At 57.9% G+C, this 57,671-nt stretch carries 50 protein-coding genes and 1 pseudogene (1 of these 51 running past the window's edge); 17 read left to right on the top strand and 34 right to left on the bottom strand.

Going from position 1 to position 57,671, the window contains the following annotated elements:
* From Q0915_RS29425 to Q0915_RS29400, 6 genes are all read left to right on the top strand, one after another.
* Window positions 1-1,734, top strand: the 3' portion of a protein-coding gene (locus tag Q0915_RS29425; protein ID WP_299483902.1) for a formate dehydrogenase subunit alpha. 1,158 nt of this gene lie to the left of the window's left edge; the window shows 1,734 of its 2,892 coding nt (coding positions 1,159-2,892); its start codon lies off the left edge, out of view; its stop codon occupies window positions 1,732-1,734.
* 12 nt (window positions 1,735-1,746) lie between these two features.
* Window positions 1,747-2,343 carry a formate dehydrogenase FDH3 subunit beta gene (gene fdh3B, locus Q0915_RS29420; protein ID WP_299483901.1) on the top strand — a complete coding sequence of 199 codons (597 nt, stop codon included), beginning with the start codon at window positions 1,747-1,749 and terminating at the stop codon, window positions 2,341-2,343.
* A gap of 144 nt (window positions 2,344-2,487) precedes the next feature.
* Window positions 2,488-3,708 (top strand): formate dehydrogenase subunit gamma, encoded by a 1,221-nt coding sequence (locus tag Q0915_RS29415; protein ID WP_299483900.1) that lies wholly within the window; start codon window positions 2,488-2,490, stop codon window positions 3,706-3,708.
* 11 nt (window positions 3,709-3,719) lie between these two features.
* Window positions 3,720-5,105, top strand: a complete 1,386-nt coding sequence (locus Q0915_RS29410; RefSeq protein WP_299483899.1) for a c-type cytochrome — start codon at window positions 3,720-3,722, stop codon at window positions 5,103-5,105.
* Window positions 5,102-5,230 (top strand): hypothetical protein, encoded by a 129-nt coding sequence (locus tag Q0915_RS29405; protein ID WP_299483898.1) that lies wholly within the window; start codon window positions 5,102-5,104, stop codon window positions 5,228-5,230. The genes Q0915_RS29410 and Q0915_RS29405 overlap by 4 nt, the downstream gene beginning before the upstream one ends.
* A gap of 112 nt (window positions 5,231-5,342) precedes the next feature.
* On the top strand, window positions 5,343-6,380 hold the full coding sequence (locus Q0915_RS29400) for a phosphotransferase (protein ID WP_299483897.1): 1,038 nt from the start codon (window positions 5,343-5,345) through the stop codon (window positions 6,378-6,380).
* A 75-nt stretch (window positions 6,381-6,455) separates the two neighbouring features.
* On the opposite strand, the gene Q0915_RS29395 is transcribed toward Q0915_RS29400, so the two are convergent.
* From Q0915_RS29395 to Q0915_RS29350, 10 genes are all read right to left on the bottom strand, one after another.
* Window positions 6,456-7,016, bottom strand: coding sequence for a hypothetical protein (locus Q0915_RS29395; RefSeq protein WP_299483896.1), 561 nt, complete (start codon window positions 7,014-7,016; stop codon window positions 6,456-6,458).
* 129 nt (window positions 7,017-7,145) lie between these two features.
* Window positions 7,146-7,943, bottom strand: a complete 798-nt coding sequence (locus Q0915_RS29390; protein ID WP_299484010.1) for a substrate-binding domain-containing protein — start codon at window positions 7,941-7,943, stop codon at window positions 7,146-7,148.
* A gap of 35 nt (window positions 7,944-7,978) precedes the next feature.
* Window positions 7,979-8,797 carry an ATP-binding cassette domain-containing protein gene (locus tag Q0915_RS29385; protein ID WP_299483895.1) on the bottom strand — a complete coding sequence of 273 codons (819 nt, stop codon included), beginning with the start codon at window positions 8,795-8,797 and terminating at the stop codon, window positions 7,979-7,981.
* On the bottom strand, window positions 8,790-9,497 hold the full coding sequence (locus Q0915_RS29380) for an ABC transporter permease (protein WP_299483894.1): 708 nt from the start codon (window positions 9,495-9,497) through the stop codon (window positions 8,790-8,792). The genes Q0915_RS29385 and Q0915_RS29380 overlap by 8 nt, the downstream gene beginning before the upstream one ends.
* Window positions 9,498-9,623: 126 nt before the next feature.
* Window positions 9,624-10,004 carry a carboxymuconolactone decarboxylase family protein gene (locus Q0915_RS29375; protein WP_299483893.1) on the bottom strand — a complete coding sequence of 127 codons (381 nt, stop codon included), beginning with the start codon at window positions 10,002-10,004 and terminating at the stop codon, window positions 9,624-9,626.
* Window positions 10,005-10,007: 3 nt separating this feature from the next.
* Complete coding sequence (locus Q0915_RS29370; protein ID WP_299483892.1) at window positions 10,008-11,459, bottom strand: aldehyde dehydrogenase family protein; 1,452 nt, start codon at window positions 11,457-11,459, stop codon at window positions 10,008-10,010.
* The gene (locus Q0915_RS29365) at window positions 11,456-12,199 is read right to left on the bottom strand and encodes a hypothetical protein (protein WP_299483891.1); all 744 of its coding nucleotides are present in this window, start codon (window positions 12,197-12,199) and stop codon (window positions 11,456-11,458) included. Before Q0915_RS29365 ends, Q0915_RS29370 begins: the two co-directional genes overlap by 4 nt.
* Entirely contained in the window at window positions 12,192-13,040 is an 849-nt protein-coding gene (locus tag Q0915_RS29360; RefSeq protein ID WP_299483890.1) for a hypothetical protein, read from the bottom strand. Before Q0915_RS29360 ends, Q0915_RS29365 begins: the two co-directional genes overlap by 8 nt.
* Window positions 13,040-14,122 (bottom strand): aromatic ring-hydroxylating dioxygenase subunit alpha, encoded by a 1,083-nt coding sequence (locus Q0915_RS29355; RefSeq protein ID WP_299483889.1) that lies wholly within the window; start codon window positions 14,120-14,122, stop codon window positions 13,040-13,042. Before Q0915_RS29355 ends, Q0915_RS29360 begins: the two co-directional genes overlap by 1 nt.
* The gene (locus Q0915_RS29350; protein ID WP_299483888.1) at window positions 14,119-15,027 is read right to left on the bottom strand and encodes a MurR/RpiR family transcriptional regulator; all 909 of its coding nucleotides are present in this window, start codon (window positions 15,025-15,027) and stop codon (window positions 14,119-14,121) included. Before Q0915_RS29350 ends, Q0915_RS29355 begins: the two co-directional genes overlap by 4 nt.
* A gap of 76 nt (window positions 15,028-15,103) precedes the next feature.
* Here Q0915_RS29350 and Q0915_RS29345 point away from each other — a divergent pair, with 76 nt between their 5' ends.
* From Q0915_RS29345 to Q0915_RS29315, 7 genes are all read left to right on the top strand, one after another.
* Window positions 15,104-17,584 carry an FAD-dependent oxidoreductase gene (locus Q0915_RS29345; RefSeq protein WP_299483887.1) on the top strand — a complete coding sequence of 827 codons (2,481 nt, stop codon included), beginning with the start codon at window positions 15,104-15,106 and terminating at the stop codon, window positions 17,582-17,584.
* Window positions 17,581-18,675 carry an alcohol dehydrogenase family protein gene (locus Q0915_RS29340; protein ID WP_299483886.1) on the top strand — a complete coding sequence of 365 codons (1,095 nt, stop codon included), beginning with the start codon at window positions 17,581-17,583 and terminating at the stop codon, window positions 18,673-18,675. Before Q0915_RS29345 ends, Q0915_RS29340 begins: the two co-directional genes overlap by 4 nt.
* Window positions 18,672-19,784, top strand: coding sequence for a mandelate racemase/muconate lactonizing enzyme family protein (locus tag Q0915_RS29335; RefSeq protein ID WP_299483885.1), 1,113 nt, complete (start codon window positions 18,672-18,674; stop codon window positions 19,782-19,784). Before Q0915_RS29340 ends, Q0915_RS29335 begins: the two co-directional genes overlap by 4 nt.
* Window positions 19,781-20,896, top strand: coding sequence for a mandelate racemase/muconate lactonizing enzyme family protein (locus Q0915_RS29330; RefSeq protein ID WP_299483884.1), 1,116 nt, complete (start codon window positions 19,781-19,783; stop codon window positions 20,894-20,896). Before Q0915_RS29335 ends, Q0915_RS29330 begins: the two co-directional genes overlap by 4 nt.
* Window positions 20,893-22,017, top strand: coding sequence for an enolase C-terminal domain-like protein (locus Q0915_RS29325; protein ID WP_299483883.1), 1,125 nt, complete (start codon window positions 20,893-20,895; stop codon window positions 22,015-22,017). The genes Q0915_RS29330 and Q0915_RS29325 overlap by 4 nt, the downstream gene beginning before the upstream one ends.
* A 13-nt stretch (window positions 22,018-22,030) precedes the next feature.
* Window positions 22,031-23,308: an aminotransferase class III-fold pyridoxal phosphate-dependent enzyme gene (locus tag Q0915_RS29320; RefSeq protein WP_299483882.1), complete on the top strand. Its 1,278-nt coding sequence runs from the start codon at window positions 22,031-22,033 to the stop codon at window positions 23,306-23,308.
* A 131-nt stretch (window positions 23,309-23,439) separates the two neighbouring features.
* Entirely contained in the window at window positions 23,440-24,690 is a 1,251-nt protein-coding gene (locus Q0915_RS29315; RefSeq protein ID WP_299483881.1) for a glycoside hydrolase family 3 N-terminal domain-containing protein, read from the top strand.
* Here the strand turns inward: Q0915_RS29315 and Q0915_RS29310 are convergent.
* The 7 genes from Q0915_RS29310 to hutI form a co-directional block, all read right to left on the bottom strand.
* Window positions 24,684-26,234: a TRAP transporter large permease subunit gene (locus tag Q0915_RS29310; protein ID WP_299483880.1), complete on the bottom strand. Its 1,551-nt coding sequence runs from the start codon at window positions 26,232-26,234 to the stop codon at window positions 24,684-24,686. The two genes, Q0915_RS29315 and Q0915_RS29310, sit on opposite strands and share 7 nt — an antisense overlap.
* Entirely contained in the window at window positions 26,231-26,734 is a 504-nt protein-coding gene (locus tag Q0915_RS29305) for a TRAP transporter small permease subunit (protein WP_299483879.1), read from the bottom strand. Before Q0915_RS29305 ends, Q0915_RS29310 begins: the two co-directional genes overlap by 4 nt.
* A 252-nt stretch (window positions 26,735-26,986) precedes the next feature.
* Window positions 26,987-28,084: a TRAP transporter substrate-binding protein gene (locus Q0915_RS29300; RefSeq protein WP_299483878.1), complete on the bottom strand. Its 1,098-nt coding sequence runs from the start codon at window positions 28,082-28,084 to the stop codon at window positions 26,987-26,989.
* Window positions 28,085-28,134: 50 nt separating this feature from the next.
* Window positions 28,135-29,808 (bottom strand): urocanate hydratase, encoded by a 1,674-nt coding sequence (gene hutU, locus Q0915_RS29295; RefSeq protein WP_299483877.1) that lies wholly within the window; start codon window positions 29,806-29,808, stop codon window positions 28,135-28,137.
* The gene (hutG, locus tag Q0915_RS29290; protein WP_299483876.1) at window positions 29,805-30,632 is read right to left on the bottom strand and encodes an N-formylglutamate deformylase; all 828 of its coding nucleotides are present in this window, start codon (window positions 30,630-30,632) and stop codon (window positions 29,805-29,807) included. Before hutG ends, hutU begins: the two co-directional genes overlap by 4 nt.
* The gene (hutH, locus tag Q0915_RS29285; RefSeq protein ID WP_299483875.1) at window positions 30,619-32,175 is read right to left on the bottom strand and encodes a histidine ammonia-lyase; all 1,557 of its coding nucleotides are present in this window, start codon (window positions 32,173-32,175) and stop codon (window positions 30,619-30,621) included. The genes hutG and hutH overlap by 14 nt, the downstream gene beginning before the upstream one ends.
* Window positions 32,172-33,338 carry an imidazolonepropionase gene (gene hutI, locus Q0915_RS29280; protein ID WP_299484009.1) on the bottom strand — a complete coding sequence of 389 codons (1,167 nt, stop codon included), beginning with the start codon at window positions 33,336-33,338 and terminating at the stop codon, window positions 32,172-32,174. The genes hutH and hutI overlap by 4 nt, the downstream gene beginning before the upstream one ends.
* 118 nt (window positions 33,339-33,456) lie before the next feature.
* Between hutI and Q0915_RS29275 the strand changes: the two genes are divergently transcribed.
* A complete protein-coding gene (locus Q0915_RS29275; protein ID WP_299483874.1) occupies window positions 33,457-34,836 on the top strand; it encodes a formimidoylglutamate deiminase in 1,380 nt (459 codons plus the stop codon).
* Between the two features lie 9 nt (window positions 34,837-34,845).
* Entirely contained in the window at window positions 34,846-35,547 is a 702-nt protein-coding gene (locus tag Q0915_RS29270; RefSeq protein ID WP_299483873.1) for a UTRA domain-containing protein, read from the top strand.
* A gap of 39 nt (window positions 35,548-35,586) precedes the next feature.
* On the opposite strand, the gene Q0915_RS29265 is transcribed toward Q0915_RS29270, so the two are convergent.
* The 13 genes from Q0915_RS29265 to Q0915_RS29205 form a co-directional block, all read right to left on the bottom strand.
* A complete protein-coding gene (locus Q0915_RS29265) occupies window positions 35,587-36,159 on the bottom strand; it encodes a TlpA disulfide reductase family protein (RefSeq protein ID WP_299483872.1) in 573 nt (190 codons plus the stop codon).
* Window positions 36,160-36,325: 166 nt separating this feature from the next.
* Window positions 36,326-37,801 (bottom strand): mannitol dehydrogenase family protein, encoded by a 1,476-nt coding sequence (locus Q0915_RS29260; RefSeq protein ID WP_299483871.1) that lies wholly within the window; start codon window positions 37,799-37,801, stop codon window positions 36,326-36,328.
* 3 nt (window positions 37,802-37,804) lie between these two features.
* Window positions 37,805-38,578: an L-iditol 2-dehydrogenase gene (locus Q0915_RS29255; RefSeq protein WP_299483870.1), complete on the bottom strand. Its 774-nt coding sequence runs from the start codon at window positions 38,576-38,578 to the stop codon at window positions 37,805-37,807.
* Window positions 38,575-39,579, bottom strand: coding sequence for an ABC transporter ATP-binding protein (locus tag Q0915_RS29250; protein WP_299483869.1), 1,005 nt, complete (start codon window positions 39,577-39,579; stop codon window positions 38,575-38,577). The genes Q0915_RS29255 and Q0915_RS29250 overlap by 4 nt, the downstream gene beginning before the upstream one ends.
* A gap of 11 nt (window positions 39,580-39,590) precedes the next feature.
* Window positions 39,591-40,421: a carbohydrate ABC transporter permease gene (locus Q0915_RS29245; RefSeq protein ID WP_299483868.1), complete on the bottom strand. Its 831-nt coding sequence runs from the start codon at window positions 40,419-40,421 to the stop codon at window positions 39,591-39,593.
* Between the two features lie 12 nt (window positions 40,422-40,433).
* The gene (locus Q0915_RS29240) at window positions 40,434-41,300 is read right to left on the bottom strand and encodes a sugar ABC transporter permease (RefSeq protein ID WP_299483867.1); all 867 of its coding nucleotides are present in this window, start codon (window positions 41,298-41,300) and stop codon (window positions 40,434-40,436) included.
* 121 nt (window positions 41,301-41,421) lie between these two features.
* A complete protein-coding gene (locus tag Q0915_RS29235) occupies window positions 41,422-42,726 on the bottom strand; it encodes a sugar ABC transporter substrate-binding protein (protein ID WP_299483866.1) in 1,305 nt (434 codons plus the stop codon).
* A gap of 85 nt (window positions 42,727-42,811) precedes the next feature.
* Window positions 42,812-43,843: a LacI family DNA-binding transcriptional regulator gene (locus Q0915_RS29230; protein ID WP_299483865.1), complete on the bottom strand. Its 1,032-nt coding sequence runs from the start codon at window positions 43,841-43,843 to the stop codon at window positions 42,812-42,814.
* A gap of 501 nt (window positions 43,844-44,344) precedes the next feature.
* Window positions 44,345-45,013: a DUF1523 family protein gene (locus tag Q0915_RS29225; protein ID WP_299483864.1), complete on the bottom strand. Its 669-nt coding sequence runs from the start codon at window positions 45,011-45,013 to the stop codon at window positions 44,345-44,347.
* Window positions 45,013-46,401 carry a DUF6638 family protein gene (locus Q0915_RS29220; protein ID WP_299483863.1) on the bottom strand — a complete coding sequence of 463 codons (1,389 nt, stop codon included), beginning with the start codon at window positions 46,399-46,401 and terminating at the stop codon, window positions 45,013-45,015. Before Q0915_RS29220 ends, Q0915_RS29225 begins: the two co-directional genes overlap by 1 nt.
* Window positions 46,398-48,347, bottom strand: a complete 1,950-nt coding sequence (locus Q0915_RS29215; RefSeq protein WP_299483862.1) for an ATP-binding protein — start codon at window positions 48,345-48,347, stop codon at window positions 46,398-46,400. Before Q0915_RS29215 ends, Q0915_RS29220 begins: the two co-directional genes overlap by 4 nt.
* Before the next feature lie 9 nt (window positions 48,348-48,356).
* The gene (locus Q0915_RS29210) at window positions 48,357-49,490 is read right to left on the bottom strand and encodes a hypothetical protein (RefSeq protein WP_299483861.1); all 1,134 of its coding nucleotides are present in this window, start codon (window positions 49,488-49,490) and stop codon (window positions 48,357-48,359) included.
* A 10-nt stretch (window positions 49,491-49,500) separates the two neighbouring features.
* The gene (locus Q0915_RS29205) at window positions 49,501-50,577 is read right to left on the bottom strand and encodes a hypothetical protein (RefSeq protein WP_299483860.1); all 1,077 of its coding nucleotides are present in this window, start codon (window positions 50,575-50,577) and stop codon (window positions 49,501-49,503) included.
* Window positions 50,578-51,136: 559 nt separating this feature from the next.
* Here Q0915_RS29205 and Q0915_RS29200 point away from each other — a divergent pair.
* Window positions 51,137-52,972: a VWA domain-containing protein gene (locus Q0915_RS29200; protein WP_299483859.1), complete on the top strand. Its 1,836-nt coding sequence runs from the start codon at window positions 51,137-51,139 to the stop codon at window positions 52,970-52,972.
* 55 nt (window positions 52,973-53,027) lie between these two features.
* On the opposite strand, the gene Q0915_RS29195 is transcribed toward Q0915_RS29200, so the two are convergent.
* The 3 genes from Q0915_RS29195 to Q0915_RS29185 all read right to left on the bottom strand — a co-directional run bounded on the left by Q0915_RS29195 (window position 53,028) and on the right by Q0915_RS29185 (window position 55,373).
* Window positions 53,028-53,831: a hypothetical protein gene (locus Q0915_RS29195; RefSeq protein WP_299483858.1), complete on the bottom strand. Its 804-nt coding sequence runs from the start codon at window positions 53,829-53,831 to the stop codon at window positions 53,028-53,030.
* Between the two features lie 130 nt (window positions 53,832-53,961).
* Window positions 53,962-54,627: an SH3 domain-containing protein gene (locus Q0915_RS29190; RefSeq protein WP_299483857.1), complete on the bottom strand. Its 666-nt coding sequence runs from the start codon at window positions 54,625-54,627 to the stop codon at window positions 53,962-53,964.
* Between the two features lie 92 nt (window positions 54,628-54,719).
* Window positions 54,720-55,373: a response regulator transcription factor gene (locus tag Q0915_RS29185; RefSeq protein WP_299483856.1), complete on the bottom strand. Its 654-nt coding sequence runs from the start codon at window positions 55,371-55,373 to the stop codon at window positions 54,720-54,722.
* A 51-nt stretch (window positions 55,374-55,424) separates the two neighbouring features.
* Here Q0915_RS29185 and Q0915_RS29180 point away from each other — a divergent pair, with 51 nt between their 5' ends.
* Window positions 55,425-57,455, top strand: coding sequence for a sensor histidine kinase (locus tag Q0915_RS29180; RefSeq protein WP_299483855.1), 2,031 nt, complete (start codon window positions 55,425-55,427; stop codon window positions 57,453-57,455).
* Window positions 57,456-57,515: 60 nt separating this feature from the next.
* Here Q0915_RS29180 and Q0915_RS29175 read toward each other — a convergent pair.
* Window positions 57,516-57,671: pseudogene (locus Q0915_RS29175) on the bottom strand (sugar ABC transporter ATP-binding protein); the annotation flags it as partial.

The following is a 57,671-nucleotide window of genomic DNA, read 5'->3' as shown; positions in this document are numbered from 1 at the left end:
ACCAACATCTTCCGCGGCCATGACAACGTTCAGGGTGCAACGGACCTTGGTGTTCTCAGCCACACTTTGCCAGGTTACTACGGCTTGAGCGCAGGCGCTTGGGGGCATTGGTCCCGTGTGTGGGGTGAAGACCTCGACTGGCTCAAGGGCCAGTTCGCGACGGAGAAAGGTTCGGACGGCAAAGACAAGAACCTGATGAACCTGACCGGTATCCCGGTCAGCCGCTGGATCGATGGTGTTCTTGAAGATCCTGCGAATACAGACCAGCCAAACTCTGTTCGTGCAATGGTTCTGTGGGGCCACGCGCCCAACTCGCAGACCCGCATGACGGAAATGAAAACAGCGATGGAAAAACTGGATACGCTGGTCGTGATCGACCCCTATCCGACCGTTTCCGCCGTACTTCATGACCGCACAGACGGGGTCTATCTCCTGCCGGCATGTACACAGTTCGAGACCCGTGGTTCCGTGACCGCATCGAACCGTTCGCTGCAGTGGCGCGACAAGGTTGTCGAACCGCTGTTCGAAAGCCTTCCGGACGAAGTGATCATGGCGAAATTCGCCAACAAGTTCGGCTGGGGAGACAGGCTGTTCCGCAACATCGAGATGGACGATCCGGAAACGCCGAATGTCGAAAGCATCACCCGCGAGTTCAACAGCGGGCTGTGGACGATCGGTTACACCGGACAGTCTCCGGAGCGGATAAAGTCGCACATGGCGAACCAGCACACGTTCGACCGTACGACGCTGCAGGCGATCGGCGGACCGAACGACGGGGAATACTATGGTATGCCCTGGCCGTGCTGGGGTACTGCGGATATGAAACATCCGGGTACACCGAACCTCTACGATATGTCCAAGCCGGTCGCCGAAGGCGGTCTGTGCTTCCGGGCACGTTTCGGTGTCGAACGCGACGGGGACAACCTGCTCGCCGACGGTGTGTCGAATCCTGGATCGGAGATCCCGGACGGTTATCCGGAATTCACCATGCAGATGCTGATGGATCTTGGATGGGACGGTGACCTGACGGACGAAGAACGTGCGTCGATCGAAGCGGTTGCAGGACCGAAGACGAACTGGAAGACTGACCTTTCCGGCGGCATCCAGCGCGTTGCGATCAAGCATGGTTGCGCGCCGTTCGGCAACGCCAAGGCACGTGCAGTCGTGTGGACGTTCCCCGATCCGGTTCCGCTTCACCGTGAGCCGCTCTACACCAACCGCCGGGATCTGGTGGCAGACTATCCGACCTACGAAGACCGGAAGTTCTATCGCCTGCCTACCCTTTATGCGTCCATCCAGAAGCAGGACTTTTCGAAGGATTATCCAATTATCCTGACATCGGGCCGACTGGTGGAATATGAAGGTGGTGGTGATGAGAGCCGTTCCAACCCCTGGCTTGCCGAACTTCAGCAAGACATGTTCGTCGAGATCAACCCAAGGGATGCCAACAATCTGGGTGTGCGCGACGGTGCGCAGGTCTGGGTAGAGGGTCCTGAAGGGGGCAAGGTCAAGGTCATGGCAATGGTGACCGAACGTGTCGGCGAAGGCGTTGCCTTCATGCCGTTCCACTTCGGCGGTCATTATCAGGGCGAGGACCAGCGGTCGAAATACCCTAAGGGTGCTGATCCATATGTCTTGGGTGAAAGCTCAAACACCGCTCAGACCTATGGCTATGACTCAGTGACCCAGATGCAGGAGACCAAAGCGACTCTCTGCAAAATCTCGGCCGCGTAAGGAGGAGACGCAATGGCTGCAAGAGCAAAATTCCTTTGTGACGCTGAGCGATGCATTGAGTGCAATGCCTGCGTGACGGCTTGCAAAAACGAAAACGAAGTGCCGTGGGGGATCAATCGCCGCCGTGTCGTGACCATCAATGATGGCCGGCCGGGCGAACGATCGATCTCAGTGGCCTGCATGCACTGTTCGGACGCGCCCTGCATGGCGGTGTGCCCGGTCGATTGCTTTTACCAGAACGAAGAAGGTGTGGTTCTTCACTCAAAGGACCTGTGCATTGGCTGCGGCTACTGCTTCTACGCCTGTCCGTTCGGCGCACCTCAGTTCCCGCAAGCCGGGAACTTCGGGTCACGCGGAAAAATGGACAAGTGCACCTTCTGCGCGGGCGGTCCGGAAGAGAACAACTCGACGGCCGAACGCGCAAAGTATGGAGCAAACCGTATTGCAGAAGGCAAACTGCCGCTGTGCGCGGAAATGTGCTCCACCAAGGCCCTCCTGGCCGGCGACGGCGATGTCGTGTCAGCAATCTACCGCGAGCGTGTGGTGGCACGAGGCTTTGGTTCTGGTGCCTGGGGCTGGGGTTCAGCCTACGGCCAGAGAGGCGGCTAAACCGGAATGGGTCTGGCGGCGATGGAGGGGCTCTGTCGCCGGACCTGTCGGTTACGCCCCCAAGAGCTTTGAACGGGGCGGCAAACATGCCGCCCTGTTTGTCTCCATTTATCGAGACCGTGTAGAAGAAATGAGGATCCGGCAATGAAACGCTTGGCTTTGGCTGTTGTTGTCCTTCTGGCCTTTTTGTCGCAAGGATTGGCGCAGGACCAGACACCGGGGCCGCAGCAGACTGACCGCGCGGCCACAGGCGGTGCGCAGACGCTGGAAGACATCATGAAGCGTCAGCGTGGCGAGAAGGTCGACAACGACTTTCGGAGCAACGCGACCGGCGATCCGAATACGGCAGCAGGAATGTCGTCTCAGCTCGGGACGCTGGGTGGCGTCTCGGATCCCGAGCTCTGGCGTGCGCTTCGGTTCGGCTCTGCGGACATAACCGTTTCCTCCGGCGGCAAGGAAGCGACCGTTCTCATGCAGGACGGTGGGATGCGCTGGCTGGAGCTCCGCAACGGTCCGTTGAAGATTTACGGCGCTTATCTTCTTGCCGGAACGCTCGCCTTCCTGGTCCTGTTCTATCTGCTTCGCGGACGGATCCGGATCGATGGTGAAAAAACAGGACGCACCATCACCCGCTTCAAGATGATCGAAAGGTTCGGGCACTGGCTGCTCGCCGGCAGCTTCATATTGCTTGCCGTGACAGGTCTGATCGTCCTGTTCGGGCGCGTCGCCATCATCCCGCTGCTCGGAAAGGATGCCTACGCGCCAATCGCGCTGGCGTCCAAATGGGTCCACAACAACGTGTCCTGGGCGTTCATGCTCGGTCTTGTCATGGTTTTCGTCATGTGGGTGGTTCACAACATTCCGAACAAGACGGATCTGAAATGGATTGCGGTCGGGGGCGGGCTGCTGAAGAAAGGCGTGCACCCTCCGGCGAAGAAATTCAATTTCGGCCAGAAGATGATCTTCTGGGGTGTGATTGTTCTTGGAGCATCGATTTCCGCCTCGGGCATTTCGCTGCTGTTCCCGTTCGATTTCCCGATGTTTGCCAAGACTTTCGAACTCCTGAACAATCTCGGTCTGCCTCAATTGGTCGGGCTCGGCACCTTGCCGACAGAACTCGCACCGCATGAGGAAATGCAGTACGCCCAGCTGTGGCATACGATCGTTGCGTTCCTGATGATCGCCATGATCCTGGCGCATATCTACATCGGCTCGGTCGGTATGGAAGGGGCCTACGATGCCATGGGCTCCGGCGAGGTCGAGCTTCAATGGGCGCGCGAACACCATGGTTTGTGGGTGAAGGAAGTCGAGGAAGCTGAGCGCAAGTCTGAAGCGCCCGACAAAAACACGGTTCCCGCCGAATAGGCCCGCTTCCCATGACAGCGGTGCGTGTCCGACATACAGCATCCGAGCGGCTGCCTAGCATCGCAGCCGCCGCCGCATGTGTCGTTTCATTCTGCGCCCTGATTTTCGCAAATACGCATTCCTTTGCAGCGGACTTTGAGACATTGAAGGGCCATGGCGGGCCGGTCATGGACATCACCGTTTCTCCGGAAAACGGTCAGGTCGCAACGGCGAGTTTCGACAATGCCGTCGGTATCTGGTCGGCGCGAGAACCAAGCTGGCTGGATGGTCACGAGGCAGCCGTCAAGGTGGTCCGGTTCATCGATGAAAATCGTGTCGTTTCCGCTGGTGATGACAATGATCTTATCGTCTGGAACCTGGCCGAGGGCTCCAACACGAAGCTCCAAGGCCACACCGCGAAGGTCATGGGTCTGGCCGTCTCACCGGACGGGAAAACGATCGCAAGTGCGAGTTGGGACGCGCGGATCGGGCTCTGGCCGGTTGATGGTGGTGAACCGGTGTTCCTGAGCGGCCACAACGCCGGTGTGAATCAGGTTGCTTTTTCCGCCGACGGTGCGTGGCTTTACTCCGCGTCGGTCGACGGTTCCATCAAGCTTTGGGATGTGGCGCAAGAGGCGGAAAAACGTGTCATCGAGCGCAACGGTTTCGGGATCAACGTCATGGTGCTCGGCGGTGCCAACAGCAACGAAACCTGGGTCGCCTATGGGTCGCAGGACGGGGTTACACGCATCGTCGATATCGAAACAGGTGAGCGGCTACATGACTTTACGCTGGAGCGGCGTCCGATCCTGGCCATGGCCTTGAGCTCCGACGGCAAGCGTTTGGCGACCGGCGATGGTCATGGATACATAACTGTTTTCGACACGCAGTCGTGGTCGATTGAATCCGATTTCAAGGCTGCACTGAAAGGGCCCATCTGGGCGCTGGCTTTTTCTCAAGACGGCGAGATCCTGCATGCCGGCGGGATCGAGAACATCGTTTATTCCTGGCCCGTGGCCGAGCTTGGCGCGTTTGATCCTATGGCAAAGGAAACACCTGAATTCCTGCGGCGGCCGGAAGACATGTCGAATGGCGAGCGGCAGTTTGCGCGCAAATGTTCCATATGCCATGCCTTGACGGAGGGAAGCGCGCGCAAGGCAGGACCGACGCTGCATGCGGTGTTCGGTCGGCGCGCAGGAACATTGCCGGATTATCCCTATTCGGAAACCCTGACCGGATCTGATATCATCTGGAGCGAAGAGACGATCGATCAGCTCTTTCTTGATGGCCCGGACCACTTTATTCCAGGGTCCAAGATGCCGATGCAGGTGATCGCAAAACCTGAAGACCGGAGTGATCTGGTCGATTATCTCAAGTCGGCAACCGCCGGAAACAACAAGGATGGAGAGACGCAATGAAAGCGATGTTGGCGGCCTTTGCAGCCATTGTGGTTATCGCTATTGGAGCCAGCGAGATGCTTCAGCGTGCCGGCTTTTCGAGCGCGGAACAAGCCAGCAGTTCGTCGGTGAGGCTCGGTGAATAGAGTGCCGGGTTCCGTGGAACTTTGACAGCCGGCGCGATTGTCGGGAAACTTGTCAAATCATTGCATGATCCCGGTTGCCTGATGGTTTATAACGTCTTTCCAGATTGTTTCCGTGTCCGTTTCCATTCCACGCGCTCCTATCGACATTGACGCCGATTGGCTGTCTGAGGTGCTTTCAGACCATGGTCGACATGGTCCGGTGCAAGTCAAAGAGCTTACGGTCACCCCCTCTACAAGATGGAATGTCGCTGATACCGCTTTCTTGGAAGCCGAATTCGTCGACCCGCCAGCTGATTTGCCTGCCAGGTTCTTCCTGAAGATCAGGCAAGATCCTGATCCGCTTGCGGACATTTTTCCCGGCGAACAGGTGTTTTATGCCACTGCCAACAAAACGGGGTTACCGTTGGCGGACTGTTTTGTTTCGCTAGTCGATCCTTCCAGTGGCGCTACCTGCATCCTTTTGGAAGATCTTTCGACGACACATGTCGCAACACCGTGGCCCATGCCGCCAACACTACCGCATTGCCATATGGCAGTGCGCTCGCTCGCCGCGCTTCATGCGCATTGGGCTCAGTCTGCCACCGACGATCTCAACAAACGCGAACGCGTCCTGGGCCTACACGTTTCTGAAATGCTGCCAGCGTTTTTGGCGAAGCTGGGCGATCGCCTGCCGGAAGATCGCGCCGTGCTTTTGGAACGGGTTTGTGAGCGCATACCGGCGCTGAAGGCAGATCGCTATAAAGGAGGTGGGACGGTCACCCGAATTCATGGCGACGCGCACTTCTGGAATGTTTTGTACCCAAGGGACGAGAATCGGGACGATGCCATCTTGATCGACTGGGAAGACTGGCGGGTCGATTTTGCCGGTATGGATCTCGCCCTGATGATTGCCATGCACTGGTATCCGCACCGGCGCGCCTTTCATGAAGTCAACCTGCTGAAGAGCTACCTGCAAACCTATAACGCCAGTGCCTCTACGCGCATTTCATGGGAAGACTTCTGGCATGATTACCGGCTCGGCCATGTGTGCAATGCTGTCGTTCCGGTGTTTCAGCACAGTGCTGACAACACGCACGCCAGCTGGTGGTCGCATCTGGAACGGTGGTTTCTCGCTTTTGAGGACCTGAACTGCCGCGAATTGCTCGAGTAATCGGTGCAGGTGCTTGTGGATTGGACTCCGAAGCGCAATCGCGGGTGTGGGCGACAACGGGAAATTATAGAGCTGTCACATCATCGCACCGAGAGATTTCTCAGTGAACACTCGGATGTAGTCCCCCGGTGACGACCCTGCCCAGAAGACCCACAGCCGATTTGGGCTCTGGCTGTCGACCCAGACCCTGTCGCCCGGTTCAAGCCCACGCAATTCAGTGCTGATGTAGTTTACGTCATTATTGGCAAGAAAATCGGTGGCCGCCATCGTGTCCTGGAAAGCGGCGATCCCCAGGATAGGGGCGTCGAAGTCTACGTAGCCGTAATGGACCCCGGCGAAACTGTCGAAAAAAACGTAGTGGCTCGCGATTGTCTCGCCCTGCCGTATGATGCCGTTGTCTCCACCGAAATCGACACGGATCGGCTCGCTCAGCAGAATGTTCTGATCTTCATCGAATGCATAAAGGTTGTCGGTATTGAAGTTATCGGCTCCGACACTGAACGATGTGCTTGTGTCCAGAAGAACGAATTTTCCATTGCCGCGCTGATCGATGATTTCACCACCGAGGACGACGGCCCAGGATGGTGACGTCAATCCTGTTGCCAGACCCAAAAAGAGTACCAACCGCTTCAGCATTTCGTGTCCCCCGTCATTCGGGAAACACGATGGCGCATTTCATCGTCAGCTCAAAATCACACGCTCATAACAGTCGCGTGTTTGAAGCTCTTGCATATACAGACCGAATTGAGCGGCAATAGGAAAGTGTCAGCTGGATCCGTCATTGGCGTTCGGAAAAAACAGCTGCTGACCGTCGACCGTGAAGTCTGCGATCGACCGCTGTCCCTCTTTCGACAAAAGCCAATCGATAAAGGTCTGACCCATCTCGGCTTTGACGTGCGGATGGACTTGAGGGTTCACAAGGATCACCCCGTACTGATTGAACAGTCGCGGGTCACCTTCGACAACAATCTCGTGGTTGCCCTTGTTGCCGAAGGCGATCCAGGTCGCACGGTCGGTCAATACGTAAGCATCCATGCCGGTGCCGGTGTTCAGGGTCGCACCCATCCCGGATCCGGTTTCCCGGTACCAAGCACCCGAAGCCGATGTCGTGTCGACACCGGCAGCCATCCACAATCTGAGCTCAGCCTTATGGGTGCCGCTGTCATCACCCCGGGACGCGAACGGGGTTTCAGCCTCAGCAATTTTCCGCAACGCGTCGATTGCGTTGTTCGATCCGGAAACCCCGGCTGGGTCTGCCGCCGGCCCGACAACAACGAAGTCGTTGTACATGAGATCCGCGCGCGTGACGCCCAGTCCGTCGGCGACGAATTTTTCCTCCGACGGTCTGGAATGCACGAGGAGAACATCGCCGTCGCCATTGGTTGCGTTGCGGATCGCCTGTCCGGTGCCGACGGCGACGACGCGGACTTCTATTCCGGTCTTTTCCTGAAATGCCGGCAGGAGATGATCGAACAGACCCGAGTTCTGCGTCGATGTTGTCGACTGGACGATGATAAACCTGTCTTCCGCAATTGCCGCAACTGACGACAACAGTCCGATCATCGCAGTGGCAAGCACTGCAAGACGTATGTTCTTGATCACGTGTTACTCCGGTCGTTACCTGAAAGAGTTCGAATCTGCGGTCCAAGATAAAGGCGGCCGTCGCGCCAGGCGCGCGCCGGTTCACTTTGTGGTGTATTGAGCACCTGACTGACGGTCCCTGCTTCCGCAACGCGGCCGTCCTGAAGAAAGATGACGTCTTCTCCAAGACGTTTTGCCTGTCCGGCATCGTGCGTCACGAGCACGATCGTGATGCCCTTTTCGTTTGCTTCCATCACGAGCTTTTCGATCGCCGCAGTCGAGGCCGGGTCGAGGTTTGCAGTCGGTTCGTCCAGAAAGAGAAGGTCCGGCTCACAGGCGAGTGCACGAACAACCGCGAGGCGCTGTTGTTCGCCGCCAGAGAGCACGCGTGCCGGGCGCCGGGCAAGATGGCCCAGCCCCGCAGAGGCCAGCGCTGTTTCAATTTTTTGCGCGCGCTTGTGTCCGCGAAGGCCACGAACCGAGAGCGCGAACTTGAGATTGGCCAGAACGGAGCGGCGCAACAGGACAGGACGCTGAAAGACCATCGCCTGGGATTTCATCGCCTGCTTCGTCAAAGGCTGCCCTTCCCAAAGGACTTCTCCTCTGTCGGGCCGGATCAATCCGTGCATCAGGCGCAGCAGCAGGCTCTTGCCAGCCCCATTGGGTCCCATGATGAGGGTGCGCGCGCCGCGCCGAATGGTGATGTCGATCTCATCAAGCAGTTGTTGGCCGCCTGCCTTGAAGGTGATCCCCATTGCTTCAAGGATCGGCTTTCCATCCTGCGGCTGGAAGCGGGCCGACGGTGCTGACGGCATATCAAAGGCTGCATCACGCATAGGCGGCCCTCACGGCGGAGGCCCTGATGGCCATGACGCATGCATTGACCGTAAAGGCGATCACCAAAAGGATGACGCCGAGAGCGAGCGCAAGCTGAAGATTTCCCTTGGAAGTCTCAAGCGCGATGGTCGTCGTCATGACCCGCGTGACATGATTTATGTTCCCGCCCACGATCAGGACAGCGCCGACTTCCGCGACAGCTCGGCCGAAACCGGCGAGCGCAACGGTCAGCAGGCTGTAGCGGGCATCCCAAAGAAGCGAAAACAGGCGGTCGAAGGCACCAACTCCAAGCGAGGCAAACTGTTCGGCATATTCGCGGTCGAGGTCTTCAACAACCTGACGCGTCAGGGCCGCGACGATGGGCGTGACGATGATCATTTGGGCGATGATCATGGCTGTGGGAGTGTATAGCAGGCGGAGCGGACCCAGCGGGCCGGAGGCGGACAGCATCAGATAAGCGACAAGACCGACCACAACCGGTGGCAGACCCATGAGCGCGTTCAAAATGACGGCCAGTAGCGAGCGACCGGGAAAGCGGAATGTGCCCACGGCTGCGCCGAGCGGCAATCCAATCAGGCAGGCCAAGAACACCGCCGTCAGGGTCACCTTCATGGACAGCCCGATGATTTCCATGAGATCCGGATCCAGTGCAAAGACGAGCGCGAACGCTCCACCCAGCACACTCCAGAAACCGTCCATTTATGCTTTTCCTCCCAAGCTTTGGGAAAAAATAGCGTAAAATGCACAAAAAACCAACCCATACTTGAGGCGAAGGCAAAGTGCTGCAAGAAGCGCAGAAACCTCCGTAGCCGCAAACCGATGAGGTCAGGCGGGTTCCTGCTCTTCAAGCACCTTTCTGGCTACCCGGAAGCATTCCAGCGATTGCGGAACGCCGCAATAAATCCCCACCACGTGAATGATCGCGCGGATTTCGTCCTTGGTGACCCCGTTGTTAATCGCACCTCTGCAATGGATCTCCCACTCGGTCATCTTTCCGAGCGCACCGATCATCGCGAGGTTCATCATGGAGCGGGTCTTGGCGTCGATGACGTCGTCGCCCCATCCGAATCCCCAGCACCAGGCTGTCATCGCCTCCTGAAACGGACGGGTAAAATCGTCTGCTTTCGCCAGGTTGTTCTCGACATATTCTGCGCCGAGCGTTGCCTTGCGTTGTTCCAGTCCCTTTTCGAACAGATCCTGATCCATTTCTTACCTCAGTTTGATCGCGACATTTTTCGTTTGAACATAGTTGAGCAGCGCTTCGCGGCCCTTTTCGCGACCGTAGCCGGATTTGCCGAAACCGCCAAAGGGGGTCTCGACACCGCCTGCGTACCATTCGTTGACGAACACCTGTCCGGCGCGAAGACCTCTGGTTGCCCGCATGGCGCGGTCGATATCGGATGTGAAAACTCCGGCAACCAATCCGTAAGGCGTTCCATTGGCGATCCGGATGGCTTCTTCCTCGGTGCTGAATTTCAAGACTGACAGAACCGGGCCAAAGACCTCGTCATTGGCGATTGTCATGTCGGGTGTGACGCCAGTCAGCACCGTTGGTTCGAGAAAGTATCCCGGGCGGTTCATCCGCCGTCCACCCGTGGCCGCCCTTGCGCCATCGCGCTCGGCCTTTGAAACCATTCCGGCTGCGCGCTGGCATTGGCTTTCGGAAATCATCGGGCCCATGTTGGTGCCGAAGTCCGGAAACCCGAGGCCGTCGCCGACATCGAGGTCTTCCGCCATGGCGACAATGCCGTCGACCAGCTTGTCGTGGACCTTTTCGTGGGCGACGACGCGGGACATGGCGGAGCAGACCTGGCCGGCGTTGAAATAAATGCCCCAGCGGACATCAGAGAGAAATGCATCCAGATCCGCATCGTCATGGACGATTGCGGCCGATTTGCCGCCGAGTTCGAGGACGCAGGGCACTACGTTCCGCGCCGCGGCCGTTGCAATTGCTGTTCCGGTCTGAACCGAGCCGGTGAAGACAATCTGGTTGACGCCGGGATGTGCGGTCAGTGCTGCGCCTGTGTCCTTACCAAGCCCGCTGATGATGTTGAGCGCGCCATTGGGCAGTCCGCAGGCAAGCGCGGCATCTGCAAAAAACCGGTTGGTGAGCGGGTCGAGTTCGGGTGTCTTGACGACAACGGAACAGCCGACCGCAAGCGCGGCCGACAGCGAGCGGGCCGTCATTTCCATGGGGTAGTTCCACGGAATGATCTGGGCCGACACGCCGAACGGTTCATGGGTGGTGAAATCGAAGTAGCCGCCGCCGAGTGGAATGGAGCGGCCTTCCATGGTTTCGGCCTGGTTGCCGTAATATTCGAAATAGCGTGCTGCGCCTTCAAGCTCGAGCCTGGCTTCCCAGAGCGGCTTGCCGGCTTCGCGCGTCAGGATCGGAGCAATTTCGTCGATCCGGTCGAGAATGTACTCTCCCATCTTTCGAACGATGCGGCCGCGCTCAACGGGGCGAAGATCCGACCAGGCGCCGTTGGCACTTAAGGCCTCAGCCGCCGACACTGCGCGATCAACATCGCTTTCGTCCGCGATCGCCTGGTCCGCGACCCGCTCTCCGGTCGATGGATCGAGAACCTCGATGTGTCCGGCGCCACCTTCGCAGTAGTCACCGTCGATAAAATTATGCCAATAGGCCGGAATGTCCGTCACTGCACCCTGATCCTGTGAAAACGAAGTCTGTCGTAATGGGGTTTCATGCGCCGGTGGACGTGCTGCACGCGAGCGGGCGCATCGGCCAATTCGACATAGCGCCGTTTTTGCGGATGAAGCCCGGTCGAGTTTTTCAGATTGGCGTGGAAGGAGCCGCCGTCCCACCAACTGTATTGTGCCGTGTCGGCCCCCGGTTCCCAGGTGAGAGCCTCGGCAATGAAGGGAATGCCGACGGCATCACAAAACGCTTTCACCGTGCCTTCCGGGTTTTCCAGAAGGTCGTCGCTGTCGATCACCGGCGGGGCCTTGCCGTCCAGGGCATGGATCAGATCAAACAGTGCCCGCTGCTCGGGAAAGCCGACTTCAGCGCTGTCGAAATCGGGCCACTTGTCATGCATGGAGGTGATCGTGAGCGCAGGATCCCGGATCAAAAACGCATGGGTGAAATGGGAGAGGAACTCCGCGTCCCACATATGGTTGATGTAGTGCGGGAAGTCCTTGATGAAGACCGGGCCGGCTTCTGCCCGCGCCCGGATATCGTCCCAGACGCTTTCAAGGGTGAGGTCCGGAGTTGTCTTGTCGCCCGGCTGCCATCGCGGCCAGAAGGGTTCTGCTCCCTGGTACCATGCCTCGCCAAAGGGCTCATGAAGGCAATCCAGATCACCGCGCTGGCGCATCATCCATTCAAAGGCGGTGGACGTCGACCGGGGCACGGCCCAGAGCGCAACGATCTTATGCATCGAGTGTCTCCAGAAGTTGCCCATGCCTGCCGTCCGGCGCCAGATTGAGCGAGCGGAAAATGCGCCAGTAGAGGGCGGTGTCGTGTGCGACAACCGGTTTGCCGAGTTGCTCTTCCAGCTGCGGGGTGAGGTGTAGCATGCGTTGCGGTTGGCCATTGGGCCCGGTCCGGAAATTGACCATGCCGTTGGCAAGGTAGGCATCGGCGTTTGGGGCCTTATCGGCAACATATTCGAAGCTGCGCCGTGCAAGATCGCCCTCGAAAATCCATCTCTTCCGGTTCACGTCTTCCTGGGTCTTGAACCAGCCCTGATCGACAAAGTTGCCCGCCCAAAGCACATCGAAGCCAGCTTCCTTCAGGAAACCAACCGTCCCCTGCCACCATTCCGGCCAGTGATAGACGGCATTGAGGGCGACCTTTTCAACGTTCATGGCCCTCAGAGCCTCGACCATCGCGTATCCGGCCATGTGAAAGGCAAGGCCATGTGTATCGGAGAGCCGATGGCAGAAATCGGCTATTCCTTGAACGCCCAGGCCTGAGGCGTGTACCCAGTTGGATCCGACCTGCGCGCAAACATCGGCACCATTGTTGGCCATCACGGCAGCGAAATCCTCGAGCATGTCGAAGTTCTGCGAACGCTGGTCGAGACGATGCCGGTAGTCAGGAACGTGAAGCATCCAGCCATGAACGCCGACACTTTCGGGCGCAATGCGCAAGAAATCGCTTGGAGCGGCATCCCAGTCATGCGGCGGGCAGGTGAAGCCGACCTGATGCGGAAACAGCTTCTGGTCTTCGGTCCATTCCAGCGGCATGCCCTGCGCTTCGGACCCGGGCGCGGTCATCAGACTTCCCGCATCCAGTTCTGCAGCGCCTCAACGGAGTGTTCCGAATTCACACCGCAGGCCGGGTCGAGCACCAGGGGACCTGGTTTGTATCCGCGGCTTCTGAGACCCTTTTGAACCGCTTCGACAAGGTAGATGTCCTCTTCAACCGTTGTCGACCTATCCTGGACCGCCAGGCGCCGGATGATTTCCGAATCGACACCGTCAACCGTGTACCAGCCGCGCCAGACGACAACTTTGTTCACATCAACTGCGCGCCAGTGATAGGTGTTGAGAATGTTCCCGGGATAAACCTGAAACGAAAATAGCGGCCAGAGGAACCAGGACGAATAGTCCCCGGCATGCTCGTTCGATGCCGGATCGATTTCATAGGTCATTCTGTCGAGGTTCTGGCACTCGGTCGTGTGCCTGAGACAGTATCCCTGTGGTTGGATGTCATAGGTCTCGGGCTTGACCACACCGGTTGAAAATGTGGTGTGGTTGATGGGGCAATGATAACATTCTGAATAGTTCTCGATAGAGACTTTCCAATTGCAGTTTTCCGGAATTTCCACCCACTCGAGCGGTTTCAGTCTGTCGATGTGCGGAACAAAGGCGCGCAGCTCCTTGCGGACATTCGGAAACCAGACGTCCATGGGCTTTGCATCCGGATCAAGGTTGACGAACAGGAACCCGCAAAAGTCCTCGATGCGCACCGAGGTCAGGCAGATCTTGCTGCGGTCGAAACCAGGCACGGCACGGACATTCGGGCCTGAGCGTAATCCGCCGGTCAGCTCGTAGGTCCAGCTGTGATAGGGGCAAACCAAAAGCTTGGTGTTGCCTTCGCCCTGAACCAGCTGGTGTGCGCGGTGCTGGCAGACATTGTAGTAAGCCCTGAGCTCGCCTTCCCGGTCACGCAGGCAGATGATGCTCTCGTCGGCGATATCGATGGTGAAATAGTCGCCTGGCTTTTCAAGCAGCGAAGCATGCCCAGCAAATTGCCACGTTCGCGCCAGCAGTCCGGCTTTCTCGCGTTCGAAATGCTCCGGATCGGTGTAGTATCGGGCTTCTAGCGAATGGACGAGCTGGCTGTGAACATTCATGAGCGGTCCTTCCACTCTTCCTGGTAGAGCCCCATCTTGTGGCGGCGTGTGTGAAAACGTTCGATGCTGGAAATCACGTCTTCCGGTGCATCGGCGATGACAAAGGCGAGCAGTGTTTCAAGCAGGGCGATTGTCGATACGGACGAGGGGAAAAACTGAGGCGTTTCCGCGTCGACGACGAACGCATGATCGCTGCCGACGACGATGGGCGAGGCGGGGCTGTCCGAAATGGCGACGATGGTCAGCCCCTGTTCCCGCGCCGTTTCCACGGCGGCGATGACATCCGTTCGGTAGGGTTTGCAGGTCATGGCGACGAGCACATCGCGCTCATCCGCCCGTGCAAGATCATCCGTTGCAACAGACCCCATCCTCGGAATGGTCCAGATCGTGTCGACAGCCATGTCCGCGAGGTAGGAGAAGTTGCGCGCATTTGAGTTGTTCACGCCGACGCCGAGAACGTAGGTGTGCCGCGCATTCACGATCGCATCGGCGGCCGCCTTCATCGCGTTGGCATCGGTTGCGGCAAACGTATTCTCGATATTGGAGATCGCGCAGGCCGCCATTTCCGCGAAGAGTGCGCCCAGCTGGCCACCCTTCGCCAGCGACTGCAGCCAACGTGCCCGGTCCGGAAAATCCGTACCACGGCTGCGGATCGCTTCGCGGAAGGGGTGGCGAAAGTCTTCGTATCCATCGAACCCGACGGACCTGGCCATCCGCACGAACGTGTTCGGTTTCACGCCTGCAGCATCCGCAATTTCGCGGATTGAGCTAACGCCGACATCGTTTGGATTTTCAAGCACATAGCTGGCCGCCTTGCGCAGCTCCGGCGTCAGGTCCTCAAGCTCCGACGCAAGCTCGGTGAGAACCTCCTGAGGGGCTTTCAGATCTGTTTTTGGTACAATCATATCATTCATTATTGACGAGAGTACATTTGTACAATTACGATGTCCATCGAAAAATCACCGGCCTGGGAGATGAGACGTGTCGGAAACCGGAACCTCCAAACTGCCGTCTTCGGCCCGCGTCGTCATCATTGGTGGCGGCATCATGGGCTGCGGCCTTGCCTACCATCTTGCCCATGAAGGCTGCGCAGATGTCGTTCTTCTGGAAAAGGCGGAGCTGACTTCCGGCTCGACCTGGCATGCGGCCGGGCAGATCACGCATTCGACTTCAAGTTTCGGCCTTGGAAAATGCGTCGGCTACAATATCGATCTTTATTCGGGGAAGCTTGAAGAGGAAACAGGTCAGTCGGTGACGTGGCACGGGTGCGGCTCGTTCCGACTGGCCTATACAGAAGACGAAATGGATTGGCTCCGGCACACGATGAGTGTCGGGCGGGCATTGAAATTTCCTATGGAAATGGTTGCACCGGACCGCATTCGCGAGCTTCATCCGTTCTATAATCTCGATGGTGTTCTCGGTGCGCTTCATACGCCCGACGACGGGCACGCAGACCCTTCCGGCGTCACGCAGGCATTGGCCATCGGTGCGCGCAAGCTCGGTGTGAAGATCATTCGCCGCTGCCGTGCCACCGATATCAAGCAGCAGTCGAACGGCGAATGGAAAGTCTCCACCGAGCTCGGCGACATCACCTGCGAACACGTGGTCAATGCGGGTGGTACCTACGCCCGGCAAATGGGGGAGTGGAGCGGGTTGCAGCTGCCGATGACCTCCATGACCCACCACTACATCGTCACCGACACCGTTCCTGAGTTCAAGGAGCTGGACAAAGAGTTGCCGGTTATCCGCGATGACAAGCTTGTCTCCGGCTATATCCGCATGGAGCAGAAGTCCGGTCTGATCGGGATCTACGAGAAGGAAAATCCGAACACCGTTTGGGAAGACTTCTGTCCGTGGGAAGCGGAGAACGAGCTTTTCGAAGCCGACTACGACCGGATCATGCCATGGTTGGAAAATGCCATGGACCGCATGCCCATCTTCGCTGAACTCGGCATCAAGCGCGAAGTTCACGGAGCAATCTCGCATCCGCCCGACGGCAACCCGCTGATCGGTCCGGCTCCGGGCGTCAAGAATTACTGGTGCTGCTGCGGTACCCAGATCGGTATCGGCTGGGGGCCGGGTCTGACACGAGAGCTTGCACGCTGGATCGTCCATGGTTCGGCCGACATCTCCATGCGAGAGTTCGATCCACGCCGGTTCGGCGGCTATGCCGACAAGGACTGGCAGGTCGTCAAGGCAAAGGAAGATTATTGCCTGCGCCACGAAATCCCGTTCCCGCACTTCAACCGGCTGGAAGGCCGCCCGATCAAACCCAGCCCGCTTTACGAGCGCTTGAAGCAAAAGGGTGCGGTCTACGAAGAGGTCTACGGGCACGAACGCCCGCGCTGGTTTGCAAAGGACGGTCTTGAACAGCGGGATTACTATTCCTTCAGGCGGGCGGCATGGCACGATGCCGTCGCAAAGGAAACGAAAGCCGTCAGAACGACCGCCGGGATCATGGACATTTCGGCCTTCACCAAGGTCGAGTTGTCAGGTCCGGATGCGGAGCGCTACCTGGACCGGCTGGTGGCCAACCGGCTGCCCAAGAAAGTCGGAGGCATCGCCCTCACGCATATGCTCAACCGGCGCGGCCGGATCGAAATGGAACTGACGGTCGTTCGGCTTTCAGAAGACCGGTTCTACCTGGTGTGTGCCGCATTCTTCGAACAGAGGCTGCTGGATCATCTAGCCCAGAACCTTCAGGGTGAAGACGCGACTATCACGAACCGCTCCAACGAATGGGGGGCAATGACGCTCAATGGACCGCTTGCCCGCAATATCCTTGCGCCGAATACACCGGCAGCTCTCGACAATGCATCGTTCCGCTGGCTGACCGCCCAGGAAATCGAGGTCGCCGGACACAAGGTCTGGGCATTCCGCATGTCCTATGCAGGTGAACTCGGCTGGGAATTTCATATCCCCCGTGAGCACATGCTGGAAGTCTATGATGCACTCTTGTCGACGGGCGAACCGCTTGGACTGAAGGATTACGGCTCCTTTGCCATGAATGCGCTCCGCCTTGAAAAGGGCTTCAAGGGCGCTGGAGAACTGACGAATGAAGTGACGCTGCCTGAAGCCGATGTGATGCGGTTCGTGAAACTCGACAAAGGCGATTTTCTGGGCAAGGCGGCAACGGAAGAAAGCGCGGCGGCGAGCAATCTGCCGTGGGTTTGCGTTTATCTCGAAATCGAGCCCGATGGTTTTGAAGACGGACACGGCGGTGAGGCGGTTCTGATGGATGGCCGGCCGGTCGGAGCGACCAGTTCCGTCGCCTTCGCACATTCCATCGGCAAAATTCTCGCCTTTGCCTATGTCGAGCCCGAAGCCGCCAAGCCGGGACAGTCGCTTGAAGTGGTCATCATGAACGATCGCCGCAAGGCCCGCGTTCTGGATGCCCCTGCCTATGATCCGGAGAGCATTTTCCCCAGAACTGACGCACCTGTCGGAGTGGCAGCCGAATGACACTACCTGCAACAATGAAAGCCATGGTCCTGAAAGGCCATGGAGGGCTTGACCAGATTGTCTGGCACGAAGACTGGCCGACGCCGAAACCCGGCCCGGGTCAGGTTCTGATCAAGGTTGGTGCGTGCGGACTGAACAATACCGACGTCAACACGAGGTCCGGATGGTATTCGAAAACCGTCTCCGATGCGACCACTGGCGGGGCCTACGAGGAGGTCGGGCAGGAAGATCCGACCTGGGGCGGGGCACCGATCACATTCCCGCGTATTCAAGGTGCCGACGCAGTGGGAGAAGTCGTCGGCCTCGGCGAGGGTGCTCCTCAAGATCTGCTGGGAAAGCGGGTGATGGTAGACGGATGGCTCCGTGACTGGTCGGATCCCTTCAACCGGGACAAGGCCGGATATTTCGGCTCGGAATGTGATGGGGGATATGCCGAATACACGGTCGCCAACGCAAAGAATGTCGGTGCTGTGCAATCCAGTTTGAGCGATGCGGAACTGGCGACATTCTCGTGTTCCTACACAACGGCTGAAGGAATGCTCAGCCGGGCAAACGTCACGGAAGCGGACACGGTCCTTGTCACCGGAGCTTCCGGAGGCGTCGGGTCGGCAGTCGTCCAGCTTGCCAAACGCCGAGACGCGACTGTTGCCGCGATGGCCTCCACGTCAAAGCACGCGGACGTCAAGGCGCTGGGAGCGGATGTGCTCCTGGACCGCGCGCCGGAGAATCTCGGCGTAGCGCTCAAGGCAGCCCTTGGGCGGGAGACCGTTTCCGTGGTGTCCGATATCGTTGGAGGGCCCTATTGGGGCAAGCTGATCGATGTTCTGGAGCGCGGTGGACGGTACACGTGCTCTGGCGCGATTGCCGGGCCGATCGTCGAGCTGGATCTCAGGACCTTCTATCTCAAGGATCTTTCGCTCATCGGGTCCACCGTCGTGGAACCTCATATCTTCAAGGATCTTGTCGGCTATATCGAACGCGGCGAAGTGAAACCTGCCCTGGCCGCGACCTATCCGCTGAAGGACTTTCACGCGGCTCAAACCGCCTTCATTGAGAAGAAGCACACGGGTAACATTGTGGTGATCCCATGAAGATCACGCGCATACGCATTTTCAAGACTGATCTCCCCTATGTCGACGGCAGCTACGGCTGGGGTGCCGGTAACGCTATTTCGACGGCACGGGCCTCTGTTGTGGTCATGGATACGGATGCGGGTCTTTCCGGCTGCGGTGAGTTCACCCCTTGCGGTGAGAACTACATGGTTGCGCATTCGGAAGGTGTCGAAGCGCTTGCCCGCATCGTTGCACCTACGTTGCTTGGCGAAGATCCGCGTCAGGTCGCCCGGATCGAACAGCTGCTGGATCATCTTGTGCAAGGACATGGCTACGCGAAGGCCCCGTTCGATGCCGCATGTTGGGATATTGCCGGAAAGGCGTTGAATGCTCCGGTCTGGATGCTACTCGGCGGCAAGCTGACTGACGGAGCGCCGATGTACCGGGTCGCCCCGCACCGCTCGACGGAAGAAACGGTCGCCGAACTGGAGCGTCACCGCGCAAGCGGATACCGGCAGTTTCAAATCAAGGTCGGCGCGAACTGGGTCGAGGATATCGAGCGGATCCGCGCCGTCGTTCCATTGCTCAGACCGGGCGAAAAGGCGATGGCGGATGCCAATCAGGGTTGGCGTGTCGACAACGCGCTCAGGGTCGCCCGGGCGACGCGGGATCTCGATTTCATTTTCGAACAACCCTGCCGCACTTACGAGGAATGCCTGCAGGTGCGAAGCCGGATCGATTTGCCGATGAAGCTGGATGAATGCGTCACCGGCATGCAGGCAGCGCAGCGGATCGTGGCCGACAGGGCGGCGGATCTGGTGTGTCTGAAGATTTCCAATCTGGGCGGGCTCTCGAAAGCGCGGCGCGTTCGTGATTTCTTTATCGATAACCGGATTCCGGTCGTCTCGGAAGACACCTGGGGCGGCGAGATTGCCACGGCCACGCTCGCGCATTTTGCAGCCTCGACAGCGGCGGAGTTTCTCCAGAACACGACCGATCTTCACAACTATAACACCCGCTCGACCGGATATCCGGGACCAAGAACGACAAGCGGAAAGCTCTATGCCTCCGATGGGCCGGGCCTTGGCGTCGAACCTGATTTCGACAGTCTTGGTGCACCGGTCGCCGAATACGGAGCGGGGGCATGAGGATTTCCCGGATCAGTGTCTGGCAGATCGACCTTCCGCTCTCCAAGCCTTATTGGCTGTCGGGCGGGCGGCTGAAGTTCGAGACGATCGACAGCACCTTTGTGCGGATCGATACGGATGAAGGCCTTTCCGGCTGGGGCGAAGGCTGCCCCTGGGGGCACACCTATCTTCCCGCGCACGGACCTGGACTGAGGTCGGCGATCGAATTGCTGGCGCCGGCGCTTTTAGGGCGGGATCCGCGCGCGCTCGATGACATCAACCGGGCCATGGATGTCCAGCTTCCAGGGCACCCTTACGCGAAATCACCGATCGACATTGCGTGCTGGGATCTTCTCGGCAAGGCAACGGGCGAACCTCTCTGGCGCATTCTGGGTGCGGAAACACCTGCGCGCGTTGCGGTCAACTCGTCGATCTCGACAGGATCGCCCGAAGAGATGATTGCGCTGATCCACGAGGCCAGTGCCAAAGGCTACCGGACGCATTCGGCGAAGGTCGGCGGCAGTGATTTTGCCGCCGATATCGAACGCATTGAAGCGATTTCCGCGGCCTTGCCGAAGGGCGAACAGGTTACATTCGACGTGAACAGGGCCTGGACCCCGGGCGTTGCGCTGCAGGTCTTGAATGCCGTTTCGGCGCGCGATTGGATCGAACAGCCCTGCGAGACGCTGGATCAATGCGCGGCTGTTGCTAAAAAAGTGCCTCAGCCGATCATGCTGGATGAATGCCTGCACACGTTTCAGGATCATCTTCAGGCCTGGAAATCGGGTGCGTGTCAGGGCGTCAAAGTCAAACCCAACCGGGTCGGCGGACTGACCAAGGCGCGGCGTATCCGAGATTTCGGCGTTTCGGTTGGATGGCAGATGCATATCGAAGATACGGGCGGCAGCGCCTTTGCCGATACGGCCACGCTGCACCTGGCAGCATCGACGCCGGACCCAAACAGGCTGGCCAGCTGGTTGTGTCACGCACACCTGGCTACTGATCCGGTTGCGGGGCAGGGCGCGCGCAATCAAGACGGCTATGTCACGTTCAGCGATGTACCCGGTGTTGGCGTCACGCCCGATCCGCTGGCGCTCGGGCAGCCTGTTGCGGTTTATGGAGGGCGCGCGTGAGCAACTATCCCGACACTCAAATCACCGGGCTGACACTCTGGAAGGTGCCCCTTACCAGCCATGAAACCTACTACATGGCCGACGGCAAAACCTGCGCGACAGTCGACAGCATGGTTTTGCGGATCGACACGGATCAGGGTGTCAGCGGGTGGGGCGAAGTCTGCCCCATTCCGCATTATCTGCCCGCCTATGCAAACGGTGTAGCGCCTGCGCTTGCCGAACTTGCGCCGGTTTTGATCGGGGCAAATCCGATCGGTGTCGAAGCTCTGATGTCGGCCTGCCGGAAACACCTGCTTGGTCACGTCTATGCGCAGTCCGCAATCGACATTGCCCTTTGGGACCTGACCGGCAAGGCCTGCGGCGTCCCGGTTTTCACGCTGCTTGGCGGAAGACAGGTAGCCGACCTGCCGCTCTATCACTCCATCACCTGCATCGCGCCGGAGGAAATGGCGCGCATCGCCAAGGACGCGCTGGCCACTGGGATGCGGCAAATCCAGGTGAAACTCGGCGCCGACGACAACTGGGAAGCAGATGTGGCCAGGCTCAGGATGGTGCGCGAGGCCATCGGCCCGGGACCGCTCGTCTACGGCGACTGGAACTGCGGCGCAAGCCGTCTGGATGCAACCAGGGTCGGGCGCGCCGTCCGCGATCTAGATGTCATGCTGGAGCAGCCCTGCGCAACGCTTGAAGAATGTGCCGCGGTCCGCTCGGCGACGGGTCTGCCGATGAAGCTCGATGAAACCGCACATGACACGGTCAGCCTCTTCAAGGCCTATGAACTTGGCTGTATGGATGCGGTTGCGCTCAAGCTGTCCAAATTCGGAGGAATTTCTGAGCTTCGGCGCGCGCGTGATCTTTGCCTGCATTTCGGTGCAAAAATGTGTGTTGAAGATACGTGGGGATCGGATATCGCCACTGCCGCCGCTTTGCATGTTGCGGTGTCGTCGCCGCCCGCGAATGTCCTGAACGTTTGCGACCTCTCGAACTATGTTTATCCGCGTCTGGACCCGGATGCACCGGTCCGTTCCATGGGGCGGATCTCTGCGCCTGCCGGTCCCGGTCTTGGGGTAACGCCAAATCCGGACGTTCTGGGCGAACCCGTCCTATCGCTTGCTGCCTGAAGGAGGCTGTCAGATGAAAACCACGATTTCCCAGGACGACTGGAAAGCGCGCGCTGCTGAAGTTCTGCCAGCGGCCGGATTCGGCAATTTCGACCCGGGCGTCATTTTGCGCGAGGGCAGAGGATCACGCGTGTGGGACGAAGACGGGAAGGAATTTATCGACTATCTGATCGGGTCCGGACCGATGATCCTGGGGCACGGCAATCCTGAAGTTCACGACGCCGTGCAGGAACAGCTCGGCAAGGGCATGACCTTCTTCACCAACAATGCGCGCGGGATCGAGCTTGCCGAAGTCTTGGTCGAGGCGGTGCCCTGTGCGGAGCAGGTACGCTATGTGTCGACGGGCGGCGAAGCGGATATGTACGCCATGCGGCTCGCGCGCGCTTTCACAGGCCGGGACAAGATCCTGAAATTCGAAGGCGGCTACCACGGGATGTCCGGTGAAGCACTGATGAGCCTGTCGCCACGCAAACTCGTCAACTTTCCGCAGGCCGTGCCGGACTCCGCGGGTATTCCCGAAAGCGTTCGCGACAACATGCTGATCGCCCCGTTCAACGATGCGGAGTTTGTCGAATCGCTCATTGAAGAGCATGCCGGTGAGATTGCCTGCGTGATCGTTGAGCCGCTGCAACGGCTCATTCCACCGGCGCCCGGTTTCCTGAAAGCGCTTAGAGAACTGACGAGCAAGCATGGCATCGTTCTGATTTTCGATGAAGTCGTGACCGGCTTCCGGTTCGCCTATGGCGGCGCGCAGGAATATTACGGCATCACACCGGATCTGTGCACGCTCGGCAAGATCATCGGCGGTGGTTTCCCGCTTGCCGCGATTGCCGGCAAAAAGGAGATCATGGCCCATTTCGACAAGGGCATTGTCGGCGACGAGGGGTTCACGTTTCAGATCGGAACGTTGAGCGGCAATCCCGTCGCCAGCATAGCGGGCTTGAAGACGCTGGAAATCCTGAAGCGTCCGCGTTCCTATGAGAAGTTGCGCCAGAACGGCGAGCGGCTGATGAGCGCATTCAAAACGCATCTCGATGCTGCCGACATCGCGCACCAGATTGTCGGCGAACCGTTTTTGTTCGACGTCGTTTTCACCGATCAACCGGTCAGAAACTATCGCGACATGTTCCATAACGATGGTGCAAAGGCAAAGGCGTTCAATCAAAGCCTGCGCGCGAGCGGTATTCTGAAACCCGACAGCAAACTCTATGCCCATCTTGCGCTTACCGAAGAGGATCTGAGCCAGACCGAAGCAGCACTGGCGACTGCGGCACAGGCGCTGGTGGCCTGACGGGGCAGTCAACTGCCGGATATTGGCTGGCCCTTCGACCTGATGAAGAGCAAAATTGGCCGAAGTTTGAGAAAACGTGCGCCAATGCGCTATCTAAGTCTTGAAAGAGGCTGGACGGCTCGGAGGCGTTCATGAAGGTGCCTTGCGGGGCCAGTGCAATCATCATCTGTGCGTTGCTCGTCTTTGCAAGCAGCTTCGCCAGCGCGTTTGCAGAAGTGAAGGCGCAGCATGATGATGGTGATCCCGCGCAAGAGGAAACGATCAGCCTGAAAGACAAAATCGGCCAGATGATCCTGGTCGGTTTTCTTGGGAATACGCCGGATAGAACAGGGTTCAGGCGCGTTCTTGACCAGATTGAAGCCGGTGAAATCGGCGGTGTCCTCTATCTCGGGCGGAACCTGAAAAACCGCCAGACCGTGCAGCACATGAACGCGGCGTTGAAAGAAGCCGCCCCGGCGCACCTGCCGCCCCTTATTGCGATTGACCAGGAGGGTGGAAAGGTCCAGCGTCTCAAGCGCTATCACGGCTTTCCTGATACACCGTCGGCGAAACGCATGGCGCTCCGATATGGCCCTGACAAAGCAAAGACAGCTTATGGCACCCTTGCTGAAGCTCTTACCGACTGGGGTTTTACGCTTAATCTCGGTCCTGTTGTCGATGTCGACGTCAACCGGGGCAACCCGATCATCGGACGGCTGGGACGGTCTTATTCTTCCGATCCGGAACGCGTCGCAGCCTATGGGGCTGCCTTTGTGTCCGCACACAGGGATCATGGTGTTCTGACGGCGCTGAAGCACTTTCCCGGGCACGGCTCCAGCTGGACGGACAGCCACAAGGGTGCGGTCGACATTTCAAGAACATGGAGCGCGGACGAGTTGATGCCGTTCCGGCAGCTGATCGCAGAGGACAAAGTTGATTTGATCATGACGGCACATGTGATCAACCGGACCCTTGAGAAAACGTATAAGAACCGTCCCATGTCGCTTTCTGAGACCGCACTTGTAGAGATCCTGCGCAGCGATCTTGGATTTACCGGCGTCATCATTTCCGACGACATTCAGATGGATGCGATCCGGAGGAACTTTGCGCTGGAGGATGCGGTTTTGAAAGCCGTCCACGCGCAAACCGACATCTTGCTCTTTGCCAATGACAAACGTCCGGATCCGGATATTCCCGAAAAGGTGGCGGGTATTCTTTTGGACGCTGCCGAGGATGACCCGCTGCTGGTCGAAAAGATCAACGCGGCCTATGACCGGATTCTGGCGCTGAAAAGCCGATTGAAGCAGCCTGCGTCAAGCCCGTCCATTCCAATCGGGATTGAAAGCCTGCTGCCTGCGATCACGCCGGGAGATCACCTGTGTGCCCTGACGCCCGCTCAATAAAGCGAGCGCGGCAACCACGTTGCCAGGATTGGAAACAACCACAGGATTGCGACCGCGACCATCTGCAGGAGGATAAACGGAACGACACCGCGATAAATCTGACCGGTTGTGATTTCCTTGGGCGCCGCCCCACGCAGGTAAAAAAGCGAAAAGCCGAAAGGTGGCGTCAGGAAAGATGTCTGAAGGTTGATCGCGATCAGGACCGTCAGCCAGATCGGGTCGATGCCCATCAGAATGAGCGGCGGAATCAGCACGGGCAACAGGATTACCGAGATCTCGACGAAATCGAGAAAGAAGCCAAGCACGAAGACGAACAGCATTGCAAAAATCAAAGCACCTGTCGCACCGCCGGGCATTTCGTTGAGGATCGCATGGACCCTGTCCTCGCCGCCGAGACCGACAAAGACCAGCGAGAAGAAACTGGCCATCAGGATGGTTGCGAAGATCATGGAAGTCACGGTGAGGGTCGACAGAAGCGATGCCTTCAATAGTCCGTCGCCAAAGGCCGCGACCAGGATGCGCAGGACAACGCCGAGTGCGAAGATTGCGAGACCAGCATAAAGACCAGCCAGCAGATAACCGACGATCGTCACATCGGAGCGCTGCAGACGGACAGGCAGCGCCGTCGCGGCAACCGCCAGCACAAGCAAGGCAAGCGTCGCGAGAACGATCAGCCTTGTGGAGACACCAAGACGGCGGCCCGCCAGCAATATGGCGCCAATCGCCCCGACTGAGGCGGCCTCATTGGGAGAAGCAATTCCACCCAGAATAGACCCGAGCACGGCTATGATCAGAAGGATCGGGGGAACAATTGCAGCGGCAATTTCCTGCGTGGACGGTTTTTCGATGTTCTCGCGCATGGCCGGTGCATCGCTTGGAAAAAGCCTTGCGCGCGCGAGGATGTAGACGCAATAGACAACGACCAGCAGCAAGCCGGGGACCATGGCTGCGGCAAAGGTCTGGCCGACGGAAATGGTTTCGATGGTGAATTTGCCCTGCGCATACTGCGCCTGCTGGAAGGCGTTTGACATGACGTCGGCCAGGATGATGAGCAGGGTCGAGGGCGGTATGATCTGGCCGAGGGTACCGGCCGTGCAGACCATTCCCGAAGCGAGCTTGGGATCATAGCCGTTACGCAACATTGTCGGCAGGGCGATGAGGCCCATGGCGACCACCGTTGCACCGACAATACCGGTCGAAGCCGCCAGGAGTGCGCCTACGAGAACGACAGAGACGCCGAGGCCGCCATTCATGCGCCCGAAAAGGCGCCCCATGGTTTCAAGCAGGTCTTCCGCGATCCGGCTCTTTTCCAGGATGACACCCATCAGCACAAAGAGCGGGATCGCTGTCAGGACCGGATTGATGAGAACGCCGAAAAACCGTTGGCCCATGGCACCCATCAGCTGGATGTTGAAATCACCCAGCATCCAGCCAAGAAGCGCAAAACCCGTGGCAACACCGGCAATCGTGAAGGCGACGGGATAGCCCAGGAGGATGAACGCGATGAGCGCGCCGAACATGATGAGATCGAGCGGAAGACTCATGCGCCGGTGCCTCGCAGCTTAAGAACATCGCGCAGGAATGCCGCAACGCCCTGGATCAGCAGCAGGACGCAGTAGGACGGGATCAGCGTCTTGAGCAGATAGGAAGCCGGAATGCCCCCAACGGAAATCGGGCCTTCCAGTATGGCCCAGCTTCCACGTACATAGGGCCACGAGAACCAGATCAGGACGACGAGGGCAGGCGTAAGCAGGAAAAGGTGCCCGAAGAGATCGATCCAGGCCTGCGTGCGTTCAGAACACTTGGCGTAGAAAATGTCGACCCTGACATGGGCGTTGACGAGAAACGTATAGCCGGCACCGAGCATGAACAGCGCGGCATGGAAATAGAGTACGCCCTCATCCAGAAAAATATAGCTGTAGCCGAAAACATAGCGCAGGAGCACGATCACGAACTGCAGGAGCAGCATGGCAAGCGCCGCCCAGCACAGCGTGTTGCCGATGACTGAATTGACGCGCTCCAGCACGTCCGCGAGTCGTTCCATTGCGGTTGATCCTGCCCCCATGTCAGACTCAATTTGAATCAGAATTTCGCCAACTTGTCATCCCGGACGGAGCGTAGTGACGATCCGGGATCCAGTATTCCGCGGAGCTCATTGTTCGCGTGAGGTTTGTGTCTACCGGGTTCCCTGCCGGAAACTTTGCCCGCGAAAGCGGGTGCAGCGATGACGAAGGGTGTTCCGAGGAATCAATCTCTGTCCCTCGGAACTTTGGAGAATTCACGCCAGTACGGCGGCCTAGTCGTATTTGTAATCGAGCAGGCGGGCGTTCATCTGCCCGTTGTCGGCGTAGGGCATGTATTCGTGCATCAAGGTCCGGTAGGCGAGGAAGCTTTCCGTGATGCGCTTGACCAGTTCGTCATCGCTTGCGCGCAGGTCCGCAATGACTTCTCCCGCGGCATTGCCCATTGCGACAATGACCTCGTCCGGCAGTTTGCGCACCATGACATCGTGTTCGTTGACAAGTTGCGTCAAAGCCTGAGCGTGCTTGGTGTTGTATTCGGTGAGAACGTCATTGTAGAGGCTGGCACAGGCGTGTGACACGGCTGCCTTGAGGTCATCCGGAAGATCGTTGTAGGCCTCAAGATTGACCGCACATTCTTCGGCGGAGGACGGCTCGCCGACGCCGGGCCAGTAGTAGTTCTTGGCAATCTGGTAATAGCCGAGCGCGCTGTCTGTCCAGGGGCCGATGAATTCGCCGGCATCGAGCGCGCCGGACTGGAGTGCCTGGAACATTGCCGGACCGCTCATCGCCTGCACTGCCATGCCGAGCTTGGAACACATCTCGGATGCAAGGCCGGTGGAGCGGAACTTCAGTCCCTTCAGGTCGTCGACGCTGTTGATTTCCGTCCGGAACCACCCTGCCCATTGCGGGCCTGAATTGCCGCAAAGGAACGGCTTCAGGTTAAAGCGGGCATAGATTTCGTCATAGAGCGGCTGCCCGCCGCCGTGGATCAGCCAACCGGCCTGTTCCGGTGCCGTCAGGCCAAAGGGTTGCGAACCGAAGAGCAGGATCCCTTTGGACTTGGACCCCCAGTAGGCGGGAACGGCGTGATAAAGCTCGGCCGTGCCCTGGCCGACAGCATCGAAGACGCCATTGCCTGGAACGATCTCTCCGGCCGCGAACAACTTGACCTCGATACGTCCGCCGGACAGCGCAGTGATGCGATCAGCCAGCATCTGGGCGGCAACGCCCGGTCCTGGAAGGTTTTTCGGCCAGGCGGTGACCATGCGCCATTGACGAATGTCCTGGGCAATGGCTGGCGATGCCAGTGTGGCAGCCGTGACAGCTGCGGTTCCGGCCGCACCGGCTTTTAGAAAATCACGTCTTTTCATGGTTTTACCCCTCTGTTCGAATTTGGGTGTGGAGTGTCCCGCCGTGGTTGTTATTCCTCCAGAATGCCCGGCAGGTTCAGCCCCTGTTCTTTCGCGCATTCAAGCGCGATCTCGTATCCGGCGTCGGCGTGGCGCATGACGCCGGTGGCCGGGTCGTTCCAAAGGACGCGTGCAATCCGTCTGTCGGCATCTTCGCTGCCGTCACAGCAGATGACCATGCCGGAATGCTGTGAAAATCCCATGCCGACACCGCCGCCATGGTGCAGCGACACCCAGGTCGCCCCGGAAGCGGTGTTAAGCAGGGCGTTGAGCAACGGCCAGTCGGACACAGCGTCCGATCCATCCTTCATGGATTCCGTTTCCCGGTTTGGCGATGCCACCGAGCCGGAGTCCAAATGATCGCGTCCGATAACAACGGGTGCCTTCAGCTCGCCCGAACGGACCATTTCGTTGAAGGCCAGGCCGAGACGGTGGCGCTGGCCCAGGCCGACCCAGCAGATCCTCGCGGGCAGGCCCTGGAAAGAGATGCGCTCCCGTGCCATGTCGAGCCAGTTGTGAAGGTGCGGATCATCCGGAATCATCTCCTTCACCTTGGCGTCGGTCTTGTAGATGTCTTCCGGGTCGCCGGAGAGCGCGCACCAGCGGAAGGGTCCGATGCCCCGGCAGAACAGGGGGCGAATATAGGCAGGCACAAAGCCGGGAAATGCGAATGCATTTTCCAGACCTTCCTCAAGCGCGACCTGACGGATGTTGTTGCCATAATCCAGTGTCGGCACACCCTGGTTCCAGAAATCGACCATGGCGGCGACATGGACTTTCATGGACGCGCGCGCGGCTTTCTCCACTGCCTTCGGATCGGTCTCCGCCTTTGCCCGCCATTCGGCCACGGTCCAGCCTTGTGGCAGGTAGCCGTTGATGGGGTCGTGCGCGGAGGTCTGATCGGTAACGATGTCCGGTTTGACGCCACGCCTGACCAATTCAGGGAAAACATCGGCGGCATTGCCGATCAGGGCGACGGACTTCGCTTCACCTGCCTTCGTCCAGCGGTCGATCAGCACTAGTGCCTCATCTAGAGAATGTGTTTTCTCATCGACGTAACGGGTGCGCAGTCGGAAATCGGCGCTCTTTTCGTCACACTCAACGGCGAGACAGCAAGCGCCCGCCATGACGGCAGCAAGGGGTTGTGCACCTCCCATCCCCCCGAGCCCGCCGGTCAGGATCCAGCGCCCCTTGAGGCTCCCGCCATAATGCTGGCGGCCGGCCTCCATGAAGGTTTCGTAGGTGCCCTGAACGATGCCCTGGGTGCCGATATAGATCCAGGAACCGGCCGTCATCTGGCCGTACATGGCCAGACCTTTCTTGTCGAGCTCATGGAAGTGATCCCAGTTTGCCCAGTTTGGAACGAGATTCGAGTTGGCGATGAGAACGCGCGGCGCATCCTTGTGCGTTTTGAAGATGCCTACCGGTTTGCCGGACTGAACGAGCAGTGTTTCGTCTTCATTCAGTTGTTTCAGACCTGAGACAATCCGGTCGAAGTCGTCCCAGGTGCGCGCGGCACGGCCGATCCCTCCATAGACCACAAGCTCATGCGGGTTTTCAGCAACATCGGGATGGAGGTTGTTCATGAGCATGCGCAGCGGCGCTTCGGTTACCCAGGACTTGGCGTTCAGCTCCGGACCGGTCGGCGGATAGACGTCGCGGGCATTGTGACGGCGATCATTCATGATGCGTTCCCTCGATCTTCTTGTTTTTCTTCAAGTGCCGGCGCCAAAGATACAAGCGCTCTTAAAATGGTCTGTAAATGGCCGCGCAGGCGCTGCGCCTTGCGCTCGTCGTAGTCAAAGGGCTGGTCTTCGGAAACCAGGTGCGTCCGTTGGGCAAGTTCCATCTGGATGGCATGAAAACCCTCACTGGGACGCCCATAATTCCGTGTTGTCCAGCCACCCTTGAAGCGGCCGTTCAGAACTGAGGAGTACCCTTTGGTGTCTTGAACATGACCATAGACCGCCGCTTCGATCTCCGGTGCGCAGGTCGCCCCGTTGTTGGTGCCCACATTGAAGTCGGGCAGCGTGCCTTCGAAGAGGAACGGTACGACAGAGCGGATCGAATGACAGTCATAGAGAATGGCAATGCCGTGCTTTGCCCTGACCCGGTTCAGTTCCGCTTCCAGCGCCGCGTGATACGGCGCGTGCCAGGCAATCCGGCGCGCTTCGATTTCCGCTTTGTCCGGTGCTGCGTCTTCGCGGTAAATCGGCGTGCCATCAAAGTCGGTCGTCGGGCACAACGTGGTCGTGTTCTGGCCGGGGTAAAGGCTTATGCCTTCCGGATCGCGGTTGGCGTCGATCACGTAGCGGTGGAAGTTGGCGCTGACTATCGTTGCGCCAGGCAGAAGACCGGAATAGAGCCGGTCGACATGCCAGTCCGTATCGGTAAGCTTTTGTCCGAGCGGGTTAAGCTGTTGCCAGACCTCGTCCGGCACGAAGGTGCCTGAATGTGGAAGACCCAGAACAACGGGGCCGTCTCCTCTTATAACCTCAACCGGCTGCATCGGCTGCCCCCAGTTTGATCATGTGCTCGTTCGACAGAACCGACACAAGAACCCTTGAGCGGACCAGGTCTGCTGCGGTTTCAAGGTCGGGTGCCAGATAGCGGTCTTCTTCAAGCGCGGGCACTTCCTCGCGTAATCTCGCGATAACGGACTGGAGCGCAGGACTGGTTTTCAGAGGTGACCGGTGTTCTATGCCGGCGATGGCGCATAGAAGTTCGACACCGAGAATATGCGAGAGGTTGGCGGTCATCCGGTGAAGACGGCGGGCACCATGAGCCGCCATGGACACATGGTCTTCCTGATTGGCGCTCGTCGGTGTGGAGTCTGTCGAGCAGGGATTGGCCAAGTGCTTGTTCTCGCTCATGAGCGCTGCTGTCGTGACCTCCGCGATCATCATACCCGAATTGAGACCGGGATCCTTGGCTAGGAACGGCGGCAGATCGAACGAGAGCGTCGGGTCGACCATCAGCGCGATGCGGCGCTGGGAAATAGCGCCAAGTTCGGCGACAGCGAGTGCGATCTGGTCGGCGGCAAAGGCGACAGGTTCAGCATGAAAATTTCCGCCTGACACAATCCGGTCGACATCGACGAGCACGAGCGGATTGTCGGTCGCCGCGTTGGCTTCGATCTCCAGCGTTGTTGCGGCCATGCGCAAGAGATCAACACACGCACCGGCAACCTGCGGCTGGCAGCGGATGCAATAGGGATCCTGAACGCGCGTATCTCCTTCGCGATGGCTTTCCCTGATCTGGGACCCTGTCATGATGTCCCGCATGATCCGGGCGACTTCAATCTGGCCACGATGACCGCGCAGCTCGTGGATGCCGGCAAGAAGCGGGGCGGTCGAACCCATGATGGCATCGGTCGACAAGCTGGCCGTGACGAGCGTTGCCTCCGCCAGCCGCCAGGCATCAAACAATCCGACAAGCGCACACGCGGTCGAGAATTGTGTGCCGTTGATCAGGCCAAGGCCTTCCTTCGGGCCGAGCACGATCGGCTCAAGACCGGCTTTTGCGAGCGCTTCTGCACCCCCAATTCGGTTGCCCTCGAAGATTGCTTCGCCTTCGCCGATCAGCACAGCCGTCATATGGGCAAGCGGCGCAAGATCACCGGAAGCCCCGACCGACCCTTGCGACGGAATGACGGGCGTGACGCCTTTATCCAAGCAGGCTTCTATCAGCTGCAGAACCTTAAGCCGTACGCCGGAGGCCCCGCGCCCCAGCGACAGAAGTTTCAGGCCCATCATCAGACGGGTCGTGCTGCTGTCGAGTGGTTCACCAACCCCGCAGCAGTGAGACAGGATCAGGTTTCGCTGGAGGGTTTCCGTGTCATCAGCGGCGATCTTGACGCTTGCAAGTTTGCCGAAGCCGGTGTTGACGCCGTAGACGGCATCGCTGCCCTGAGCTGCCTTTGCAACCCGTTCGGCGGCCTGCCGGATGGCGGGCTCAGCGGCGCGATCAACGCGCACAGCTGCTTCTTCGCGATAGATCCGTTCCAGATCGGCGAGCGTCACCAGGCCAGGGGTTAGCGTGAGCGCTTTCATTCCAGGCCCCCGAAAAGACGTTTTTCCAGCGCGTTGAAGCCGATCCTGTAGCTCAGTTCTGCCGGATGCCGGACGTTCCAGATGGCAAGATCGGCGCAATTACCGGCCTCAAGCGTGCCGCGGTCGCTCAGATCAAGGGCTTTCGCGGCATCGCGCGTCACTCCGGCCAGTGCTTCTTCGGGCGTCATGCGGAACAGTGTGCAGCCCATGTTCATCGTCAGCAAAAGCGAGGCGAGGGGTGAGGAACCGGGATTGCAGTCGGTGGCGAGTGCGACTGGGACCTTGTATCCGCGCAGAAGATCGAGGGGCGGCAACTGTGTCTCTCGCAAAGTGTAGAACGCTCCGGGCAGAAGAACGGCAACACTACCACTTTCTTTCAGCGCGCTGACACCTGCTTCATCCAGGTATTCAAGATGATCTGCTGACAAGGCACCATAGCGGGCCGCCAGTACCGCGCCACCGAGATTGGAAAGCTGCTCGGCATGGAGCTTGACCGGCAGGCCGAGTTCTTTCGCCTTTTCGAACACCCGCGCGATCTGGTCCGGCGTGAAGGCGATGCCCTCACAGAACCCGTCGACCGCATCGACAAGTCCTTCGTCATGGGCGGCCGCCAATGCGGGCAGGCAAACCTCATCAAGATAAGCGTCGGCGCGGCCCTTGTATTCCGGTGGAATAGCATGTGCGCCGAGGAAACTCGTGCGGACCAAGACCGGCCGGACTTCACCGATCTTTCTCGCCGTCCGCAGCATGCGCAATTCGGTTTCAACATCGAGGCCGTAGCCGGACTTGATTTCAAGCGCCGTGACACCTTCCGCGATCAGGGCATCGACCCGGGTAAGGGCTCCGGCAAGGAGTTCATCTTCGCTTGCCGTGCGGGTTGCCTTGACAGTGGAGACAATGCCGCCGCCCGCCTTTGCGACTTCTTCGTAGGATGCACCTTCAAGACGCATCTCAAATTCCCGGGCCCGGTTACCGCCAAAAACCACATGCGTGTGACAGTCGATCAGACCCGGCGTAACCAGGCGTCCGCCAAGATCCTCCATAGCCCAAGAGGAATACTCTGGCGGGAGTTCTGTCCCGGCGCCCAGCCAGGAGATTTTGCCGTCGTCGAGCGCAAGAATTCCGTTTTCTATCAAGCCATACGGCGAGCCTGTATCCAGCATGGTTGCCAGACTGGCGTTCGTCAGGAGGCGCTGCGACAAGGACCAACTCCAGCTTGATTAGATCGCGATATTGGATAATATGCATGCACATATTAACGTGTCAACGAGGATGTGCGGCATGTCGATGATCTCCGGAGCGCATATTTTTGCGAAGAAGGCGCTTTTGCCGGACGGGTGGGCAGACAATGTCGCGATCACCGTTTCAAACGGCGGACATATTTCGTCGGTGCAGCAAGACGCAGCACCGGACGGCAACAGCGTCGGCATCCTGCTTCCCGCTCCCGCGAACCTGCACAGCCATGCGTTTCAACGCGCCATGGCCGGCATGAGTGAGCGCCGCGGAAGCGAAGCGCATGACAGTTTTTGGACCTGGCGCGAGATCATGTTCCGGTTTTTGGATGCGCTGACGCCAGAGGATATCGGCTCGATTGCCGCCTTTGTGCAATTGGAAATGCTGGAAGCCGGTTACGCATCGGTCGGTGAATTCCACTATCTCCACCATCAGCCGGGTGGAACGCCTTATGCAAATCTCGCTGAATTGAGCGACAGGATCATCGAAGCGGCCGATAAGACAGGAATAGGACTGACTCTCCTTCCGGTTCTCTACCAACAGGGCGGCTGCGACCGGCGTCCTTTGGCTCCCGGACAAGTCCGTTTCGGTAACGACCCTGCTCGCTTCGCAACGTTGGTTGAGCTGGCTGCGGAAGCCATGCGCAACCTGCCCGAAGATGCTGTTCTTGGCGTTGCACCGCACTCACTGCGGGCGGTTGATAAGAACGGGCTGACAGCTGCGATCGAACTCGCCGGTGACCGGCCACTGCATATGCATCTTGCCGAACAGGTTGCCGAAGTCGAGGAAGTCATCGCTGCCTACGGCAGGCGGTCCGTCGAATGGCTTTTGGAGAATGCTCCGGTATCCGGGAGTTGGTGCCTGATCCATTGCACGCAGATGTTGCCCGAGGAGACGCTTGCGCTTGCCAGGACCGGTGCGGTCGCGGGACTTTGCCCTATTACTGAGTCAAGCCTGGGCGATGGTATTTTCGACGGGGTGCGGTACGCGGAAAACGAAGGAAAATTCGGGATCGGGTCAGACTCAAATATCCGCATCTCACTCTCAGAGGAATTGCGCACGCTGGAATATTCGCAGCGGCTCCGGGACAGGTGCAGAGCCTCGATTGCAACGCCTGACAAATCGACGGGACGGGTCCTGTTCGAAAATGCCGCCAGCGGGGGCGCCCAGGCAATCGGGCGCAAGGCAGGTACCCTCTCAAAGGGCGGCCTTGCTGATCTTGTCGCGCTGGATGAAAACGCCATCGACCTGGAAGGCCGCGAGGGAGATGAAATCCTGGATGCTTTCATCTTCGCAGGCGATGACAGGCTGGTCACCGATGTGTGGTCTGCCGGCAGGCATGTTGTTCGTGAGGGAAAACATGTAAAAGGCGACGCAATCCGCGCAGCTTACCGCGAAACGATGGCTGCGTTGCGGAAGAGATTGTAAGGAACTGACGTGACGCTGACAGATACGAATTCCTGGACCGGCATCCGCGAAGTTCTCTTGCGGCGCATACACGACAGGACCTGGCAGCCGGGTGAACAGATCCCGCATGAAGCCGATCTGGCAGAGGAATTCGGCTGCGCACGCACGACGGTCAACCGCGCGCTCAGGGATCTTGCCGAGAGCGGCCTCGTTGTGCGCAAACGCCGCGCTGGAACCCGCGTCGCCGTCAATCCACCTCAGCGGGCAACCTTGACCATTCCGATCATTCGTGAGGAGGTGGAATCGCTTGGCGGGTCCTACAGGCACTCGGTTCTACTGCGCGACCTGAGGCCTTTGCCGCCGATGCTTCACGGAGCATTCCAGGTGTCGCTCGGCGACGAAGTCCTTTTTCTGAAGACGCTGCATTTTTCGAATGAACGTCCTTACGCTTTCGAAGAACGTTACATCAATCTGGATGCATCGCCCGCGGCACGCGATCTGTCCTTCAATGATGTCAGTGCGAACGAGTGGCTGGTTCACAACGCACCCTACAGTCATGGCGACTTGTCATTCTTTGCCGTCAACGCCGATGAAACGTTGTCGGCAAAGCTGGACGCGGCTGTTGGGACCGCGCTCTTCGCCATGGAGCGCATTACCTGGACGGGTGAGCAACCGATCACGCATGTTCGGATGATTTTCGCGCCCGGTTATCGGATGCGAACGGAAATCTGATGGTTTTCCTGGTCGCGCCCGGACAGCGTTTGGGTCAGGTCAGGACGTCCCGCCGACCGATCTGATGCCGGCGACCATTTCCGGGGAATCCCAAATCCTTTCGCCGATGGCGCCGAGGGCAACGTCACCATTTGCGTCGATGATGTAGGTCACCGGCAGGCCGCGCAGAGACCACTTGGACGGCATCTCCTTGTCACTGTCCAGGAGGATGGACATGCCTTCATGCTCAATCTCGTCGAGGAAGGCCTGGATCTTGTCCTGACGGTCGCCGATATTCACTGCAAGGACAGCATAATCATCGGTCCCCAGTTCACGACCCAGTCGCGCAAGCGTCGGCATTTCCTTACGGCAAGGCGGACACCAGGTCGCCCAAAAGGAGACCACAACCGTTTTGCCGCGATAATCTTCCAGTTGATGAACGGCACCGGTGAGATCTGGAATGTTGAGTTCTGCATCAACGCTAAAGGCAGGTTCGGCGAGCCCGAGCGCACGCAAATCGACTTCCTCGGCCAATGCCGGCGTCCCTGCGATTGCGACCGCCGCACTTCCTGCCAGAATTTCCCGCCTGCTCAACCTGATCATTTCGGCACCTGCTCCTGAATATTCGCTCATCCACCGGGCTGCGCCATTTCCGTTGCGCCGTGGCCCGCACCACAGGTAATCCCTCCGGCCGAGAACGCAACTACACGGATTTTCAATTTCAGGCGATCAGCGCTCGCGACACGCAACATGAGGTAGAACCAGGGTGTGCCGGTCGCGATCAGGACCCCAAAGGTGGCTACTCGGCCGGTGCGGCGAGATAGTCCTCGAGCGTTTTCGCGGCTCCCAGGCTTCGCAACTTGTTCGCTGCGATCTCAAACTCAGTGAGAAATGCCGGATTGGTACATAATGGGCCGAACAGTTCAGGCAGCTCATCTGCCTTGCCTTCCAAATACACCGCGTTTGCCCATTCCCTTAGAAGATCGGCGTTTTCATCTTCCAACGCGATCTCTTGCCCTGCCTGGTTGCGCCCAAGGCAGTAGAGGCACCACAAGGCGGTTTCAAGGACAAGCCCCCGGATCGGAAGGCCACTGTCAAGGCGGTCCTGAATTGTTGGCAGGATGAACTTCGGCTGGCGGTTCGATCCGTCAAGGCACAGGCGCGGGATCGTGTCTCCAACCGCGGAATTCGAGAAGCGCTCCATGACCGTCGCCAGATAGGCTGTGAAGCTGACCCCAGGGATTTCCGGAATGGTCGGAACTATTTCTTCCGTTTCGAGTTTGGCAAGGTAGGCTCGAATGAGCGGGTCGGCCATGGCATCGTGCACGAAATGATGCCCGAGCAGAGCTCCCGGATAGGCGATTGCTGCGTGTCCTCCGTTCAAGATCCGCAGCTTCATCAATTCGTAAGGTGCGACATCTGCAACAAACTCTACGCCGACCTTTTCCAGGGCCGGTCGGCCTGCCGGAAATTTGTCTTCCAGGACCCACTGCCTGAAAGGTTCGCAGACAACAGGGGCGGCGTCTTCGATGTCAAACGTGTCGCGGATGAGCGTTCGCTCGCGATCACCGGTGGCCGGCGTGATGCAGTCGACCATTCCGTTCGGAAATGCGACGTCTTTTTCGATCCATTCGGCTACGTCCGACGACATGGCGCGGGCATAACCGACGACGGTCTGCTTCGCCATGTGGCCGTTCTCCGGCAGGTTGTCACAGGACATGATGGTGAATGGCACGCCGCCGGTCGCCTTCCTTCGCATGAGCGCGGCAACCAGCACGCCGAAGACGGTCGATGGTGCTTCGGGGTTTTCGAGATCTGCCAGGATTTCCGGATGTGAGACGTCGAAACCGCCGGTATTCGGGTCGACGAAATAGCCTCCCTCCGTGATCGTGAGAGAAACGATCCGGATGTCCGGTTGGCAGAGCCGGTCGATCAGACCGACCGGATCGACTTCGATGAAATCGATCATGGAAGCACAGACATGTGCGCTCAGACCGACCGGATCGAGTTCGACGATCGTTGTCAGCCAGTCCTGCGCGCGCAAACGTTCCCGCATCGCCTTGTCGTAGGGCATGAGGCCTGCCCCGACGATCGCCCAATCATGACCCTCACCCTGTTCGAAAAGCTTGTTCAGGTAGACTGCCTGGTGCGCGCGATGAAAATTGCCTACGCCGATGTGAAGGATCCCGGCGGAAAGAGCAGACCTGTCGAATGCCGGTTTCGCGATGGCGTCCGGAAGCATGGAGAGTGCAGTCATATTCAGCTTTGTTGTCATGGGTCAACTCATCCAGTTGCCACCGTCCACGTTGTATGTTTGGGCTACGATGTATTCGGCATCCGCAGATGCGAGAAATACAGCCATGCCGGTCAGGTCCTCCGCTGTCCCCATTCTGCCGAACGGAACAGACTTGCTGACGGCGGCTTTTTTCTCACCCGGTGCAAGGCCTTCGTATTTTGCAAAAAGCGCGTCGACGCCGTCCCAGTGTTCTCCATCGACCACACCCGGGGCGATCGCGTTGACGTTGATACCTTGGCTGATCAGGTTCAGGCCGGCCGACTGGGTCAGGCTGATAATGGCGGCCTTTGTTGCGCAATAGACGCCGACGAGAGGTTCACCTCTGCGTCCCGCCTGGCTTGCCATGTTGATGATCTTGCCGCCCCTGCCGCGCTTTATCATTGATCTTGCCGCCGCCTGCATCATGAAGAGCGTGCCCGCGACATTGATGTCAAAAAGACGGCCATAGCTTTCCCGCGTGATTTCGACGATGGGCGCGAGATCAAACAGGGCCGCATTGTTGATGAGGATGTCGAGGCCGCCTTTTTGTTCCTCAACCGCCGCAACCGCACTTTCGATGGAGGCCTGGTCCGTGACGTCCAGGTATACCGCATAGGCGTCAGGGCCGATTTCTTCAGCACTCTCCTGTGCGCGGGCAAGATCGATGTCAGCGATGGCGACCGTTGCGCCCTCGCTGACATACCTTTGAGCGAAGGCCTTGCCGATTCCGCGGGCAGCACCTGTAATCAGTGCCGACTTTCCCTCAAGCCGCATCACGCCATCCTCAGCCCCTGATTGTCGAAGCGATGGATCTTTTCAGGATCGGGGGTCAGGTGAACCGCGTCGCCGTGACGGAATGCGACCTCGCCGGTGGAGCGAACCGTAACCGGATCTTCGAGGCCATCCACATCAACATAAAGGAATGTGTCCGAGCCCAGATGTTCCGAAACGCCGACCTTGCCCGACCATTTGCCCTCAGTATGGGAAACGGAAATGTGTTCAGGCCGGATACCGATTGTTGCCGCGTCGTATTCGGCGGAGAAGGCTCCCATCATGAAGTTCATCTTGGGAGAGCCGATGAAGCCGGCGACAAAGCGGTTGCGTGGCGTGTGATAAAGCTCAAGCGGTGAACCGACCTGCTCGATGATACCTGCCTGCAGCACGACGATCTTGTCGGCCATGGTCATTGCCTCGACCTGGTCGTGGGTGACGTAGATCATTGTCGTCTCGAGGGTCTGGTGCAGTTCGGATATTTCCAGGCGCATGTTGACGCGCAGGGCCGCATCCAGGTTGGAGAGCGGCTCATCGAACAGGAACGCAGCCGGTTCGCGCACGATCGCCCTGCCGATGGCAACACGCTGACGCTGGCCGCCCGACAGCTGGCCCGGACGCCGTTCCAGATAGTCCGTCAGGTTCAAAACCTTGGCGGCTGCCTCCACTTTATTGTCCTGCTCGGCCTTGTCGAGGCCTGCCATCCTGAGTGGAAACGCAATGTTCTTGCGTACCGACATGTGCGGATAAAGCGCGTAGGACTGGAATACCATGGCCAGGCCGCGTTTAGCCGGAGGAACCTCGGTGGCATCCTTGCCGTCTATATTGATTTCACCACTGGTGATGTCCTCAAGACCGGCGATCAGGCGCAGCAAGGTTGACTTGCCGCATCCGGACGGTCCGACGAAGACAACGAACTCGCCATCGTCGATACGCAGGTCCAGCGGAGGGATCACCTGTACGTCGCCGAAGCTCTTGGTGATCTGGTTGAGAGTGATCTGACCCATGTCGGGAACTCCTATTTGACCGCGCCGAATGTCAGGCCGCGTACGAGTTGTTTCTGGCTGAACCAACCAAGGATGAGGATCGGTGCGATCGCCATGGTCGAGGCGGCGCTCAATTTCGCGTAGAACAGGCCTTCAGGGCTGGAATAGCTGGCGATGAAGGCCGTGAGTGGTGCTGCCTTTGCCGCCGTCAGGTTCAGCGTCCAGAAGGCTTCGTTCCATGCCAGGATGACGTTGAGCAGCAGCGTGGACGCGATGCCGGGAATGGCCATCGGTGTCAGGATATAAAGGATTTCTTCCTTAAGCGTAGCGCCATCCATGCGAGCCGCCTCCAGAATCTCTCCCGGAATTTCCTTGAAGTAGGTGTAGAGCATCCAGACGATGATCGGCAGATTGATCAGCATGAGCACGATCGTCAGGCCGATGCGGGTGTCCAGAAGACCCATCTCGATGAAGAGCAGGTAGATCGGGTAGAGAACACCGACAGCGGGCAGCATCTTCGTCGAAAGCATCCACATCAGGATGTCCTTGGTGCGCTTGGAGGGCACGAAGGCCATGGACCAGGCGGCGGGAACGGCGACAATGAGGCCGAGGACCGTTGAGCCGCCTGCGATGATCACCGAGTTCCAAAGGAACCGCATGTAGTCCGAACGCTCTTGAACGACCGCATAGTTTTCCAGTGTCCAGTCGAAGAACAGGAACAGCGGCGGGTCGTTGATTGCCTGCGCCTCGGTCTTGAAGCTGGTCAGGATGGTCCAAAGGATCGGGAAGAAGATCAGCAAACCGATTGCCCATGCGGCGACCGTGTTTATCGTCTTCCGGCGGGTGGTTACAGCGCGTGCCATTTCGTTCCCTCCTCAGGTGTCCAGGTTTTTGCCGACGATGCGCATCAGGAAGATGGCAACGATGTTGGCAAGGATGATTGCGTAGACGCCGCCAGCCGATCCAAGGCCGACATTCTGGCTTTCCAGCACACGCTGGTAGATCAGGTATGTCAGCGTTCGCGTACCGAACGCGCCACTGGTGGTCACGAAGATTTCGGCAAAGATCGCGAGCAGGAAGATCGTCTGGATAAGAAGCACGATCGTGATGGCGCGCGACAGATGCGGCAGGGTGATATAGGCGAAGCGGGAGAGCGGCGGTGCGCCGTCCATCTCGGCAGCCTCAAGCTGTTCGCTGTCGAGCGACTGGATCGCTGTCAGCAGGATAAGCGTTGCAAATGGTAGCCATTGCCAAGAGACGATCAGGATGATCGAGAAGAGCGAGGCATCGCTCAGCCATTCGATCGGCTGCGCCCCGAAGGCTTTCCAGAGATGTGCGAACAGCCCGTTCACGGGATCCATGAACATGTTCTTCCAGACGAGCGCCGAAACGGTCGGCATCACGAAGAAAGGAGCGATCACGAGAATTCGGACTACGCCCTGGCCCCACATCGGTTGGTCGAGGAGGATGGACAGCAGAATTCCGAATATGATGGTGATGACCAGAACGCCGCCGACAATGATCAGGGTTGTCTGTACGCTCGGCCAGAATGCGCTGGACGAAACGAAGCGAACGTAGTTCTCGAAGCCTACCCAACCAAGATCGCCGCCACGCAATGGCAGATATCTTTTGAAGGAAAAAACCAGGGTCATCGTGAGGGGGATGAGCATCCAACCGAGCAGCAGAATGACTGCGGGAGCCATCATGATGCGAGCGGCGGAGCGTGAATGCTGCGTAGCCATGGACACACCTTCTCTGTTGACGGCAGCGGTCTGCCGTGGCGAGCGGAGCGATGGGATGTAGGGGCTTAACTAAAAAGGGAGGGCGGAATAGCTTCCGCCCTCCCAAGTGGGGAGGAAATCCTCAGTAGCCGGCGGCTTCCATTTCCTCGGCGGTGTTCGCCTGAGCTTTCGACAGAGCTTCTTCCACGGTCTGCTGGCCAGCGACCATTGCGGAGAATTCCTGTCCAGCAGCCGTGCCGATACCTGCCCATTCCGGAATTGCGACATATTGGATGCCGACATAGGGGACCGGCTGAACGGTCGGGGCGTCAGGATTGGCTGCGTTGATGCTTTCCAGCGTCATCGCGGCAAACGGAACCTTCTGGTAGTCCGGATTCTCGTAGAGCGAGGTTCTCGCACCAGGAGGTACGTTCGCCCAGCCTTCCTTGGAGGCGACCAGCTCGATGTATTCCTTGGATGTTGCCCATTCGATGAACTGCTTGGCAGCAGCTTCCTTCTGGGTACCGGCCGGAATTGCGAGCGCCCAGGCCCAGAGCCAGTTTGCACGCTTGTCGACGCCTTCCTTGTTCGGCGCCAGAGCGAAACCGACGCTGTCGGCAACTGTGGAGTCGTTCGGGTTGGTCACGAAGGATGCCGCAACGGTCGCGTCGATCCACATGCCGCACTTGCCTTGCTGGAACAGCGCAAGGTTCTCGTTGAAGCCGTTGGTCGAGGCACCCGGAGGACCATAGTTGTTCAGCAGGTCGTTGTAGAAGGTAACAGCTGCCTTCCATTCCGGCGTGTCGAGTTGAGGCTTCCAGTTCTCGTCGAACCAGCGTGCGCCGAAGGAGTTGGCAACGGTGGTGATGAACGCCATGTTCTCACCCCAGCCTGCCTTGCCACGCAGACAAACGCCATAGATCTCGTTGTCCTTGTCGGTCATGGCCTTGGCAGCGGCTTCGACGTCGCTCCAGGTTGGTGCATCCGGCATCGTCAGGCCGGCTTTTTCCATCAGGTCCGTGCGATACATGATCATCGAGGACTCGCCGTAGAACGGAGCGGCATAAAGCGTGCCGTCATGGCTGAGACCGGCGCGCATTGCCGGCAGAATGTCATCCGCGTCGTAGCTTGCCGGAAGATCGGCCAGTGACACGAGCCATTCGTTGGCTGCCCAGATCGGCGTTTCGTACATGCCGATGGTCATGATGTCGAACTGACCGCCTTTGGCAGCGACATCCTGTGTAACGCGCTGACGAAGCACGTTCTCTTCGAGCGTGACCCACTCAACCTCATGTCCGGTCTTCTTTGTGAAATCGTCAGCCAGACCCTGCATGCGGATCATGTCGCCATTGTTCACGGTTGCGATCGTAATCGTATCCGCGAATGCGCTTGTGGCTGTAATCAAGGTAAGTGCAGTCGCCGCACATAATGCGTTCTTCAAATACATCCTATGTCCTCCCTGGCTTGGATGTTGACCTGAGCCTGAGGCATAAATTATCCGGCGTCAAGAAAAAATTTGCGCGCGTAAAATTTTAAGCGGACGCGCGCAGAATAAGTCGCGCTGAAAAAAGGGTTTCCTGCCGATTATTGAATGTGCCGCCGGCTTCGATCAGGTCCATCAAAGTGCTGAAGGCATTGTTTGCGACCGAGTCATAATCGTGTGCAGCGGTTGTTAGCGACGGACAGGTGAATCTTGAAAAGGGATGGTCGTCATGCGAGGCGACGCGCAAGGCGCATCCCTCGCCGCGGCCGACCCTGAGCCCCTTTTCGTAGCAAGCGGAGAGAAGGCCAATGGCCAGCCGGTCATTGCTGCAAAGGATTGTATCTGAGGGAAACCCGTGAATGTCCAGGATACGCATCGCACCCTCATGCCCGATTTCCTCGAATGCCCATCCCTCGCCGTCAACCTTGATGACCTGAGGTTCGAATCCCAGCCGTTCCATGACTTCGATATAGGCAATGCGCCGTTTGTTGGCGTTCGGGTTTGCGGGTGTTTTCATTTCGAAAAAACAGGGAGGTTCGCCAGAACGCGTCAGGTACTCCACAGTCTGGGACACAAAGCTGAAATTGTCCGATCCAACAAAGGCCTCGCCAATGCCGTCCAGGTTACTGTCAAACAGAACCGTTGGCACATCCTTGCAGAACTTTTCGATAGACCCGCGGTCTGAGGCGCGGCCCAACGGGGCAAGCAGAACCCCGGCCGGCTTGAGTGAGCGCAAACTGTTGAGAATGTCATTTTCAAGGGACTGCTGGCCGTGAGCACTGAACAAAATCGGCCAGTAGCCGGCATCGAGGCAGCGGTGCTCAATGTTTCGGGCAATTTCCGCGAAGAAGGGGTCGGAGAGGTAAGGCACGACCACCCCAACATTTTTGGTCAGGCGCCTGTTCTGGTTGATCGCAAAGATATTCGGCCGGAAATCGTAGCGCTCCAATGCCTGCTCTATCCGGTCCCGTGTCGTTTGCCGTACGCTTTCCGGGTCGTTGAAATATTTCGAGACCGTAGGTCTGGAGATGCCGCTGACCGTGGCGAATTCTTCCATGTTTTTGATTTTTCTATCGCTCATGCATTCGCCTTGACACTTTTGTGTGCATTCTATGCTGCGTGATCTGCCCAAGCCCGAAAAAGGACGGGCAGAAACTTTGCGCGTGTAAACTTAAATATTCACAATAGAAACTTTGGTTTGGATTGGTCAAGAAACATCCGCGTCATAACGCGAGGCCGCGCCTTGATATCCAGTCAAAACATTGGCCAATTTGCAAAAGGGAATAACTGCCGGAGCCAGCGGGTGACCAGGTCGCGACGTTTTAAGCCATTGCAACGAATATTCTTTTTTGCGTTTTTTGGGTCGGCTTATGACCTGCCGATCCGCTAGCAGTCGCGGCAGATGTGCGCGGAGGAACGATTTGCCGGGATGTGGCTGTATTTCGGATCAAAATGTGGGTTCCAAGACGTGGTTTGCGGTATTTTCAGCCGGTTGCGCGCGAGGGAAAAACTTTTCACCATCTTTCCAGATCGCATCGCACGAACCGTGCCGCAGTTTCGTATTTAGACCGAACTGCTGTCTTCAACCGAACCAGCGTTTAAACCAGCGGCGAAATCCGCTCGTGGCGGCAGAGGCGTGTTTCTCGGCGTGAGCACGTGCCTGTTCGGCGTTTTCGCCAACGTCATCGATGAGGCCGTCAATATTCTCTACGACAGGATCAATTCGCTTTCGCTTGAACGCCTGGGCGACGCGGAAAATCAGATACGCGATGGCTGCCAGGATTAGAAAGAAGATGATGTTGAACCAGGGTATCAGGAATGCATTCGGTCCCGACACCTCCTGAATGCTGATAATGTTTGGAAAGATCGTGAAAAGCTGGATCCGCCAGCCGTAGTGCGTGACCGCAACCCAGACCTCACCATCCCTTTTTGCAAGGTCCTGCGCCTGTGCGGTGACGTTTGAACTGTTGAACTTGAGATAGGGCGGCCAGCTCCACTCAGTGTCCTCGTTGCGGTAGACCCGCGGTTCCCCGTTCGGCCATACGGCGTTTATGAACCGGACATCGCGTGTCCAGTTCGGGTTCGTACCAGCATCCGGGGCAGCCCAGAAAAGCGACGAGGATCCGATATCCATACGTTTGACGTCCGTTCCCACGATCCGCACGACATCGCGGCCAGGAAGCGTGTAGTGGGCGAACAGGACAATGACGAGCACCATTGGGATGCCGACGATCCATTTAACGTATTTCATCAGTCGTCATCGTCCTCGTCGTCATCATCATCGTCGTCATCGTCATCCCTTGGAATAGCACCCCAAGGCCCCTGATTTCGCCCAAAGCCGTAATCGGAGTGTTCGTGTTCGTCGCTCATGCCGGGCTCAGGTCCGAACAACTCGGTGCGCGTGCCGACCTTATCGACAACATATTCTTCGGCCAGGAACTGGGCGCAATAGGTTTTCTTTGCTTCGCTCCAGCCTTGGTACTGCGCATAAAACGCGTCCTTGTGGCAGATGAAAAGCTGCCGGAAGTCGAGCGGCGTCAGCTGCGACAGCAGCATATTCACCAATTGCTTGTCCCGGTGGTTGCCAGACCGCAGCAAATAGAAAAACGCCGGATTTTCATGGGTGATGCGGGGAACCTTCGTTCCCTTGGAGATCTGCCGCACCGCCCTTTCCAGTGCATGATATTCATCGGGAAGCTGGCGATGATATTTGCGTTTCAACGAGCGCAGGTCCCGCCGGGAGACACTTGAAAGGTCTTCACCGCTGTTGGCAGCCGTGTCGACGACAATGAAGTCGAGCTTCTGTCTCAAAATACTCTCAGCGCGCTCAGACCCGGCACGCGTGATCGGTTCGACGAGTTTGTTTCTGGACAGGAACGATGCAACTTCGCGCTTGTCCCGGAGCGTCATGACGTGTTTGACAGGCAAATTGTCCACGATGTCTTGCTGTTTTTCAGAGATGCAGGCTGTTCTCTTCACATCCTGGAAAATGTAAAGGCCGCCGTAGTGGCGCGTGTAAAAATTGCCCTGCTCGAAACTCTGGGGCCGAAGCGCAATCGGTGTGCGAATGATGTCGCCCGTGTGCTTGGACAGTTCAACCATTTCGGCGATCAGAACATCATCCCACCAGCCGTCCGGCTCGTTCATGAACCGGTCGATCTTCTCGGTCAGCTCACCTCCGGCTTCGACATGGCCCCCAACCGTATCCGCTTCGACGTCGATCGTGCGGATGTCGAACAGGTCTGCCGGGGACGCGATTGAGAAAATGGTATTGACCAGTTCCCCGACGACTGCGTCGCGAATGGATAGGGCAAAGAGCTGTTCTTCGTTGTCGTCAATGAACCGGCGGAGGATCGAACGTGATGTTGAAAAGTGCGCATTGAGAAGGGGGGCGGTTTTCTGAGCGACATTCAACAAGATGAACTGTCGATTGCAGCCGTTGGGATTGAGATAGAGCGGATCGCCGAGTTCATCACCGATCTCTGGAGAAAACCCCGAGATGTCAATGTGGAATTCCTGAAGGCTTGTGCGTCTTCCGGTCAGGTGCTCAAGCGCGCGATTGTAGCGGCTGACCAGGGAAGGCGACGACACTTCCATAAGGTTGCCGTACATCAGCCCGTTTTTCACCAGCCTCATCATGAGCGGGAAAGGTCCCTGTAACGGCGCTTGGCCTCTTCCATCCTCTGCATCTCCCGCACCGCGTTTTCGATCGCGACTTCATCGGACTTGTCAGCATAGCGGAATTCGCTGTCTGCATAGCGGTTGATTTCCTGGATCACCATTTCGATAGAAATCGGCTGGGCAAGTTCCGCGATCATGGATTTCTTGGTTTCATAGTCCTTGAACAGGAACAGATCGGGCTCTTCCATCCATTCGTCCGGCAGTTCAAAGTCCATGGAACGGACCTTGACGGCATCGGTGATGTTCTTGATGGCGCGCCCGGTAAAGCGCTCGTCGGCCTCCTGGATCCCCTTCAGATAGGCGCCGAGCTTGGCGATCGTATCCAATTCTCCTATGGAGGCACTGATCCTGTCGAAGACCTTCACCAGCCCATCTTCCTTCGGGCGAGAGTGACTTTCGTAAGACGCGGCGACGGCTTTCTGGATCACCTGGGCCTCGAACAATTCGTGTTCGCCGACCGGGATCGAATGGTTCTTGCCCATCAGGAGATAGAGGATGTCGATATAGTCTTCCCGCGTCTGGGGGCCGTCGACAAGAAAGCGTGCGCCGGCGCGCTGACGCAGGGCGTCGTCGACGTTTTCGGGATAGTTCGAGAACATGCCGAATGTGCAGTTGCCGCGCACGACGGTATTCGCACCGGCAAAGCTTTCCATCAGGACGGCGGTGATTTCGAGCTGGCCCGCCGACGACTGCCGGTCGCCGCGTTTGCCGGCAAGCTGGTCGATGTCGTCGATCGTCCCGAAACCGATGACATTCGGGTCGGTCACCGTCTTGATGAACGCCTTGGCATTCTGGGCGGACTTGCCCTGATAACTGTCAATGCTGTCGGTCGACAGGTTCTGATAGCGGAAAGCGTAGCCGGCGTTGGTACAGTAATCGTTGATCAATCCTGCCATCATCTGGATCAGGGTCGTCTTGCCGGTTCCGGGCTTTCCGTCCCCCATGAAGGTGAATATGAAGCCACCGAGTTCAGCGAACGGGTTCATTTTTCGTTCGAAATCGTAGGCCATGAGCATCTTGGCGAGCTTCATGGCCTGATACTTGGCAATGTGGTTGCCCACCACTTCCTCTGGCTTCTTGAACGCCATTGTCAAAGACGTGGAGCGGGCTCGGGCCGCAGGTGTGAAGCCGGTGATTTCGAAACTGTCCGCTTCAACCCTGTACCTGGCTTCAGAGAACGGTTGCAGCAGCGCGGAGCCTTCAGCACGCAGCGTCACTTTTTCCATCAGCTGTTCGCAGAACGAGGCAATCAGAGAGACAAGCTGGGCATCGGTCTGGATCGGTGCTGCAGAAATCTCCTGATCCAGTTCCCAAAGCGTGCCGTGAAGCGCCAGTTGGTCGTTGTCCAGAAGGATTTCTTCCACGTCACCACATTGAATTTCAACGTCTGCGGTGTCGGCGGCAAGACCGGAGATCAGGAAGTCCGTCATGTTGGCAAACACATGCAGCGAAATGAGCGCGGACGCGGAAAGAAGCTGCTGAAACTTGTCCGCTCGCGATGGATCGAGCGAGCCTGCAAGGTTGGCGCGTTTGAGATCGGAAAGGCCTGTCTGCTCGGCAAACTGATCGGACATCACCTGGGCAACAGACAAGGCGCGCCGCAACGCCTGCAATACGCCCGCCTGCAGGGGAGTGGTGAGTGCGTCCTCGTCACTCTGGAAAATTCTGGCTGAAAGCTGGACACCTTCTGGACGGGCTGTCGAGCGTGTCACAAGACCGGGCGTCGTCGAGCGGAAGCGCCTTCGCGTCCCCAACCCTGGCGAGCGTTCCTGAACAACGTCAGGCTCGCGTTTCGCGGCAATGCGGGGTGTATGATCGAACCCGGTGAGCAGAGCTTCCGCGGCAGAGTACTTTTCGCGGATCTTGTCTTCCTTGAGTTCCATAAGGTCGTTGGAAACGGTCACGGCGGAAACCTATTTGTAGCTGAGAATTTTGCCGGCAGGGCTCACGGCATATTTGCGAATGTTGGAAAAACCCGGCGGATTGAGTTCTTCCAGAACCTGATAAGGGCGTTGCGGCAAGATGAGCGAGCGCTGCCGGTGCGTGTGACCGGCTGTATCCTGCCCGCCTTCTCCTGCTGCGGCAAACGGATCTAGGTCATAGACCTGCCGTTCCACAGACGAAAAGAAACCGGTCGATTCCTGCTGCGTACCTGTGGAGACCAGCGTTTCCGTCGTCCAGGCTAGGGCCCAGTCTTCGCCGGGTTTCTGTCCTGCCTGCGAAAGCACGTCCCGGAGCGGGCCCGACTGCTGGGTGAAGGTATGACTGTACATCGGGCCAACATAAAAGCGGCGCAGCCTTTTGGGGTGGAGATCATCGAAGTCGTGATCGAAACCCCGCGCGATGGTCAGCAGTTTAAGCCCGGCGGATGACTGGGAAACCAGATGCCCTTGAACGCGCGGCCAACGCCGTTCGTCCTTTGCAAGCGGCCTCCGGCCGCTGTCCTCAAGGTCCAAGACGTAGATCAGCGGAATGTTCTGCTGGCTGTCGTAAACGGCCCAGTGAATGCGGTACTTGCGCCTTTTCCCGGTGACATTTCCGGTCCAGGCGAGACGGGGATCATTGCGCGCCCAGAACAGGGTTCCCTGCGTCAACTGCTCGTAATATTGGCGTTCCGACGCGGCGAACTGTAGGTTCACCGGCGTGGATTGCTCGCGCAGAATATGGTTCACCATCGCGATCTTAAGATCGCGCATGACGGGAAGCGATCTCAGGTGATTTTCCGCCTGCATGGCATCATTCGCCATCTCAAGCAGTTCCTGGTAGATCGGAAAGCCGCTGTCCTGCCGATCAATGCTCAACAGGTTCGGCAACTTGTCCGAAACGCGTCCGGCAAGCAGGTACTTGTAGGACAACGCCGTGAATGTCCCGGAGAGTGCTTCCAGATATTGCTTCAGGATCGGGATTTCGGACAGCAGTGCCGTGTTCTCCGACACGACACTGTCTGCGACACCTTGAAGATGAGAGATGATGCGCTCGAACTTGGCAAAGTAGCGCCGCGTCTCGTGTGCTTCTTCAAGGACTCTGTGATCGAGTGTCAGATCCAACGTTCAGCCCTCAGGCTCCGTAGGCGTTCTTGTCGTGTTTGTCGACAATCTGCTGGAAACGGCGCGCAAAACGTTCGTCCGACTTTGCCTTTTCTTCCAGAACCTTGCGGGCAAAGACCATATGGTCTTCGTGCGCTTCCATCATGTCGGCCATGCGTTGATTTGTGGCTGATCCGATGGCGGCCATGGCAGATTGCGCTTCCTTGTCGGTTGCGACACCGATCTCATTGATCTTGTGCGCGACGTCCTGCTGTTGCGCAGTCTTCAGCGACTTGACCAGGGCATCGTAAAGGACGACGCGTTGTTTTGTGTCCGTCTGCAGCTTGTTGATCAACACCATTTGAGTGGCGGCCTGGTTTTGCAGACTGTCGACCCAGGTCTTGCCTTTTTCGATGTAGCGCTCGAGCGTCTGGCTTTCGGCGAGCTTGACCTGTTCTTCCTGGGCGAGCCGGTTGTATTCGGAATTCAATTCCGCAAGCTCGGATTCCAGTTTGGTGCGCGCGGCAGCATCTGTCTCCACGGATATCTTGTTTTCCAGCGCGATGATCTTGGGATCCATCGCCAGGAGATCTTTCTTGAGAGTCTCAAGGCCGGCAACGGTCTGTTCACGCTGGTTGAGCGTTTCGCTCAAATTGCCCTCAACGCGCTTGCTGTGCTCGTTCAGTGTATTCAGCTGATCCTGAAGCAACTGACCGATGACATTCGACTTGGAAATCAGGTCCTGAAGCTTGTCGTCGATGCTCGCCGTGCGCATGCGCTCCTGGCGAATGCTGTCCGACCTTGCCTTTGAAAAAATTCCAATGAAGCTTTCCCAGCCGGTCTTTGACCGCATGGCGTCGAAATCTTTCGAAAAATTTGCCGTCACGTCATCAAGGCCCATGATGAGTTCGGCGATATTCGCGCCCATGAGTTCGGTATGCGAGTGCACATCGTCCAGCGTCGCGTTTTCGATGTCGATGGAAATATCCTGACCGGAATCGAGCTTGGATCGTGCGGTTTCGATTTTAGAGGTCAGCTCGCTGATCTTCTGTTGTGCCGCTGCGACTTCCTGTTTGGATTTTTCAATTTGAGCGCTGAAATCCGCCATGTGCCCCTTCCTGAATATCAAACAATAAGATGATTTCTATGTAGCGATTGTTCGTAGAAATACAATTACAAATCAGAGCCCAAAGTACACCACACGCAGAAGATCCTGTTAACCTCGCTCATGTCTTTGAAGACAACTCCAACAGTCTAAAACGCGTTCTCACGCGTTTCTTGTTTTGCGCACGGCGCTTTTGCGTGGTGCCGAAATGCAGCGAGCCAAATATGGGGTATCGACCCCATACCGATTGCAATTGTCAGCTGCCACCTTTCCATCCGCAACCAACAGGCCAACCCGTTGTGGTCCGGCCAAGCGAAAGGAGCACGACACGAAGAGATACGAAAATGCACCAGCTTACTTGTGCCCGAAGCGCCATGCTGCGGGCAAAGTGAGTGTTGTTGCCATGAGGACCGGCACGCGTAGGTGCCGCTACCGCTAAAATCTGCGGAAATTCATGGTCTTGGGGGGCGGTGCAGCCAGGATTTTTTCAATCAACATTCTCATGGCCGTCAGACAAGGGCGCCCGAGCCTTCATTCTGCGGCTGCGGAAGGAACCGCCACCATGATACCCAGCAAACGTCTCCCGAAAGCCGTTCTGATCGGCTCAGCATCCATTGTCACACTTGCCGTTGCCGCCGTGGTGACGCAATCGATCGATTTTGATAGTCATTTTTCAGGTTCAACGGCACCTTCGACGCTTGGGCAGCAGCGTACGGAGCATGAGCGACTGCGCGCTGAAACAGGAAATAGGCCGATCGAAGCACCAGTTGAAGCTCCGGTTGACGCACCTCTTCCAACACCTGCGCCGGCGCCCCAAGAAATACGAACCTCAGCTGTGTCCCAGAAACACGGTATTGCTCCGGCCGGAGAGGTCCGACAACGGTCCAACCGGATAAATGAACGGGCCCATTTTACAGACGGTCTTGCCGGACAGCTCAGCCTGACATCACCGGATTCTGCGCGTCCCGTCATTCAGCCAAATGACCGGGAACGATTTGCATCAGCTGCGCCGAACCCTCTGAAGCAGACGGCAAACGACCCGGTCTCGACCTTTTCGATCGATGTGGATACCGCGTCCTATTCTTTCGTGCGTGCCAGCCTCACTGGTGGCTACCTGCCGAACCAGGATGCAGTGCGTGTAGAGGAAATGATCAATTACTTCCCTTACGACTACGACGTTCCGCAAAGCCGAGAGGTGCCCTTTAAAACGAGCATCTCCGTCATAGAAACACCCTGGAACGCGGACACCAAACTGATGCAAATCGGTGTTCAGGGCTACAAGGTGCCGTTGGCCGAGCTGCCGCCACAGAACCTGGTGTTCCTGATCGACACGTCCGGTTCCATGGCGGACGCCAACAAACTGCCGCTGCTTCAGCAGTCTTTCAGGCTGTTGCTGTCATCCCTTCGGGCCGAGGACGAGGTCGCAATCGTCACCTACGCCGGAAGCGCGGGCGTATTGCTGGAGCCGACTAGGGCCTCCGACAGGTCTCTCATCCTGCAAAAGATCGATGCACTTACATCGGGCGGGTCGACGGCGGGTCACGCAGGTCTGAAGGGCGCTTATGCGCTTGCGGAAAAAATGACCGGTGAGGGCGAACAGACACGTGTGATCCTTGCCACCGATGGCGATTTCAACGTCGGCCTCTCCGATACGGAGAGCCTGAAGCGCTATATTTCGGAACAACGCGACAATGGCACTGCGCTTTCCGTTCTCGGCTTTGGCCGCGGCAACTACAATGATGAGCTGATGCAAACGCTTGCGCAGAACGGTCAGGGCGTTGCTGCTTATATCGACACGCTTTCTGAAGCCAGAAAAGTGCTTGTTGACCAGGTGGTCAGCTCGATTTCCATGATCGCGCAGGATGTAAAGATCCAGGTCGAATTCAATCCCCAGACCGTCGCCGAATACAGGCTCATCGGTTATGAAACCCGCGCCCTCAAGACGGAAGACTTCAGAAACGACAAAGTCGATGCCGGCGACATTGGTGCAGGCCATAATGTGACCGCGCTTTACGAGATCACACCGGTTGGCTCACCTGCGCGAAAATTTGCCGATCTGCGCTATGGAAATGGCGAAGCATCGTCGAGCCCGGATGCGCAGGCTTTTGAAGGCGAGCTGGCCTTCGTCAAGCTGCGCTACAAGACGCCAGGCGCTGAAAAGAGCAAACTCATTTCGACGCCGGTGACCGCAGATACTTCAAACGTTCCTCCGTCAGAAACTCGTTTTGCCGCAGCCGTTGCCGCTTTTGGCCAGATGCTGAAAGGGAGCGATTACCTGGAAGAATGGACGTACCAGGATGTCGAGCGTTTGGCGCAGGCCAACAGGGGAGACGATACCCTCGGTTATCGATCCGAGTTTTTGAACCTTGTCAGGATGGCGCAAGTCACCGGACACTGAACAGCCGCACTCAACGCGGTGGCGGGCGGTCTTTCTCAGTCCGCCCTTTTCCTTGTCATCTGTCGCGAATCCAGTCCAACGTAACCTGTGTGCCATCCTCTCCGTTCAAGTCCATCCGGTTTGAAAGGATGAGCGAAAGCGCGCCGATATCGTTGGTTTTCCAGAGATAAAGGGTGTGGCGGGTCGGCTCGAAGCGGGCACAGGCCGACGCGCCGACATCCGCCACATAACGCGGTGGCCCCTCTCTTCGAATGTCGAAGGCTTTTGCTCCTGTTGCGCCATTCGGGTTGTTGAGACAGACGGTCACAAGCCTGGCATCAACTCCCTCGGGCAGAACCGGGGTCGGTTCCGGTATCGGCGCGGGTGCGGGTTCCGCCATCTGAAAACTGTCGAGTGCCTGCTCTTCCGGCGCTTCGAGCTGCAGTGCGCCAGATGCGGTGTCGCTGAAGCGGCCGCTCGTTGCCGGCCCGGAAAGCCTTTCCCGGCGTTCGCGCTCCGGGACCCGGGCCTGGGATTCCCCGGGTGCAGCCGGTACAATCCTGCCCGATGCTTGCCTGCGGACCACCGCGGTGGCTATTGGTTCTCGCTGTGACCGGAGCGTTTCGCTCTGCTGTTTGTTCAATTGTTTCGGTGCCGCGTTCGCGCGGGTTTCGGAAGTACCAGGTTCCTTCAACGCGCTTGGTGCCGTGGAGGGACTGATGACTGGTATGTGTTCACTTACCTCCAATGAACGATCCGCCGCTTCAGGTGTCCGGCCTTGCGCCGTATCGCCCATCTGAAAGCGGATAAGGTCGTTGTCGCCACTTTCCAGAAAAGCCGGTTTGCGGCCATCATTTGCATGCGCGATGCCCGCTGCCATGGAGTCCAAAAGGCAGGCGGCCAGGAACACCGGAACGCAATGTCTCGCTATACTGGAACTTCGGTTGACCATCTTTCAGGTGTTCATCTTCTAACACGCCGAACTCACGCGAGGACGGCAATCCCATCTTTCAGTTCATCGGCACAAGATAACGGGTATTCACCCAACCCGATATCCTGCCTGAGCGGATCTGACACCAATTGCCTTCGCAGATGTCGAACAGTTCAATTGCGCAATCATCCGCCACCAGGGAACCTACAACGGGATGGCGCGTGCCGGGCCCTGATCGTAGATTGAGCGTGTCATCCAGTGCCACCTTGACGCACATTGCCGGCCCGGTCGGCAAAGCGTCGGGAGCCAGAATTCTCTCGCCCGCAGGTGTGTTTTCGCAGAAGCCATTGACGTTGCGACCACGTGCGCACAATGGTTTCACCGACATGGAGAGCAACTCCCATCTGTCGTCCGGCAGAGCGATAACATATCCACGGAAATGCTCTCCATAAAGGCTGTCGTCAAGATATCCCGTCATCACAATATTCACCGCATACCCGTCATCCTGCTTGCGAATGCTCATCTGCATGCTGCCATTCCCTTCGTCTCTTTCGGGATGTCCCCGCAGAAACGGCAGGACGAGGTCGATCATCTCATCTGCAACCGACACCCCCGGAGCGACCCGAAGGCTCCTGAAACCGTCTCCAGCATCAAGCGATTGCGCCTGAGTCAGAGGTGCGCCGAGCAAGGAAACGGCAGCAAACACTGCTGCGAGAGAATTGAGGAGACGTTTGACGGAGCGCATCACGCAGGTCCTTTGTCGTAAGGTTTCAAAGGAGGGTCTCCTTTTTCAGCGCCAGGTGCCATAGGGTTGATCCCCCAGTCTTTCGGCGGCCGTCACAATTCCTTGGACGGATCGATCAGGCCCTCTTTCAATGCACGTGCGATCAGCTGCGGGACGGAATGTACCTTCAGCTTCTGCATCAGGCTGGTGCGATGCTTGTCGACTGTTTTGATGCTAATGCCGAAGCCTTGGGCGATTTCCTTGTTCGACTTGCCTGTAAGGATCATGTTCAGCGTTTGACGCTCCCTGTCGGTCAGGACCGGAGGGGTCGGCGCTTCTTCCAATATCTTCAGAAAATATTCGGAGACGTGACGTTGGCCGCGCAGGATTCCGGGTAGCTTCTCGTAGAACTCGGTATTGTCCGCCGCTTTTGAAAAGAGCCCGTCGACGCCCGTTTCAACAAGATCGGACACCAGTCCAACAGCGGATATGCCCGTCAGGACGACAACCCGGGTATCCTTTGACCAGCGTCTTGCTTCCACCAACACTTCGACACCGCCTGCCATGGGCATCGATACATCAAGCAGCAAAAGCGACGGCCGGTGTTTGCGGACTTCGGCAATCGCGCTGAGCCCGTCGCCCGCCTCCGCAACAACGCGAATGCCTTCCGGTTCGATCAGCCCGGGTTTTTCGAGCGCTTCTTTCAGGCCGGTGCGGACAATTGCATGATCGTCCGCAATAATTGCGTTGTATTTTTGGTCGTTCACGGCCCAGTATCCCTTTCAAACTCATACCAACCCTGACATGCCTCTACTCAAATGGCCAGTTCGCTTCGTCTTGTTTTACTTCTGTTTTTCTGCCTTTTCGCTTCAGTCGGCGGACGGGCCGAAACCGTTGCGCTGGAGCCGGGGCGGGGTGTTGCGGATCTCAGGGACAAGCTGACTTTTTTCAGCGATCCGTCGAAGTCACTGGGGGACATTTTAAGGCTCTACCGTGCGGGTGGCTTCAGTCCGGATCTCGACACGACCATGCTGGAGTGGAATTACGCACCCGAAGCCTGGGCCGGTGTCGAAATCCACAACGACACGCTCGACGACGGACGTAGTGCCGACCCGTTTGTGCTTGTGGTCGATCTTCCGCTGGTCAGCGAACTCGATGTTTACGTGATCCGCGAAAGCGGCTTTACGGAAGCATTGATCGACTATTCCATTTTTACGCCCTTTGTCGCTGAAAACCACTCCGTGACGCGTCTCAGAACGCCCGTATTTGAAATCGAGCCGCAGGAAAAGGTCATCGTGCTGGCGAATTTCAAGTTTGGCCCATTTCAGTCGTTTCGAATGGCACTGGAAACACCGGCTGAGCTCGAGGCATCGGCATTTGCATCCGGCGTGACGCACACGGCGTTTTACGCGTTTTGCATTTCCAGCCTCGTGTTTTTCTTCGGGTTCCATATGGCGATGAAAAACTGGATCGGGATGCTCTATGCCCTTCAGTTCACTATCGGCCTTGCGTTGATCGCCTATATCGACGGTCTCTGGTTTCGTTTCTTTTATCCTGACACGCCCGGATTTCAGTCAACGGTGGGATTTTTCCTGCTGTTTGTTCTGTCCGGGACCGGTTTTCTTATCTCCAGCCGGTCGGTAAAAGACGAACCGGGTGCGAAAAAGCTGTCCGTCGCGCTGTCCTCGCTCAGTCTTTTGTCCGTTCTCGGCTTCGTCATTTCGCTGTTTTCACCAGGGACGTATGTGGCGCTTTTCAGCTACGTGCTGCTGGTGCTGATGTTCATCGTCATGTTCGTTGCGAGCGGTATCTGGCGCCGCAGACACGGGGCGATTCATCTGACAAGCAGCCTGATTGCGGTGACCGGAATACTGCTCGGCGTCGGGCTCGTCGGCCTTCTGGTCGCCGGAAGCCGCGCCGAGATCATTCCGGTCTCGACCGCGGTCAAGAGCGTGTTCTCGGTGCTGCTTTTTGCGACCATGACGGGTCTCACCGCTCATATTATCAATCTGCGGCGGCAGCATTCAAAAGCCGTGCAGGCAGAATTTTCGGCATTGGAAGCGGAGGCAAAACGCAGCCAGGAACTGCTGGTGGCAGAACGCAATTATACCCGAGCCAGAGAGCTGGCGAGCTTGCGGCAAAGGCAACTGGCGACGGCGTCACACGACCTGAAGCAACCGATCATGTCGTTGCGCATGAATGTTGACAGTCTTGCGACAGAAATGGAACCGGAAGTCCGGTCGCGGCTGAAGGAGGCCTTTGACTATATCGAGGCTCTCTCGAACGATTATCTCCGGCAGACGACACCTGACAGTGCCGACAGTGGTCCGGCAGACGATAAGAACGTGGGTATTGAAACGAATGACTCCCCGGTTGACGGCGATCAGGGCACGGAAACTGAAATATATGAAATCGCCCTGGTTCTCGACACGGTCCACGAAATGTTCAGGGAGGAGGCGGTTTCGAAAGGGATCGAGCTTCGCCGCGTTGTGTCAAGCAAATGCGTGTCGGTTCCGCCGCTCACAATGATGCGGATCGTGAGCAACCTCGTCTCAAATGCAGTGAAATACACCGAGGCCGGGAAGGTGCTCTTCGGCGTCAGATCGCAAGAAGGCTACCTGAACCTGTGCGTTTATGACACCGGCAAAGGGATGGATGAAAGCGAGATTGCCGAATTTGCGCAGGCCTACAAAAAAGGGGAATCATCCGAGGGTCACGGCCTCGGCCTGTCGGTTTGCTACGAACTCGCCCGCGAGAATGGAATGGAGCTTTCCTGCGTCTCGCGAAAGGGGCAGGGCACAAAGTTTGTCCTGACAGTCCCATTGGCAAAGTGCCGCAAAGTCGCTTGAAGGCGATCATACCCCATAGAGGCAGGCCGCGCTCGAAGACCGATCGCGGCCCGGTGTTGGCTACACCGTCCCTCCGAGGGATCCCTCGAGTTGAGCGAGTTCCTGTCCGCCTGCCATGAGTTCCTGGAGTTCTTCGGCCTTGATGTTTCCGCGTTCGGCTGTTCCGAGTGTTTTTCCTCGGTTGAGGACGGTGAAGCGGTCTCCGACGGCCATGGC

Origin of the sequence: uncultured Roseibium sp., assembly GCF_947494555.1 — a bacterium.
Lineage (GTDB): Bacteria > Pseudomonadota > Alphaproteobacteria > Rhizobiales > Stappiaceae > Roseibium.
The sequence above is the reverse complement of the archived record's forward strand: the minus strand, read 5'-3'. Positions and strand labels throughout refer to the sequence as shown.

Coding starts and splice junctions, on each gene's coding strand:
- fdh3B (WP_299483901.1), top strand. CDS start 1,747: ATGGCTGCAAGAGCAAAATTCCTTTGTGACGCTGAGCGATGCATTGAG.
- Q0915_RS29415 (WP_299483900.1), top strand. CDS start 2,488: ATGAAACGCTTGGCTTTGGCTGTTGTTGTCCTTCTGGCCTTTTTGTCG.
- Q0915_RS29410 (WP_299483899.1), top strand. CDS start 3,720: ATGACAGCGGTGCGTGTCCGACATACAGCATCCGAGCGGCTGCCTAGC.
- Q0915_RS29405 (WP_299483898.1), top strand. CDS start 5,102: ATGAAAGCGATGTTGGCGGCCTTTGCAGCCATTGTGGTTATCGCTATT.
- Q0915_RS29395 (WP_299483896.1), bottom strand. CDS start 7,016: ATGCTGAAGCGGTTGGTACTCTTTTTGGGTCTGGCAACAGGATTGACG.
- Q0915_RS29390 (WP_299484010.1), bottom strand. CDS start 7,943: ATGATCGGACTGTTGTCGTCAGTTGCGGCAATTGCGGAAGACAGGTTT.
- Q0915_RS29385 (WP_299483895.1), bottom strand. CDS start 8,797: ATGCGTGATGCAGCCTTTGATATGCCGTCAGCACCGTCGGCCCGCTTC.
- Q0915_RS29380 (WP_299483894.1), bottom strand. CDS start 9,497: ATGGACGGTTTCTGGAGTGTGCTGGGTGGAGCGTTCGCGCTCGTCTTT.
- Q0915_RS29375 (WP_299483893.1), bottom strand. CDS start 10,004: ATGGATCAGGATCTGTTCGAAAAGGGACTGGAACAACGCAAGGCAACG.
- Q0915_RS29365 (WP_299483891.1), bottom strand. CDS start 12,199: ATGCATAAGATCGTTGCGCTCTGGGCCGTGCCCCGGTCGACGTCCACC.
- Q0915_RS29360 (WP_299483890.1), bottom strand. CDS start 13,040: ATGACCGCGCCCGGGTCCGAAGCGCAGGGCATGCCGCTGGAATGGACC.
- Q0915_RS29355 (WP_299483889.1), bottom strand. CDS start 14,122: ATGAATGTTCACAGCCAGCTCGTCCATTCGCTAGAAGCCCGATACTAC.
- Q0915_RS29350 (WP_299483888.1), bottom strand. CDS start 15,027: ATGATTGTACCAAAAACAGATCTGAAAGCCCCTCAGGAGGTTCTCACC.
- Q0915_RS29340 (WP_299483886.1), top strand. CDS start 17,581: ATGACACTACCTGCAACAATGAAAGCCATGGTCCTGAAAGGCCATGGA.
- Q0915_RS29335 (WP_299483885.1), top strand. CDS start 18,672: ATGAAGATCACGCGCATACGCATTTTCAAGACTGATCTCCCCTATGTC.
- Q0915_RS29330 (WP_299483884.1), top strand. CDS start 19,781: ATGAGGATTTCCCGGATCAGTGTCTGGCAGATCGACCTTCCGCTCTCC.
- Q0915_RS29320 (WP_299483882.1), top strand. CDS start 22,031: ATGAAAACCACGATTTCCCAGGACGACTGGAAAGCGCGCGCTGCTGAA.
- Q0915_RS29315 (WP_299483881.1), top strand. CDS start 23,440: ATGAAGGTGCCTTGCGGGGCCAGTGCAATCATCATCTGTGCGTTGCTC.
- Q0915_RS29310 (WP_299483880.1), bottom strand. CDS start 26,234: ATGAGTCTTCCGCTCGATCTCATCATGTTCGGCGCGCTCATCGCGTTC.
- Q0915_RS29305 (WP_299483879.1), bottom strand. CDS start 26,734: ATGGAACGACTCGCGGACGTGCTGGAGCGCGTCAATTCAGTCATCGGC.
- Q0915_RS29300 (WP_299483878.1), bottom strand. CDS start 28,084: ATGAAAAGACGTGATTTTCTAAAAGCCGGTGCGGCCGGAACCGCAGCT.
- hutU (WP_299483877.1), bottom strand. CDS start 29,808: ATGAATGATCGCCGTCACAATGCCCGCGACGTCTATCCGCCGACCGGT.
- hutG (WP_299483876.1), bottom strand. CDS start 30,632: ATGCAGCCGGTTGAGGTTATAAGAGGAGACGGCCCCGTTGTTCTGGGT.
- hutH (WP_299483875.1), bottom strand. CDS start 32,175: ATGAAAGCGCTCACGCTAACCCCTGGCCTGGTGACGCTCGCCGATCTG.
- hutI (WP_299484009.1), bottom strand. CDS start 33,338: ATGCTGGATACAGGCTCGCCGTATGGCTTGATAGAAAACGGAATTCTT.
- Q0915_RS29275 (WP_299483874.1), top strand. CDS start 33,457: ATGTCGATGATCTCCGGAGCGCATATTTTTGCGAAGAAGGCGCTTTTG.
- Q0915_RS29265 (WP_299483872.1), bottom strand. CDS start 36,159: ATGAGCGAATATTCAGGAGCAGGTGCCGAAATGATCAGGTTGAGCAGG.
- Q0915_RS29260 (WP_299483871.1), bottom strand. CDS start 37,801: ATGACAACAAAGCTGAATATGACTGCACTCTCCATGCTTCCGGACGCC.
- Q0915_RS29250 (WP_299483869.1), bottom strand. CDS start 39,579: ATGGGTCAGATCACTCTCAACCAGATCACCAAGAGCTTCGGCGACGTA.
- Q0915_RS29245 (WP_299483868.1), bottom strand. CDS start 40,421: ATGGCACGCGCTGTAACCACCCGCCGGAAGACGATAAACACGGTCGCC.
- Q0915_RS29240 (WP_299483867.1), bottom strand. CDS start 41,300: ATGGCTACGCAGCATTCACGCTCCGCCGCTCGCATCATGATGGCTCCC.
- Q0915_RS29235 (WP_299483866.1), bottom strand. CDS start 42,726: ATGTATTTGAAGAACGCATTATGTGCGGCGACTGCACTTACCTTGATT.
- Q0915_RS29230 (WP_299483865.1), bottom strand. CDS start 43,843: ATGAGCGATAGAAAAATCAAAAACATGGAAGAATTCGCCACGGTCAGC.
- Q0915_RS29225 (WP_299483864.1), bottom strand. CDS start 45,013: ATGAAATACGTTAAATGGATCGTCGGCATCCCAATGGTGCTCGTCATT.
- Q0915_RS29220 (WP_299483863.1), bottom strand. CDS start 46,401: ATGATGAGGCTGGTGAAAAACGGGCTGATGTACGGCAACCTTATGGAA.
- Q0915_RS29205 (WP_299483860.1), bottom strand. CDS start 50,577: ATGGCGGATTTCAGCGCTCAAATTGAAAAATCCAAACAGGAAGTCGCA.
- Q0915_RS29200 (WP_299483859.1), top strand. CDS start 51,137: ATGATACCCAGCAAACGTCTCCCGAAAGCCGTTCTGATCGGCTCAGCA.
- Q0915_RS29195 (WP_299483858.1), bottom strand. CDS start 53,831: ATGGCAGCGGGCATCGCGCATGCAAATGATGGCCGCAAACCGGCTTTT.
- Q0915_RS29190 (WP_299483857.1), bottom strand. CDS start 54,627: ATGCGCTCCGTCAAACGTCTCCTCAATTCTCTCGCAGCAGTGTTTGCT.
- Q0915_RS29180 (WP_299483855.1), top strand. CDS start 55,425: ATGGCCAGTTCGCTTCGTCTTGTTTTACTTCTGTTTTTCTGCCTTTTC.